The organism is Xanthomonas citri pv. mangiferaeindicae, from assembly GCA_002240395.1.
GTDB classification, from domain to species: domain Bacteria; phylum Pseudomonadota; class Gammaproteobacteria; order Xanthomonadales; family Xanthomonadaceae; genus Luteimonas; species Luteimonas citri_A.
Genome location: CP016836.1, coordinates 1,240,001 through 1,295,604, shown reverse-complemented (window position 1 = coordinate 1,295,604; position 55,604 = coordinate 1,240,001). Strand labels below are relative to the sequence as shown.

58 protein-coding genes and 3 pseudogenes (1 of these 61 cut by a window edge) are annotated in these 55,604 nt (G+C 69.2%); 35 read left to right on the top strand and 26 right to left on the bottom strand.

All coding sequences use genetic code 11. The features are described 5' to 3' along the window. The 3 genes from BEN78_05580 to BEN78_05570 all read right to left on the bottom strand — a co-directional run. Positions 1–316, bottom strand: the start of a protein-coding gene (locus tag BEN78_05580) for a hypothetical protein (protein ID ASR42931.1). It extends 590 nt beyond the left edge of the window; 316 of the gene's 906 nt are visible here — the first part of the coding sequence; the start codon lies at positions 314–316; the stop codon falls past the left edge of the window. Between the two features lie 83 nt (positions 317–399). Next, positions 400–1,077, bottom strand: coding sequence for a hypothetical protein (locus tag BEN78_05575; GenBank protein ID ASR42930.1), 678 nt, complete (start codon positions 1,075–1,077; stop codon positions 400–402). Between the two features lie 54 nt (positions 1,078–1,131). Further along, positions 1,132–1,449 carry a hypothetical protein gene (locus BEN78_05570; GenBank protein ASR42929.1) on the bottom strand — a complete coding sequence of 106 codons (318 nt, stop codon included), beginning with the start codon at positions 1,447–1,449 and terminating at the stop codon, positions 1,132–1,134. A 241-nt stretch (positions 1,450–1,690) separates the two neighbouring features. Between BEN78_05570 and BEN78_05565 the strand changes: the two genes are divergently transcribed. Beyond that, on the top strand, positions 1,691–2,896 hold the full coding sequence (locus BEN78_05565) for a hypothetical protein (GenBank protein ASR42928.1): 1,206 nt from the start codon (positions 1,691–1,693) through the stop codon (positions 2,894–2,896). An 824-nt stretch (positions 2,897–3,720) separates the two neighbouring features. Here the strand turns inward: BEN78_05565 and BEN78_05560 are convergent. From BEN78_05560 to BEN78_05530, 7 genes and pseudogenes are all read right to left on the bottom strand, one after another. Beyond that, a complete protein-coding gene (locus BEN78_05560) occupies positions 3,721–4,506 on the bottom strand; it encodes an EscT/YscT/HrcT family type III secretion system export apparatus protein (GenBank protein ASR42927.1) in 786 nt (261 codons plus the stop codon). Next, the gene (locus BEN78_05555) at positions 4,506–4,772 is read right to left on the bottom strand and encodes an EscS/YscS/HrcS family type III secretion system export apparatus protein (protein ID ASR42926.1); all 267 of its coding nucleotides are present in this window, start codon (positions 4,770–4,772) and stop codon (positions 4,506–4,508) included. The genes BEN78_05560 and BEN78_05555 overlap by 1 nt, the downstream gene beginning before the upstream one ends. Beyond that, positions 4,772–5,170 (bottom strand): annotated as a pseudogene (gene ssaR / locus BEN78_05550) (EscR/YscR/HrcR family type III secretion system export apparatus protein). The gene BEN78_05555 and the pseudogene ssaR (BEN78_05550) overlap by 1 nt, the downstream one beginning before the upstream one ends. Before the next feature lie 354 nt (positions 5,171–5,524). Beyond that, a pseudogene (gene ssaR, locus BEN78_05545) lies at positions 5,525–5,752 on the bottom strand (EscR/YscR/HrcR family type III secretion system export apparatus protein). A gap of 3 nt (positions 5,753–5,755) precedes the next feature. Then, positions 5,756–6,799, bottom strand: coding sequence for a hypothetical protein (locus tag BEN78_05540; GenBank protein ASR42925.1), 1,044 nt, complete (start codon positions 6,797–6,799; stop codon positions 5,756–5,758). Further along, positions 6,792–7,391 (bottom strand): hypothetical protein, encoded by a 600-nt coding sequence (locus BEN78_05535; protein ID ASR42924.1) that lies wholly within the window; start codon positions 7,389–7,391, stop codon positions 6,792–6,794. Before BEN78_05535 ends, BEN78_05540 begins: the two co-directional genes overlap by 8 nt. A 2-nt stretch (positions 7,392–7,393) precedes the next feature. Then, positions 7,394–8,404, bottom strand: a complete 1,011-nt coding sequence (locus tag BEN78_05530; GenBank protein ID ASR42923.1) for a hypothetical protein — start codon at positions 8,402–8,404, stop codon at positions 7,394–7,396. 306 nt (positions 8,405–8,710) lie between these two features. Between BEN78_05530 and BEN78_05525 the strand changes: the two genes are divergently transcribed. The 11 genes from BEN78_05525 to BEN78_05475 all read left to right on the top strand — a co-directional run bounded on the left by BEN78_05525 (position 8,711) and on the right by BEN78_05475 (position 18,206). Next, positions 8,711–9,013 (top strand): hypothetical protein, encoded by a 303-nt coding sequence (locus tag BEN78_05525; protein ASR42922.1) that lies wholly within the window; start codon positions 8,711–8,713, stop codon positions 9,011–9,013. Positions 9,014–9,291: 278 nt separating this feature from the next. Further along, positions 9,292–11,328 carry a hypothetical protein gene (locus tag BEN78_05520; GenBank protein ID ASR44936.1) on the top strand — a complete coding sequence of 679 codons (2,037 nt, stop codon included), beginning with the start codon at positions 9,292–9,294 and terminating at the stop codon, positions 11,326–11,328. A gap of 87 nt (positions 11,329–11,415) precedes the next feature. Next, positions 11,416–12,675 (top strand): hypothetical protein, encoded by a 1,260-nt coding sequence (locus BEN78_05515; GenBank protein ID ASR42921.1) that lies wholly within the window; start codon positions 11,416–11,418, stop codon positions 12,673–12,675. Positions 12,676–12,739: 64 nt separating this feature from the next. Further along, positions 12,740–13,075 carry a hypothetical protein gene (locus BEN78_05510; GenBank protein ID ASR42920.1) on the top strand — a complete coding sequence of 112 codons (336 nt, stop codon included), beginning with the start codon at positions 12,740–12,742 and terminating at the stop codon, positions 13,073–13,075. A gap of 33 nt (positions 13,076–13,108) precedes the next feature. Next, complete coding sequence (locus BEN78_05505; GenBank protein ASR42919.1) at positions 13,109–13,528, top strand: hypothetical protein; 420 nt, start codon at positions 13,109–13,111, stop codon at positions 13,526–13,528. A gap of 55 nt (positions 13,529–13,583) precedes the next feature. Continuing rightward, positions 13,584–14,321, top strand: coding sequence for a hypothetical protein (locus tag BEN78_05500; protein ASR42918.1), 738 nt, complete (start codon positions 13,584–13,586; stop codon positions 14,319–14,321). A gap of 2 nt (positions 14,322–14,323) precedes the next feature. Next, positions 14,324–14,944, top strand: a complete 621-nt coding sequence (locus tag BEN78_05495) for a hypothetical protein (GenBank protein ASR42917.1) — start codon at positions 14,324–14,326, stop codon at positions 14,942–14,944. Between the two features lie 31 nt (positions 14,945–14,975). After that, positions 14,976–15,641 (top strand): hypothetical protein, encoded by a 666-nt coding sequence (locus tag BEN78_05490; protein ASR42916.1) that lies wholly within the window; start codon positions 14,976–14,978, stop codon positions 15,639–15,641. A gap of 62 nt (positions 15,642–15,703) precedes the next feature. Beyond that, entirely contained in the window at positions 15,704–16,996 is a 1,293-nt protein-coding gene (fliI, locus tag BEN78_05485) for a flagellum-specific ATP synthase FliI (protein ASR44935.1), read from the top strand. Beyond that, a complete protein-coding gene (locus tag BEN78_05480; protein ID ASR42915.1) occupies positions 16,993–17,475 on the top strand; it encodes a hypothetical protein in 483 nt (160 codons plus the stop codon). The genes fliI and BEN78_05480 overlap by 4 nt, the downstream gene beginning before the upstream one ends. 20 nt (positions 17,476–17,495) lie before the next feature. Further along, on the top strand, positions 17,496–18,206 hold the full coding sequence (locus BEN78_05475) for a hypothetical protein (GenBank protein ID ASR42914.1): 711 nt from the start codon (positions 17,496–17,498) through the stop codon (positions 18,204–18,206). Positions 18,207–18,251: 45 nt separating this feature from the next. On the opposite strand, the gene BEN78_05470 is transcribed toward BEN78_05475, so the two are convergent. Further along, entirely contained in the window at positions 18,252–18,935 is a 684-nt protein-coding gene (locus tag BEN78_05470) for a hypothetical protein (GenBank protein ID ASR42913.1), read from the bottom strand. A 229-nt stretch (positions 18,936–19,164) separates the two neighbouring features. Here BEN78_05470 and BEN78_05465 point away from each other — a divergent pair, with 229 nt between their 5' ends. The 6 genes from BEN78_05465 to BEN78_05440 all read left to right on the top strand — a co-directional run bounded on the left by BEN78_05465 (position 19,165) and on the right by BEN78_05440 (position 23,444). Continuing rightward, positions 19,165–19,389, top strand: coding sequence for a hypothetical protein (locus BEN78_05465; protein ASR42912.1), 225 nt, complete (start codon positions 19,165–19,167; stop codon positions 19,387–19,389). Between the two features lie 3 nt (positions 19,390–19,392). Beyond that, the gene (locus BEN78_05460; protein ASR42911.1) at positions 19,393–19,695 is read left to right on the top strand and encodes a hypothetical protein; all 303 of its coding nucleotides are present in this window, start codon (positions 19,393–19,395) and stop codon (positions 19,693–19,695) included. Between the two features lie 409 nt (positions 19,696–20,104). Next, entirely contained in the window at positions 20,105–20,563 is a 459-nt protein-coding gene (locus BEN78_05455; protein ASR42910.1) for a hypothetical protein, read from the top strand. Between the two features lie 68 nt (positions 20,564–20,631). Continuing rightward, a complete protein-coding gene (locus BEN78_05450) occupies positions 20,632–20,970 on the top strand; it encodes a hypothetical protein (protein ID ASR42909.1) in 339 nt (112 codons plus the stop codon). A 978-nt stretch (positions 20,971–21,948) separates the two neighbouring features. After that, positions 21,949–22,608, top strand: a complete 660-nt coding sequence (locus BEN78_05445) for a hypothetical protein (GenBank protein ASR42908.1) — start codon at positions 21,949–21,951, stop codon at positions 22,606–22,608. 170 nt (positions 22,609–22,778) lie between these two features. Further along, complete coding sequence (locus tag BEN78_05440; GenBank protein ASR42907.1) at positions 22,779–23,444, top strand: hypothetical protein; 666 nt, start codon at positions 22,779–22,781, stop codon at positions 23,442–23,444. Between the two features lie 143 nt (positions 23,445–23,587). Here the strand turns inward: BEN78_05440 and BEN78_05435 are convergent, their stop codons facing one another. Next, entirely contained in the window at positions 23,588–25,186 is a 1,599-nt protein-coding gene (locus BEN78_05435; protein ASR42906.1) for a hypothetical protein, read from the bottom strand. Between the two features lie 334 nt (positions 25,187–25,520). Next, entirely contained in the window at positions 25,521–26,435 is a 915-nt protein-coding gene (locus BEN78_05430; protein ASR42905.1) for an acid phosphatase, read from the bottom strand. 112 nt (positions 26,436–26,547) lie between these two features. On the opposite strand from BEN78_05430, the gene BEN78_05425 reads away from it, so the two are divergent. Beyond that, a complete protein-coding gene (locus tag BEN78_05425) occupies positions 26,548–27,201 on the top strand; it encodes a hypothetical protein (GenBank protein ASR42904.1) in 654 nt (217 codons plus the stop codon). 36 nt (positions 27,202–27,237) lie between these two features. Here the strand turns inward: BEN78_05425 and BEN78_05420 are convergent, their stop codons facing one another. Further along, positions 27,238–29,214: an ATP-dependent DNA helicase Rep gene (locus BEN78_05420; GenBank protein ID ASR42903.1), complete on the bottom strand. Its 1,977-nt coding sequence runs from the start codon at positions 29,212–29,214 to the stop codon at positions 27,238–27,240. A 75-nt stretch (positions 29,215–29,289) separates the two neighbouring features. On the opposite strand from BEN78_05420, the gene BEN78_05415 reads away from it, so the two are divergent. Further along, entirely contained in the window at positions 29,290–29,916 is a 627-nt protein-coding gene (locus BEN78_05415) for a thymidine kinase (GenBank protein ASR42902.1), read from the top strand. Between the two features lie 4 nt (positions 29,917–29,920). Here the strand turns inward: BEN78_05415 and BEN78_05410 are convergent, their stop codons facing one another. The 3 genes from BEN78_05410 to BEN78_05400 form a co-directional block, all read right to left on the bottom strand. Continuing rightward, entirely contained in the window at positions 29,921–30,733 is an 813-nt protein-coding gene (locus BEN78_05410) for a DNA-formamidopyrimidine glycosylase (GenBank protein ASR42901.1), read from the bottom strand. A gap of 124 nt (positions 30,734–30,857) precedes the next feature. Further along, on the bottom strand, positions 30,858–32,168 hold the full coding sequence (locus BEN78_05405) for a hypothetical protein (protein ASR42900.1): 1,311 nt from the start codon (positions 32,166–32,168) through the stop codon (positions 30,858–30,860). A 91-nt stretch (positions 32,169–32,259) separates the two neighbouring features. Further along, the gene (locus BEN78_05400) at positions 32,260–33,516 is read right to left on the bottom strand and encodes a 6-phosphofructokinase (GenBank protein ASR42899.1); all 1,257 of its coding nucleotides are present in this window, start codon (positions 33,514–33,516) and stop codon (positions 32,260–32,262) included. A gap of 117 nt (positions 33,517–33,633) precedes the next feature. On the opposite strand from BEN78_05400, the gene BEN78_05395 reads away from it, so the two are divergent. Together BEN78_05395 and BEN78_05390 are read left to right on the top strand one after the other, a co-directional pair. Further along, positions 33,634–34,212 carry an adenylate kinase gene (locus BEN78_05395; protein ID ASR42898.1) on the top strand — a complete coding sequence of 193 codons (579 nt, stop codon included), beginning with the start codon at positions 33,634–33,636 and terminating at the stop codon, positions 34,210–34,212. Positions 34,213–34,382: 170 nt separating this feature from the next. Beyond that, complete coding sequence (locus BEN78_05390) at positions 34,383–35,768, top strand: UDP-N-acetylmuramate:L-alanyl-gamma-D-glutamyl-meso-diaminopimelate ligase (GenBank protein ID ASR44934.1); 1,386 nt, start codon at positions 34,383–34,385, stop codon at positions 35,766–35,768. Here the strand turns inward: BEN78_05390 and BEN78_05385 are convergent. Continuing rightward, positions 35,753–36,547 (bottom strand): hypothetical protein, encoded by a 795-nt coding sequence (locus BEN78_05385; protein ASR42897.1) that lies wholly within the window; start codon positions 36,545–36,547, stop codon positions 35,753–35,755. The two genes, BEN78_05390 and BEN78_05385, sit on opposite strands and share 16 nt — an antisense overlap. A 71-nt stretch (positions 36,548–36,618) precedes the next feature. Then, positions 36,619–37,290, bottom strand: coding sequence for a hypothetical protein (locus BEN78_05380; protein ID ASR42896.1), 672 nt, complete (start codon positions 37,288–37,290; stop codon positions 36,619–36,621). A 145-nt stretch (positions 37,291–37,435) separates the two neighbouring features. Here BEN78_05380 and BEN78_05375 point away from each other — a divergent pair, with 145 nt between their 5' ends. The 8 genes from BEN78_05375 (at position 37,436) to BEN78_05340 (ending at position 44,697) form a co-directional block, all read left to right on the top strand. Next, positions 37,436–38,695 carry an MFS transporter gene (locus tag BEN78_05375; GenBank protein ASR42895.1) on the top strand — a complete coding sequence of 420 codons (1,260 nt, stop codon included), beginning with the start codon at positions 37,436–37,438 and terminating at the stop codon, positions 38,693–38,695. A gap of 21 nt (positions 38,696–38,716) precedes the next feature. Next, positions 38,717–38,926, top strand: a complete 210-nt coding sequence (locus BEN78_05370; GenBank protein ASR42894.1) for a 4-oxalocrotonate tautomerase — start codon at positions 38,717–38,719, stop codon at positions 38,924–38,926. Then, complete coding sequence (locus tag BEN78_05365) at positions 38,923–39,702, top strand: 2-oxopent-4-enoate hydratase (GenBank protein ASR42893.1); 780 nt, start codon at positions 38,923–38,925, stop codon at positions 39,700–39,702. The genes BEN78_05370 and BEN78_05365 overlap by 4 nt, the downstream gene beginning before the upstream one ends. A gap of 58 nt (positions 39,703–39,760) precedes the next feature. Further along, positions 39,761–40,705 (top strand): acetaldehyde dehydrogenase (acetylating), encoded by a 945-nt coding sequence (locus tag BEN78_05360; protein ID ASR42892.1) that lies wholly within the window; start codon positions 39,761–39,763, stop codon positions 40,703–40,705. Continuing rightward, positions 40,702–41,748, top strand: coding sequence for a 4-hydroxy-2-oxovalerate aldolase (locus BEN78_05355; protein ASR42891.1), 1,047 nt, complete (start codon positions 40,702–40,704; stop codon positions 41,746–41,748). Before BEN78_05360 ends, BEN78_05355 begins: the two co-directional genes overlap by 4 nt. Further along, on the top strand, positions 41,745–42,533 hold the full coding sequence (locus tag BEN78_05350; protein ID ASR42890.1) for a 4-oxalocrotonate decarboxylase: 789 nt from the start codon (positions 41,745–41,747) through the stop codon (positions 42,531–42,533). The genes BEN78_05355 and BEN78_05350 overlap by 4 nt, the downstream gene beginning before the upstream one ends. Before the next feature lie 87 nt (positions 42,534–42,620). Next, the gene (locus BEN78_05345; GenBank protein ASR42889.1) at positions 42,621–44,000 is read left to right on the top strand and encodes a hypothetical protein; all 1,380 of its coding nucleotides are present in this window, start codon (positions 42,621–42,623) and stop codon (positions 43,998–44,000) included. Positions 44,001–44,106: 106 nt separating this feature from the next. After that, on the top strand, positions 44,107–44,697 hold the full coding sequence (locus BEN78_05340) for an ATP-dependent protease (protein ASR42888.1): 591 nt from the start codon (positions 44,107–44,109) through the stop codon (positions 44,695–44,697). Here the strand turns inward: BEN78_05340 and BEN78_05335 are convergent. Continuing rightward, positions 44,674–46,686: a hypothetical protein gene (locus BEN78_05335; protein ID ASR42887.1), complete on the bottom strand. Its 2,013-nt coding sequence runs from the start codon at positions 46,684–46,686 to the stop codon at positions 44,674–44,676. The two genes, BEN78_05340 and BEN78_05335, sit on opposite strands and share 24 nt — an antisense overlap. Positions 46,687–46,781: 95 nt before the next feature. Between BEN78_05335 and BEN78_05330 the strand changes: the two genes are divergently transcribed. Together BEN78_05330 and BEN78_05325 are read left to right on the top strand one after the other, a co-directional pair. Next, the gene (locus tag BEN78_05330) at positions 46,782–47,453 is read left to right on the top strand and encodes a serine/threonine protein kinase (GenBank protein ID ASR42886.1); all 672 of its coding nucleotides are present in this window, start codon (positions 46,782–46,784) and stop codon (positions 47,451–47,453) included. Then, a complete protein-coding gene (locus tag BEN78_05325) occupies positions 47,450–47,956 on the top strand; it encodes a hypothetical protein (protein ASR42885.1) in 507 nt (168 codons plus the stop codon). Before BEN78_05330 ends, BEN78_05325 begins: the two co-directional genes overlap by 4 nt. A 22-nt stretch (positions 47,957–47,978) precedes the next feature. Here the strand turns inward: BEN78_05325 and BEN78_05320 are convergent, their stop codons facing one another. Continuing rightward, on the bottom strand, positions 47,979–48,704 hold the full coding sequence (locus BEN78_05320) for a hypothetical protein (protein ASR42884.1): 726 nt from the start codon (positions 48,702–48,704) through the stop codon (positions 47,979–47,981). Positions 48,705–48,808: 104 nt separating this feature from the next. On the opposite strand from BEN78_05320, the gene BEN78_05315 reads away from it, so the two are divergent. Together BEN78_05315 and BEN78_05310 are read left to right on the top strand one after the other, a co-directional pair. Continuing rightward, a complete protein-coding gene (locus BEN78_05315) occupies positions 48,809–49,624 on the top strand; it encodes a short chain dehydrogenase (GenBank protein ID ASR42883.1) in 816 nt (271 codons plus the stop codon). Positions 49,625–49,730: 106 nt separating this feature from the next. Further along, a complete protein-coding gene (locus BEN78_05310; protein ASR42882.1) occupies positions 49,731–50,957 on the top strand; it encodes an acetylornithine aminotransferase in 1,227 nt (408 codons plus the stop codon). Positions 50,958–51,005: 48 nt separating this feature from the next. On the opposite strand, the gene BEN78_05305 is transcribed toward BEN78_05310, so the two are convergent. From BEN78_05305 to BEN78_05290, 4 genes are read right to left on the bottom strand one after another with little or no spacing between them, the layout of a single operon-like run. Beyond that, the gene (locus BEN78_05305; GenBank protein ASR42881.1) at positions 51,006–51,626 is read right to left on the bottom strand and encodes a hydrolase; all 621 of its coding nucleotides are present in this window, start codon (positions 51,624–51,626) and stop codon (positions 51,006–51,008) included. Next, on the bottom strand, positions 51,623–52,474 hold the full coding sequence (locus BEN78_05300; protein ID ASR44933.1) for an ion transporter: 852 nt from the start codon (positions 52,472–52,474) through the stop codon (positions 51,623–51,625). Before BEN78_05300 ends, BEN78_05305 begins: the two co-directional genes overlap by 4 nt. A 44-nt stretch (positions 52,475–52,518) precedes the next feature. After that, positions 52,519–53,814, bottom strand: a complete 1,296-nt coding sequence (locus tag BEN78_05295) for a glutamate-1-semialdehyde-2,1-aminomutase (GenBank protein ID ASR42880.1) — start codon at positions 53,812–53,814, stop codon at positions 52,519–52,521. Positions 53,815–53,840: 26 nt separating this feature from the next. Continuing rightward, on the bottom strand, positions 53,841–54,470 hold the full coding sequence (locus BEN78_05290) for a thiamine-phosphate diphosphorylase (protein ASR44932.1): 630 nt from the start codon (positions 54,468–54,470) through the stop codon (positions 53,841–53,843). A gap of 77 nt (positions 54,471–54,547) precedes the next feature. Between BEN78_05290 and BEN78_05285 the strand changes: the two genes are divergently transcribed. Then, on the top strand, positions 54,548–54,739 hold the full coding sequence (locus tag BEN78_05285; GenBank protein ID ASR42879.1) for a rubredoxin: 192 nt from the start codon (positions 54,548–54,550) through the stop codon (positions 54,737–54,739). Positions 54,740–54,779: 40 nt separating this feature from the next. Here the strand turns inward: BEN78_05285 and BEN78_05280 are convergent. Further along, positions 54,780–55,579: pseudogene (locus tag BEN78_05280) on the bottom strand (hypothetical protein). Between the last annotated feature and the right edge of the window lie 25 nt (positions 55,580–55,604).

The following is a 55,604-nucleotide window of genomic DNA, read 5'->3' as shown; positions in this document are numbered from 1 at the left end:
CCGCAGGAATCTGCCCCGACAGCGGCAGTTCCGACAGCGGCCATCGAGTGCGGTCCTCGCGCCAAGCGTGCTCGAGCGCCGGCGCCAGATCGGCCGGCAGCGCATCGCGCGCAAACGCGGCCAGATCCCCGCCGCGTAGGTGTGCGGTCAGGACCGTGACCGCCTCGACCGGGGTCGCGCCGCCGGTCGGCGTCGGTGCGGTCTCGGGCGCCGGCCGGTCGCAGCCGCCCAGCCATAGCAGCAGCGGCAACAACGCCGTGCAGGCACGATGCGGGCGCCGGCGGAGCCGGCGGCGGGTCGGCGCGTGCGCGTGCATCCGGCGATTCTCCTCGGCCCCCTCAGACCGACCATCCTGCAATGGCCGGGTCGCTCACGACAAGTGAGCCGCCCGGGCCGCGCTCACAGATCGTGCGTGACCCAGCCGCGCGGGGTGTCGGCGGCCGCGGCATCGAGCGCGGCCTGGGCGATCTCGTCGGGCGTGCGCCCGGCACGCCAGGCCGCGGCGATCGCGGCCAACCGCTCGCGCGTGGCGCGGGTGTAGGCGCCTTCCAGCTCGTTCTGGGCATCGGCGGCGAGTTTCTGCGGATACAGCGTGCGGGCATCCTCGCTGCGGTTGAGCAGCGCGATCATCCGCGCCAGGCTCTTGCGGAAGGTCTGCGCCGACAATGCGGTGCGCTGGGTCCGCTGCAGATGCCAGACCGTCAGGTACTCCACCGGCCCGAGCAGACGGCGCGGCGTGCCGCCGAAGAACTGGCCGGAGAACGCGCTGGCCGCGACCGGGCCGCTGGCGTCGGGCAGGCGGGTCGCACCCCACGAACTCAGCGCGCCGCCGGGCAGGTCCATGCGACGCAGCGCGGTGCCGAAGGTATCGGCGACCAGGCGCTGCGCGTAGGCGTCATCGCTCTCGGCGACCACCTGCAGCAGACGCAGGAATAACGGATAGCGGTCCTCGCCCAGGCGTCGCGCCAGTCGCTTGAGGACGGTCAATCGGTACTCGGGATCGGAATGCGCAGCCAGCGCCGACACCAGGCGGTCGGCGGCGGCACGCAGGGATTGCGCGGAGGGCACGGCGTTCATCGAAGGACAGCCAACAAGGACGACGGCACTCTAGCGCGTCGTGCGTGCGTCGCCCTAGGCGAGTGCGTCGAGGATCGCGTCGGTGCCGTGATCGGCGGCAGCGGCCAGGTCCAGGCCGGCGAGTCGGCCTTCGAACGCGCGGTCGCCGGCGAACAGCCGCGATCCGGCCGGGACATCGTCCCATGCGACCGCATTGAGCATGTCCTCGCCCGGATCGGCCTGCGGACCGCGGGCGGCCAGCGCACCGTCGGCCTCGCCCAGACCGACGAGCCCGCTGCCATCGGGCTGGCGCAGGTCGTCGAATGCGACCTGGCTGCCCAGCCGTTCTAGGCTGGCGGCGGTGAAGCCGGTGTTGGAGGAGATACCGCTCATGCTGTGTCCGCTGGGGTCCGTGGAGGCCGCTCGTGGCGACGATGGCGCGACTGTAACGCCGGTGCCACATGCGGGCTATCTCGGGCTGGCCCTAGGGGGGCGCGCCCTCGCCGGCGGCTGGCCCTCTCAACATGAATGCACGATGGCCGGCACCCGGCGTCCTTGTGCTCCACGCACTGCGCGATGCCTGCGCGCTGCGTGCTAGCCTCCAGATCCCCGTGATGCGCCGGTGCAGGCCCGCATGGCAGAGCAGAACGAAGGCGCCGACAAGACCGAACAGCCTACCAGCAAGAAGCTCAAGGACGCCCGCAAGGAAGGCAATGTCAGCAAAAGCCGGGAACTGACCAGCACCGTGCTGGTGATGGGCTGGCTAGTCGGCGGCTGGCTGTTGATGGGCTTCATGTTCCGTCGCGTGCGCGGGCTGTTCGAGCAAGCGCTCGAGGTCTTGAATCAGCCCTTCGACATCGCGCTGCGCACCGTCGTGCCGTTGGCTGCGCAGGTGTTCCTGTCGATGACCCTGCCGCTGCTGTTGATGGCCGTGCTGCTGGGGCTGCTGGTGGAGTTCCTGCAGGTCGGGCCGGTGGCCTCGATGAAGAAGGTCACGCCCGATCTGTCGAAGATGAACCCGGTCAGCGGCATCAAGAAGATGTTCTCGATGGACAATCTCATCGAGCTGATCAAGTCGATATTCAAGAGCGTGGCGCTGATCGCCATCGGCGGTTTCGTGCTCTGGGGCATGATCCCCAGCCTGCTGAACCTGCCGTTCGCTCAACCCGCCGCGATCGGCAGCGCGATCTGGCATGCGCTCAAGTGGATCGGCATCTGGACGATCTTCGTGTTCTTCTTCGTCTCCGCGGTCGATGCCTCGTACCAGAAGTTCTCCTACATCAAGAAGCTGCGCATGAGCCGGCGCGACATCAAGCAGGAGGTCAAGGAGAACGAGGGCGACCCTTACGTCAAGCAGCGGCGCAAGCAGTTGCACCAGGAGTGGTCGCAGCAGAACATGCTCAATGCCGTCCGCGGATCGAGCGTTGTCGTGACCAATCCCACCCACATCGCCGTCGCCCTGCAGTACGAGCAGGGCACCGACGACCTGCCGCTGGTCGTGGCCAAGGGCGAGGGGCACATGGCCGAGGAGATCCGGCGCGTGGCCGAGGAATCGGGTGTGCCGATCCTGCAGAACGTGCCCTTGGCACGTGGCCTCAATGCGCGCGTGGAGATCGACGACTACATCGGCAACGAATTCTTCGAGGCCGTCGCCCAGGTGCTGTACTGGGCCGAGGGCATGCGCGCGGGCGAATCGCGCCCTGAGCCACCCGAGTTCGTGCCGCCCGAGGACATGCGCGAGGAGATCGGCCTGGCGGCCGAGCCTGCGCCCGCGCCACCGCTGGCCGACGACCCGTCGATCCTTCAGCGGTTCGAGGATCCGCGCGATCCGATGCGCTGACGGGATCTGATTTCGAGCGTTGTGGCGTGCGCGCGGCGTGACTGCTGCAAAATTGCGGATCGGATAGGGATATCGTGTCTGGCGGGGTTCGGAGTGGCGCGAAAGGGCTACGCTCGTTGCCGTTGCCGTTGCCGTTGCCGTTGCTTTGCGCATTTGATGTTCGAGCCGTAAAGCGAGCCGAGCATCGCAGGGCGGCGGGGCCGAAGAGCAGCCCATGTCTGAGCGCAGCGAGTTTGGGCTGCGTGCCCCGTCGTCCGAGAAGCGCAGGGGCCTGCCGCGGCTTCATGCGGCAGATCGCGTCCGGCGACGGCGGTTTTGCTTACTTTTGACAAGACAAAAGTAAGCCGCGCGAACAGCGCGGAAGCTCTGTTCTTCGCATTCGATTCTGTTGCCGAGGGAAAGCGAACAACGCAAGTGCACGGCTTTCGCCCGCTACGCGTGCAAGTTCCTTTTTGAAGGACCAAAAAGGAACCAAAAAGTCCCTTCGCCGGACGCGATCCGATGCGATGAAGCCGCATCGGTCCCCTGCGCTCCTCGTCTGACGCGGCACGCAGCCCAAACTCGCTGCGCTCAGACATGGGCTGCTCTTCGGCCACGTCAGGCTCCGGTGCTCGGCTCGCTTTACGGCTCGAACGTCAAAGGCTGGAAGCCACAGCCACAGCTGAAGCCAATCGTCGCGGCCTCAGCCAATCCCAGAGCTCCCAAAAGACCCAACGAAAGAATCAACACACGCGCAAATCAATGCGGCTTCAAGCGCTCGCGCGGAACGGCGGCGGAGACACAGCCGACGCCTACGTGGCGCGATGCGCCATGAAGGCGAACGGCTAGCCGCCGAACGCGCTCTTCAAGGCGTTCACCAGTCCGCTGTTGTCGACCAGCCGGCGCATCACGATCTCGACGAACACGCCGAGCATCAGCAGGATGATCGCCGTCGCCAGCCACGCCTTGATCGGCATCGTCAGCGCGAACACGTTGAGCTGCGGCGCGTAGCGGTTGACCAGGCCGAACGACAGGTCGATGACCAGCAGGATCACCATCGCCGGGGCTGCGAGCAGCAGCATCGCTGTCATCAGATAACTGAACTGCCCGACGAACAAGGCCATGCCGCTGAGCCGGATGTCGGGGAAGAAACTCATGACCGGCCACACCGTGTAGCTGGTCATCAGCAGGTCGAGGAACACCAGGAATGCGCCGCTGGCCATGAACAGCCACGACGAGAGCTGCGACAGGAACTCGCCATGCAGCGAGGTCTGGTGGCCCTGGATCGGATCGAAGATCTGCGCCATCGACATGCCCACCTGGGTGTCGATGATCACGCCGGCCGAGCTGATCGCCCAGAACACGATGCCGTAGCAGAACCCGATCGAGATGCCGATGAAGGTTTCTTTGAGCACGATCGCCGACCAGTGCGCGGTGCCAGCGGCCTCGATCGGCGGCGTCCCAGCCAGCGCGATCGGGATCGCCACGATCGCCAGGCTGACCATGAAGCTGTTGCGCACCATCGCCGGCACCGTTTCGGTGGTCAGCAGCGGCAGCATCAAAAACGCCCCGGCCACGCGCGGCAGCGTCAGCGCGAGCGCCAGCAGCGGGTTCTGCGCGAAGTCGAACATCAGCGCCGGACGAGGCCGGGGAAGTCGAGGAAGATGCGGTCGGCGAACACATACAGCGTGCCGCCGATCAGCGATCCGGTCACAAACAGCATGATGACCACTGTCAGGAACTTCAGCGCGTAGGGAAACGTCTGCTCCTGCAACTGCGTGGCCGCCTGCAGGAATGCGACCACCAGGCCGATCAGCGCCGCAGCCGCGACCGGCGGCCCGGACAGCAGCAGCACCAGCCACAGCGCTTCCTTGGTGAACTCCAGGACGTCGCCCATCAGGTCGTTCCGTAAGTGAGCACGAGGCCGTGCACCAGCTTGGCCCAGCCATCGATCAGCACGAACAGCAGCAGCTTGAACGGCAGCGACACCGTCGTGGGCGAGAGCATCATCATGCCCAGGGCGAGCAGGATGTTGGCCACGACCAGGTCGATGATCAAGAACGGCAGGAAGATCAGAAAGCCGATCTGGAACGCAGCGGTGAGTTCGCTGACGGTGAAGGCGGGGACCACGACGATGAAGTCGTCGGGCGTCAGGTCGCCGCGACGCTCGGCCGGCAGCATGCGCTGCACGCTGCGCAGGAAGAACGCACGTTCGGCATCGCTGGAGTGCTGGATCAGGAACGTGCGCAGCGGCTCCTTGCCGGCGTCGATCATCGTCAGCAGCCGGTTGGTGTCGAATGCGCCGCTCGCCGCCGGGGCCGCGCTCGGCGCGGCCGGCTGGGTGATCTCTTCGGCCAGCGCCGGCAATGCCGGCTCGCGCGCTTCGGGCGGGTCGTTGCTCGAGCCGCCACGCACCGCGCTGAACATCGGATCGGGCGCCGGGCCGCGGGCCTGCGCTTCGGCGGCCAGGCCATCGGCCGCCGCCGGGCTGGTCGCAGTCGCTTCGGCCTGCGGCGCGGCGGTCGGGGCGGCGGGCCGGACTTCGATCGCGCGGCCCTCGCGCACGGCCTGCTGCTGGGCGCGCGCATCGATCTGCCGCTGCACCGACGCCGGCGGCGGACGCCCTTCGAGCCGTGCCTCGACGGCGGCGTTGACGTCGAGGATCACCGGGTACATCACGTAGATCGACAGCACGATCGCCAGGCCGTTGATGACCACGTTGGGCGGCACCTGCTGCAACCCGAGCGCGTTACGCAACAGGCTCAGCACCACCACGATCTTGGTGAAAGAGGTCACCATCACCGCCACGAACGGCGCCAGCGCCAGGCTGACCACCGTCACCAGGACGAGGGCAGGCGAGAACGTGCTGAAGTCCATGCCTCAGCTCCAGGACAGCAGGCGCACGCCGAGCGTGTCGCCGACCGCGACCAGTTCACCCTGGCCGGCGACACGGCCGTTGGCGCGGATCGTCACGTTCGCCCCTTCCAGATGTGCAGGTAGGGCGAACACATAGCCCGGCTGCAGGCCGGCGACATCGCCCAGCCGCAGCTCGACCTTGCCCAGCTCGAACGCCACCTCCACCGGCAGGCGGCTGGCCGGGTCCTCGACGGGCGCGGGCGCCTCGGCGGCGGGGGTGTCGGGGGCGTCGGTGTCGCTCATCGGGGCACTCTCCTGGAATCGGGGTTGGGGGCTCGGGGGGCCGTCGATCCGCCAGCCCTCGGCGCCGGGCCGGATCGGCCAGCGCAGGCCGACGGCCTCGGCGTGCAGCGTCGGCTGGCGGGTCGAACCGACGATCACCACATCACCGGGGCGCAGGTCGCGCAGATCGGCGGCGGTCAGCGGCGGGCCGGCCAACGCCAGCGACACGGCCGCCGGCAACTGGCGCCAGTGGCCGGTATCGGCGGCTGCGGCATCGGTCGCCGCGTCGCGGCCGAGCGCGGCGGTCAGCCAGTCGACGCTCGCGCGCAGGCTGCCGGTCAGCGACGCGCCATCGTCGGCACGCAGTTCGAAGTCGACCCAGACCACATCGAGCGCCGGTGCCGGCGGCGGGTCGGGCAGCGGCAGCAGCGAGGTGCCCAGCGCCTCGCTCAGCCGCACCAGCGCGGCCTCGTGCGCCAGGCTCCAGGCGAGCACGCGCGCCCGTCCCTGGTGGTCCTGCCAGCGCAGCGCATCCTCATCGGCCACCGCCGGTGCTGCGCTCAGGCGCAGGCCCACCCGGCTGCCATCGGCATCGAGCTCGAACACGCCCGCCGGATCGCCGGGGCGGCCTTCGCGCAGGACCAGCGTGCCGGCGGCCGACGGCCACTGCCGGCGCCGACGATGCAGCGCGCGCAGCGCCTGCGCCTGGGCGGCGGTCAGGTGGGGAATGCGCTCGCGCAGCGGAGTCGCAGTGCGAGGCGGCGTCGATACGCCCGAGTCAGCCATGTCCAAGCGCCACCTTCATCAGTTCGGGCAACGAGCGTACGCCCAGTTTGCTCATCATGTTCGCGCGATGCAGTTCGACGGTCTTGATGCTGATACCCAGAATGTCGGCGATGATCTTGTTGGGCTTGCTGGCCACGACCAGGTCGAGCACCTGGCGCTCGCGCGGGCTCAGTTTCGCCAGCGCCTCGCCCTGGGGCGCGCCCGCCTGTCGGCGCTCGCGGCGCAGTGCATGGCCGATCGCCTCGACCAGTGCCTCGTCGCTGAAGGGCTTTTCCAGGAAATTCGACGCGCCCTTGCGCATCGCCTCGACCGCCAGCGGCACGTCACCGTGCGCGGTCACGAAGATCAACGGCAGCGAGGAGCCGCGGCGCAGCAGTTCGTCCTGCAACTGCAGCCCGCTCATCTCGGGCATGCGGATGTCCGAGACCAGGCACTCGTCGCCGCCGTGGCGGGTGCTGTCGAATACGGTCAAGAACGCGGCGGCGGATGCGAACGCCCGCACCTCGAAGTTCGCCGTCTCCAGCAGCCAGGCCGTGGAGTCGCGGAAGCCATCGTTGTCGTCGACCAGATAGACGCAAGGCGTGCCGGGCATCGCTAGATCCTCCTGTCGGGCGTGGGCAGCGTGAAACCGAACACGCTGCCGCCGCCATCCCTGGCCTCGAAGAATAGCCGGCCTTCGTGGTACTCGATGATCGACCGACAGATCGCAAGGCCAATGCCCAAGCCATCGGATTTGGTGGTGTAGAACGGCGAGAACAGCTGCTCGCTCTGTGCCGGGCTCAGGCCCGGGCCGCGGTCGCAGACCCGGACCTCGATCTCGTCGTCCAGGTTGACCCGGGCCTCGATCCGCAGGCCGCGCTGCGCGGCGGGGACCTCGCGCATCGCCTCGATCGCGTTCTTGACCAGATTCAGCAGCACCTGCTCGATCATCACCCGGTCGGCATAGACCGGCGGCAGGGCGGCCGGCAGCGCCAGTTCCACGCGCAACTGCTGACGCTCGGCTTCCAGCCGCAGCAACTCGAGCACGGTGTCGACGATCAGCGGCAACTCCTGGGCGTCGCGACGCGGCTCCCGGGCGCGGACGAACTCGCGCACGCGTGCGATCACCGCGCTCGCATGCTCGGCCTGGGTGCGCGCGGCCTGCAGCGCGCGCTCGACCTGGACCGGGCCACCGGCCTGGCCGACCAGCCGCAGGCTGCCGTTGAGGTAGTTCACGATCGCCGCCAGCGGCTGGTTGAGCTCGTGCGCGAGGGTGGCGGCCATCTCGCCGACCGACATCATTCGCGAGGTGAACAGCAGCTTCTCCTGCTGTGACTTGTGCGAATCCAGGGTCTCGATGCGTTCACTGATGTCGACCGCGGTCAGCAGCGACAACGCCTGGCCGCCGCAGTCGAGGTCGCGCCAGTGCAGGGCATACCAGCGGCCGCTGTGCGGCGCGCGCACTTCCTCACCGCGCGCCTCGCCGGTCAGATCGCCATACAGGCTGGCCAGCAATGCATCACGCTGGCCGTGGCCGGGCAGCGCGCCCAGATCGGCAGAAAAGCGTGGATTGGCGGCCACCAGCGCGCCGCTGCGCCGATCGAAGGCGGCGCACGCGAACGGCACAGCCGCCAGGACGGCGGCCAGCGCTTCGGATTGCGCGCCGCGCCCCGCTGACCGCGAGCGGCTGGTGCGCGACGGGCCCGTTGCCCCTGTCATGCGGCAGCGGCGGCCCGCACGGCGCTGATAACGTAGGCCGGCACCGCTCCGGTGCGCACCCGCCAAGATGCCATGACCCGTGCCGCCTGCCCGTCCCGTTCTTCCGCACTGCGCCGGGCATCCGGCCTGCTGGCCATCGCTTGCTGGCCAGGATGGGCCAGCGCTGCGCCAGCCGCCCCGGCTGCGTCGGCCAGCGACTCCTTCGTCGGCGAAATGCTGGCCATCGTGCTGCCTTTGGTCTTCATCATCGCTGGCCTGCTGTTGCTGTTGCGGCTGCTGCGCCGTCGTTATGGGTTGTCGAGTGGGGACACGCCGCTGACGGTGGTGCAGATCCTGCCGGTCGGTCCCCGGGAACGGCTGGTGGTGGTGCGGTCGCGCGCGGGCCGATCGTTCGCCATCGGTGTTGGCGCCCAATCCGTGACGTTCGTCACCGATCTGGAGGCCGATGACCTGGCACCTGCCAACGAGACGGCAACGCGCACGGACGCGCGCTTCAATATCGCTGGAGATCGTTAAGTCTGCGTGACGTCCGGCGTCACCCCGGTCCAGCCCGACCCCGCGGCCTTCACATTGCTTGCGCCCGGCTTTGCGACACGCTTGCAACATCCGGTTGACCACTTCCTAACATCCATAGGGTATCGTACAAGGGCAAAAAGTGACGCACGAGGTCAGGGGCAGATGCGCCGAATGAAGTCCAGATTGCGCGGAGTGCGGAATTGCGCGGTGCCCGCGTCACGGCGCGTGCGTGCGCTCCAGTGCCAAGGGGCGGCCGCATGAAGGCCCTGCTCGCCACCCTGACCGGCGCGCCCGCCGGCGCCGCGCCCCGCGGCAAGTTCGGCTACAGCGACGTCATCCTGGCGTTCGCGGCGGTCACCATCATCAGCGTGATGATCCTGCCGCTGCCGCTGGTGATCATCGACACGCTGGTGGCGGTGAACATCTCGATCGGGTTCGGCCTGCTGCTGCTGGGCATCTATATCCCCACGCCGGTCGCGTTCTCCAGCTTCCCGAGCGTGCTGCTGCTGACCACACTGTTCCGGCTGGCGATCTCGATCGCGATCACCCGTTCGATCCTGCTGCACGCCGAAGGCGGTCACATCGTCGAGACCTTCGGCACGCTGGTCGCCGGCGGCAATCTGGTCGTCGGTCTGGTGGTCTTTTTGATCATCACCGTGGTGCAGTTCATCGTTATCGCCAAGGGCGCCGAGCGCGTGGCCGAGGTCGCCGCGCGCTTTACGCTCGATGCGATGCCCGGCAAGCAGTTGTCGATCGATTCCGACCTGCGCGCCGGCCTGATCGACAAGGACGAGGCCCGCCGCAAGCGTCGCCTGCTCGAGACCGAGAGCCAGCTGCATGGCTCGCTCGATGGTGCGATGAAGTTCGTCAAGGGCGACGCGATTGCCGGCATCGTCATCATCCTGATCAACCTGCTTGGCGGCCTGGCCATCGGCGTGCTGCAGAAGGGCATGCCGTTGGCCGAGGCGACGCACGTCTACAGCATTCTGACCATCGGCGATGGCCTGGTTTCGCAGATCCCGGCGATCCTGGCGACGATCGCCGCCGGCCTTGTCGTCACCCGCACCACCGGCGAGATCGACGACCGCCACCTGGGCGATGCGATCACCCGCCAGGTCGCGGGCCAACCGCGCGTGCTGCTGATCACCGGCATCCTGGCCTTGCTGATGACCCTGGTGCCCGGCTTCCCGTGGCTGGTCTTCCTGTTTCTGGGCGTCGGCCTGCTGACCCTGAGCGCCTGGCGTTACCGCCACCAGTTCGAACTGCTGCGCCGCGCGTTCCGGGTCAGCGAGGAAGAGGTCGTGGCCGAAGCGCAACAGGCGACCGAGCGCGACGATCTGGCGCCGCCGGCGCCGCTGCAGTTGCAGGTCTCACCAGCGCTCGCCCAGGCGCTGGGCGCGCACAACCTTGAGGTGCGCATTGCCGAGACCGCGCAGCGCCTGCGCGAGGAGTACGGCGTGCCGGTACCGGCGCCGTCGATGCGCATCGTGCCGACCCTGGCCGACGACGAGTACCGCCTGACCGCGTTCGGCGCGCGCATTGCGACCGGGCGTCTGCGCACTGACGCCTGGCTGCAGCCGCAGTCGGCCAGCGCGGCCGGTGCGGCCAAGCAGCCGGGTTTCTATCCTGCGGTGATCGCCGGCGAATGGACCCAGGCGCAGGCCGACGGCGCGCAGGCGCCCATCGACGTGCTCGCCCACCATGCCGATGCGGCTATCCGCCGGCGCATGGGCGGCTTCCTCGGCATCCAGGAAACCTCGAACCTGTTCGCGCGCATGCAGCGCGATTACCCCGACCTGGTCAAGGAAATGCTGCGCGTGGTCGCGCCGCAACGTGTGGCCGACGTGCTGCGCCGGTTGTCGGAGGAAGGCGTGCCGATCCGCAACCTGCGCGATGCCTTCGAGGCGATCACCGATGTCGGTGGCCGCGAAAAGGACGTGGTGCTGTTGACCGAATATGTGCGCGTCGCGCTCAAGCGCGAGATCGCCGATCGCTATTCAGACGACGAGCGCACGCTGCATGTACTGTTGATCCATCCCGAACTGGAAGACAAGCTGCGGCAATCGGTCCGCGTGGCGGGCGGTGCCAGCCAGCTTGCGATCTCTCCGGAACTGGCCGGACGGCTCGGCAACGAGGTGCGTGCGCACCTGGGCCGGCAAGCCCCCGGCGTGCGACCGGTGCTGTTGTGTTCGCTGGACGTGCGCAGGCATCTGCGCAAGCTCATGGAGGTCGATTTCTTCGACCTGCCGGTGCTCTCGTACCAGGAACTGGCACCGGATCTGCGCATCGTGCAGGCGGGGCAGATCAATGCGTGACCATGTCGTATCAAACCGGGGCGCATGCCGCCGGGCCGCACGGATGTTCGCGGTGCCGCGCGCAGCGTACGCCAAGCGAGGACACTCATGACGCAACGCAACGACAATCCGACGCGGCCCGTGCACCAAGTGCTGCGCATCGTCGACGGCCTGCACGCTGGCGCAAGCCGTGTGCTTGGCGACGAGGAAATGATCCTGGTGGGCAGCGGTGAGGACTGCGATATCGTCCTCGCCGACGACGGCGTGGCCAGCCACCATGCGCTGGTGACGCTGGTCGGTGGCCGGTTCCTGGTGCGCGCGCTCGATGCGCCGGTCCAGGTCGGCGCCACCCAGGTCGAGCCCGGCGATCCGGTCGAACTGGCCACTGTGCAGCCAGTGCGACTGGGCGAGGCCGCAATCGCGTTCGGCCGCGAGGACGATCCGGACTGGGACGGCTTTGTGACAGTCTTCGCGCCGCCCGATGAGGCGGCGCCGCGGCGCTCGGGTTTCGTGCGTCGGCTGCCCCTGATTGCCGGCATCGCCGCGCTGTCGCTCGCCTCGCTGGCGATCTTCGCTGCGGTGCTGCCGGGGTCGCAGACCACGGTCGATCCGCGCGATCGGCTCGATGCGTTGCTCCAGGAGCACCGGGTGATGAATCCGGGCATTTCCGATGGCGTCGATGGACGGCCGTCGGTGACCGGCGCGGTCGACAGCGCCGCGACGCTCGAACGGCTGCGCGCGCAGCTCCAGGCCGAAGGCATCGCCGCGTCGCTGCAACTGCGTACCGGCGAGAACATCGCCGCCGACGTGGCCGAGATGTTCCGCGGGCACGGCATTCCGGTGAAGGCCCGCTACACCGGCAACGGCGATGTCGAAGTGGTCGGCGAGTTCGAAGACGGCGCCGAGATCGAGCGCCTGGCCCGCTCGCGGGCGGTCAGCGAGATCTCCGGTGTCGCGCGCATCCTGCCGCGCACGCCCGACGGCCAGGTGCCGCGCACCGCGTCGCAAGGCCTGGCGCCCGAAGAGCCCCCGCCGCACATCGTCTCGATCGTGCGCGGCGAAGACCCGCATCTGATCGCCTCCGACGGCCGGCGCTTCGTGCCCGGCGACGAGCTGCCCGGCAAGGGGCGGCTGATCTCCATCGGCGCGTCCGCCCATGTGCTCAATGCGCGCGGCGACCTGGTCAAGATCACCCCCGGCCCGGTGGCCACGCTCGACGACACCGCGACCGCGTCGGCGCCGACCGGTGAGCAGGTCGATCCACGCTTCACACAGGTCGTCGCCGGCGTCACGGCCGGCAGCCGCGGCGTTGTCGCGACGGCCCGCAACAGTGCGGCCCACGGCGGTCCGGCCGCCACCACCCAGTAACCCCAAGGCGCATTGCGCCGCGTTCGTTGCCTAACACCCCTTTGCAGACGACAGGAGCCACGACATGACCACCATCTCCAACGACGCGATCGGCAACTTCATCGGTCGCGCATCGATGCACAACGATCAGAACACGCTCCGCGGCACGCGCACCGGCGGTGCGGGCGGCGGCAGCTCGAGCTGGTACGAGGCGATGTCGCGTGCCTGGGGCCAGACCCTCGACGCGCAGGCCACACGCATCACCAACCTCTCGGACGTCATCGGCCAGGGCGGCGATCAGCCGTCGAACGTGGTCGCACTCACCGCCGAGAGCCTGCGCATGCAGTTCCTCTCCAACAATGCCTCGACCTCGCAGAACAGCGTCGGCCAGGCCCTCGAGACGCTGGGTCGCAAGCAGTAAGCGGCACGCGCCAATCGTTCTAAGGAGATCATCATGGTGGACGCAATCCAGGCCGTCGGCATCGAGCCCGCGGCACAGGGGGCAGGGGCACCGGGCGGTGGACAACCCGTCGCCGATGCCTATGAAGTCAACCAATTCGCCGAGGCGATGAATCGTGCCGGTGGCAGTCCATCGGCCGCCAACGCGACGCCCGACGTCGCCAGCGTCGGCGCGTCCGAGCCCTCGGAGGGCATGCGGATGCTGATGTCGGCGGTCGACAACCTCAACGGTGGTGCCGAGAGCATCAACTCGCTGGCCAAGACCATGACCCAGAACACCGGGGAACTGACGCCTGGCCAGGTCATCGAGATGACGATGAAGTCGCACCACTTCCTGTTCCAGTGCGAAATGACATCGAACGTCGCCAACCGCACGTCCGACGGCATCCAGCAGCTGTTCCGCCAGCAGTCCTGACGAGGTGACGTGGATGCGTCTTTCCAACCGTAATCGATGGTCGGGCTGGCTGGTCGTGCTGCTGGCGTGCTTGGTGCTCGCCGGCTGCGGTGGCAGCCCGTTGTACAGCGCGCTCGAGGAGCGGCAGGCCAACGAGATGATGGGCGCGTTGATCGGCTCGGGCATCCAGGCCAAGAAGAAGCCCTCGGCGACCAAGGTCGGTTGGGACGTCGTCGTAGCCGAGAGTGATATCCCGCAGGCGATGGCGGTGCTGGAGGCCCGCGGCCTGCCGCGGCAGCACTATCAGAACCTCGGCGACATCTTCAAAAAGGAAGGCTTTGCGTCGTCGGCCACCGACGAACGCGGCCGCTACATCCACGGCCTGCAGCAGGAGATCTCGCACACGCTGAGCATGTTGCCGGGTGTGGCCAACGCCCGCGTGCACATCGCGCTGCCCGAGCGCGATCCGCTCGGTGGCTCGACCGGCAAGACGTCGGCGGCGGTGTGGATCTTCGAGCAGCCCGGTGCCAGCGTCCGCGACCGCGAGGCCGACATCAAGATCGTGGTCAAGGACGGCGTCGAAGGGCTGACCGACATCAATCAGGTCTCGGTCAAGTTCGTGGCGATGCCGGCGCCGCCGGAGGCCGGACAGAGCGGTGGCACTGCGATGGCGCTGTCGGCGGTGAGTCCGCTGGCGATCGGCATCGCGGCCGCGGTGGTCGTGATCATCGCACTGCTGCTCGCCTTCGGCAGCCGCCTGCGAGGGCGTCATGCCGCGCCTGCTGAGCCCGCACCGAAGCGCTGGCAGGGCTGACCGTGTCGCTGCGGGCGCTGCTGGCCGAGGTGCATCCGGCCTGGCACGGGGCCGGCGATGGCGGGCTCGATCCCGCCCTGCTGTGTCGCGCCTGTGACAGTGCATTGGGGCGTCGCCTGTTGGCCACCGCGCTCGCGGCCGGGCCGGCCTCGCATCTGCTGACGCCTTCGCCCGACGGCCCCGGCGCGCTGATCGCGCGCTGGAGCCGTGTTCGTCTGGACGCGCTGCATCGCGATCTGGGCGTACTCGCCTACGCACCCGCGATCCGTGCAGAGATCGGACGCGAGCCGGTGCGCCGGCTCAAGTCGACGCTTGGCAGCAGCTATCTGCTCGCGCTCGATCGCAGTGTCTGGGATGCGAAGGTCGAGCCGGATGTCCACACGCGACTTGCCGATGCCCTGCGCCACGCGCTGTCCGCGCACGATGGCACGACGACACTGCTGCGGACCTTCGCAATTCAGGGCCGGGCCGAACTCCAGGCCTGGGCCAGCCATCGCGATCCGGCGCTCGCACAGTGGGCGCGCTTGCTCGAAGCGCCCGAGGCGCTGCCGCCTGCACACTTGCCCGAGAAACCCGTGCTCGTGGTACAGACCCATCATCAGAACCGCGCCGTCGCCGCCTGAGCGGCGCGGATCACCGGAGTTTCGAACGCGTATGTCGACCGCCGCTTCTCCCCAACGCCACCGATCCGAAGGCAGCGCCGCTGTCTTCGAGCGCCGCCAGTTCCAGCGCGGCGTCGCGGGGCCGATCGTCCGCGCCGCGGAGTGGCGGTCGCTGGGTGAACTCGATGCGCTGCTCGAACGTGTCAACGCCCTCTACGACGAAGCGGGCGCGGAGGTCCAGAAGGCGCGTGAGCAGGGCTATGCAGAGGGGTTTGCCGAAGGGCTGGAACGGGCCAAGCAACAGATGACCGAGCAACTCGCCTCGCTCAACGAGCGTCGCGCGCGCGTGTTGGCCGAGGCTTCAGGCCGGATCGGCGATCTCGCGTGTGCGATCGTGCAGCGGCTGGCGCCCGGCTTCGATGCTGCTGCCGTCGTGCCCACCCTAGTGATGCAGGCGGTCGAGTCGGCGCAGGCCGAGCAGTTCCTGATGATCCGCGTCCACCCCTCCGCGCGCGAGCGTGTCGCCGAAGGTCTGGGCGCGGTGCGCCAGGCGCATCCGGGTGTCGGTCTGATCGAACTGGTCGACGACGAAAGTCTCGACCCCTTGAGCTGCATCGTGGTCTCGGAGGCCGGCGAAGTCCGCGCCGGCGTCAGCCAGCAGATCGAGGCGATCCGCGCCGCGTTGGCGCAGGCGAGCGCGCACGTGGCCGCGCCATGACCGCCGATCTCGCCCTGTCGGCACTCGATGCCGTCGGCGCACCGGCGCCCGCGCACGACCCGCTGCTGCACGCGCTGGGCAAGGTCCAGGCGATCGAGCGCGTGGGCCGGGTCAGCGAGGCCTATGGCACGCTGATCAAGGCGACGGGTCTGCGCGCGGCGATCGGCGAGCTGTGCCATCTGCGCAATCCGGGCGACAACCGCTTCGAGCTGGCAGCCGAGGTCGTCGGCGTGTCGCGCCAGCACACCGTGCTGACCCCGCTGGGTCCGCTCGACGGAATCGCGGCAACGACGGAGGTCTATGCCTCCGGCCGTCAGGCGTCGGTGCCGGTCGGCGACGGCTTGCTCGGGCGCATTCTCGATGCCCACGGCACGCCAATCGACGACCTGGGACCGATCGGTCCAACGGTCGATGCACCGATCTACGCTGCCTCGCCCAATCCGTTGCGCCGGGCGCTGATCGAGCGCCCGTTCTCGACCGGCGTGCGTGCCATCGATACCGTCATGACCGCCGGCGAAGGCCAGCGCATCGGCATCTTCGCCGTAGCCGGCGGCGGCAAGAGCACGCTGCTGGGCATGCTTGCCCGGGGCGGCGACGCCGACGTCAACGTGGTCGTGCTGGTCGGCGAGCGCGGCCGCGAGGTCAACGAGTTCATCAACGACAATCTCGGCGCGGCCGGCCTGGCCAAATCGGTCATCGTCGTCGCCACGTCCGATCGGCCTGCGCTGGAGCGCAGTCGCGCCGCGTGGGTCGGCACCGCGGTTGCTGAGTATTTCCGCGACCAAGGCAAGCGCGTGCTGTTGCTGGTCGATTCGGTCACCCGCTTTGCGCGCGCGCTGCGCGATGTCGGCCTGGCGGTTGGCGAACCGCCGGCCCGGCGCGGCTTTCCTCCCTCGGTGTTCAGCGAGCTGCCGAAGCTGTTCGAGCGTGCGGGCAACAACGACAAGGGCTCGATCACCGCGTTCTACACCGTGCTGGCCGAGGATGAGGATGGCGGCGACCCGATCGTCGAGGAAGTGCGCTCGATCCTCGACGGCCACATCGTGCTCTCGCGCAAGCTCGCCGCTGCCTACCATTATCCGGCGATCGACGTGCTCACCAGTCTCAGCCGCACGATGCCCAGGGTCGTCGAGCAGCCGCATCTGCGCGCGGCCGGGCAGTTGCGCAAACTGCTGGCCAAGCACCAGGACATCGAGCTGCTGGTGCAGCTGGGTGAGTACAAGCGCGGCACCGATCCCGACGCCGATCTGGCGATCGAGAAGATCGGTGCGATTCGCGCGCTGCTGCAACAGTCCGAACAAGAACTGGTGCCGTTCGACACTTCGTCGGCGGCCTTGCGGAAGTTGTTCGCATGAAACGTTATCCGCTGCAGACGCTGCTGCAATTGCGTGCGCATCGCACCGAGGCGGCGCGGCGTGTGGTGCTGGACCGCCAGCGCGCACTGCAGCAATGCCAGGACGTCTGCCAGCGGATCGAGGGCGAGATCGACGAACTGCGTGCCTCGCGCGCGCAGCATCGCGCGCGTCTGCTCGACCCGCCGCCAGCCGGCGTGCCATGGCCGGCGGCGCTGAGCCAGCGCGAGCTCTATATCGAACTGATCGGCGAGCAGATCGTCGGCGCCCAGGCGCGCCTGGCCAAGGCCCAGGACGCGGTGCGCGAGGCCGAGCAGGCCCTGCAGGCCGCGCGCGATGCGTTTTTCCGCGCCAAGGCCCGCGAGGATGCGCTGGAGAAGCGGCGCGATGTGTGGCGCGGAGAACAACGCGGGTTGCAGGCACGCCAGGAAGAGGCCACCGCCGAAGATCTGATGCAGGCGCGCCATCTGGCGCGCCGCTAGCCAAACCGTAGGAGACGACGATGACGATTCAACGCAACGATTCGACCCCCCGGCCCCCGGACCAGTCGGCGCGCAACCGTCAGGTCGATCGCCAGGCCAAGGCCGACCCGCGCGACGTCGCGCCGCGCGAGCAGGTCGACCAGTTCCGCTCGCTGATGCAGCAGGCCAAGGGCGGCAATGTGGGGCTCGAGCAGGTCCCGATGCAGACCGGCGAGGGCCAGTCCGACGAGATGCTGCTGGCCGAACAGGCCAGTCGCCAGGAAGCGGCAAAGACCGGCCAGTCGGTGGCCGAGGTGCTCGATGCGCGCACGCTCCGGCAACAGCACGAGTCCGGGCTGTCGTCGCAGCCCATGCCGGCCGAATCGGCGGCGATGCTGCAGGTGCACATGGCGCTGCGCGACGGCGCCGCGGCGCCGCAGCCTTCCGCGGCCCCAGTGCCCGCCGATCCGGGGCAACTGCTCGACATGATGGAACGGCACGTCCGCCAGCTCGCGGTCCACGATGCGCGCCAGTCCGGCGGCGACGGCCAGGTGCTGTTGCGCATGTCCGATGCCACGCTCCCGGGCACCGATCTGCTGCTCACGCGGGAGGGCGAGGGTTGGGTGCTGCGCGCCGACAGCCGCTCGCGTGAGAGCTTCGACGCCATCCGCGAAGCCGGGCCGCAGCTGGCCCGCCGCTTCGCCGAGCGCAATCTCGGCACGCTGACGATCGACCCGCACTTCCACGGCTGACCGCGCGCCATTGGCCTGCCCTCAGGCGGGCCGCTTCTGCGCCGATCACAGCGCCGGAGGCTGCGCCGACGTGTCGCGCTGCGCGTTTGGGGCCACGCCCTCCCGACGCGGACGCAGGCCGCGCCAGTCCTCGCGCCGCAAGCGAAACCGGCGCGCCGGCTTGCCGAAGTGCATGCCGGGATCGATTTCCTCGAAGCCCAGCCGCAGCAACAGCGGCGGCACCGACCGATTATCCGGTGCGCAGTGCGCCACCAGGTCCTCGAGCCCCAGTCCGTCGAACGCATGCGCACACAGAGCCGCGCCACCTTCGATCGCATAGCCGCGTCCCCACGCCGACGGCAACAGACGCACCCCGATCGAGACATCGCGCGTGGTGCCCAGCGGCACCAGCGAGAACATGCCGATGAACCGGTCGCAGCGATCGCCGGCGCGCCACAGGCCCAAGCCCGGACGCTCGCGATAGATGCGGTTGGCCCACACCACCAACCCCATCGCGTTGTCGAGGGAGTCGAGGCGATTGTCGAGCAGCAGGCGCGTCACTCGCTCCTCGCGGCCGAGCTGCAGCAGTTCGAGCACGTGCCGGAACGCGAAGCCGCGCAGCTGCATGCGGCGGCTGCGCAGCTGCACCTCAGCGGGATAGTCGCGGCCATTGGCCGGCAGATCCGCCTTGGAGAACTGCGGCAGCGCCTCTTCGGGCGGGGGCGCGGCGTGTGGGTCGTGAGCGGACATCGTGGTCGCCGTTATAGCGCGAATGCGCCGGACTTAAATGGGGCAACTGTCACGCCTGGGGCGTGAACTAGGGCGGACCCTAGATGGGGTACGTCCCAGATGCGCGGTGTTTGATGCCGGCGCAGACTTGCCCTGCAGCCGCGATCGGCCCACCGCTCCACCAGCCCCGACGCGCACGATTTTCGTTGTACCTCTCAGTCATCATCATCAATCGATAAGGAGACACATCATGTCAGGTGCCATTTCCGACGCCATCGGTTCCGTCATCGGTACTGCGCTGGGCGGCCCGCTGGGCGGCATTCTCGGCAACATGCTGGGCGATCTGATCGGCCAGGTGTTCAGCAGCGCATTCGACAGCCTGTTCTCGTCGATGGGTCTGCCGCAGTCGGCGCAGGACGCCGTCAGCGACGGCTTCAAGGGCGGCTTCAGCTTCAACTTCGGCGTGGGCAACTGACCCATGCAGTACGACCAGCAGGCCCAGCGCCAGGCATGGATCGACGGCCTCGCGCAATTGCGTGAACAAGGCGCGATCTCTGCCGACGACGAGACCGTGCTGATCCGGCATATGGACGAGCGTCTCGACGTCGTCCAGCAGGAGCTCAAGGCGCTCGTGCCCGAGTACGAGCGGCGCGCTGAGAGCGAAGGCCGGGAGGCCGCTGATGCCTGGCTGGGGGCACAGGCTCGCGAAATGGGCGAGCGGGAAGGCGCCGATGCCAGGCGCATGGTCAACTCGCTGAGTACCATCGAAGTCGGGCCTTGATGCCTTCCGATGTGCGATCCATACCGGGGCCAACAGGCCCCGGTATGGTATTTGCCGTCGGCGTGGCTGGTCGGCCATCGTGACGACAGCGTCATGCGCCCTTTCGTTTAATCAGTTCGCTCCACCCGCTCACCAGCACCGATCCAACTGCAGGCACGTTCGTCCACGCCAGCCCAATGGCACGCAACGCGGCGATTGATGCGATGCCGGTAACCGCGCAGAGCGTTGACACGGATTTACGACGCATGCGGTAGGAAGACCTAGCCGGCGAGGCGTCGAGGCTGAACGCTTCCAATGCGCCGGACAGGCGTCCTAGGGTTCGACCTAGCTTTCCTCCTTCGCGGCGACGGTTAGGATCCAATCCATGGGCAATCGGCCGAAAGGCTGCAATTGCAATCGAGGATCTAACGTGCAGAACAACCCCACACAGGACGATCTGGACAACGCGCAACTTGCGCTGCGCGACCGCAGCGTCGCGGTCCCGCGGGTTGCCAGTGCGCCTACCGCCGACCGTCAGGCACTAGTCGAATCGCTGATGGCATCGTTCGATGCGCAAGAAGCGAGCGCAGGCGAGGACTTGGCGGGTCTGCGCAGTGAATTGAAGGCGGCACTCGACCATGCCGCCGAGCATGTGGATGGCGATCCGGTGGTGCCGCCGCGTGGCGAATGGGTTCAGGCCGTCGAAGCGTTGCACAAGGTCGGCGCCGTATCCGAGGACGAGACCAACGACCTCATCCGGCGTCTTGACGAAGCCATGCGCCCTCTGCAGCAGGACAACGTACAGCGCGCTCTGGAGTTCGGGCGTCGCTGCCGACACGATGGCGAGGAAAGCGCACTTGCTTGGCTTCGGAATCAGCCCTCGCTGTGAATTTTTCTTTTCAATAGTGAAACTGGAGAACGATGATGAGCGGAATCGAATTTTCCTACGCGTTGACGATGAACCACTTCAACTCTCAGGTGAAAGACACTGAGGCGGTGAACAAGGGTTCGTCGGCGGCTACTGGCAGCTGGTTGGTGGCGTTGGCCACGATGCTGGGCAAGATGGCTGATCGTCTGGGTGACGGTATCGTGGATCAGGCCAAGCGCATCGATCAGCAGATGAACAAGGAAGCCAAGGCCCGCAATGACGGCGAAGCTGTGGAAGACAGCAATCTGACGCAGCTCAACTCTGAGATGCAGGCGATGGGCCAGCAGATGAAGATGCTGATGGACGCGATCTCGACCATCATCAAGAGCATCGGTGAGGGCAATTCCTCGATCGCTCGTAAGCAGTAAGCGACACGAGGTCAGCGAAGGCTGGGGGGATTATCCTCCCAGCCTTCGTCATTTCAGAAACCTCATGCCGATCCCGGACGCGGCTTGTCCTCGGGCCGGCATACGACTTTGAATCGAGGTCGTCATGGCACTAATGCAGCGCTTATCTGGTTTGGCACTGGTGGTGTTGTGCGTTCCCGCCTGCGGGGCAGCGGAACCTGCGTTTCTCGCAACCGACGATCCCTATGTGGGCACGCTCGAGGTGCGCGCGACGCCGGCCAACGGAGGTTCTGCAATGCGGGCCTCGGGTCAGGGCAGCGTTGCGTTCAAAAGGGTCGGGGGTGATCGTGTCCAACTGATCGTGCACGGTGAAGTCACGGGGGTGCCTGGACAGGCCTCCGGTGCTGGCAACGCGGGTTTCATTGCCGAGGGACGTGTACGGCCGGACGGATGGCATGCTGAGGCTGGCGGCATCCGCATCGATATCGATGCGCAGGGACGGATCACCGGGGGTGGCACGGTGCAACACGATCGCTATGTGTTGTCCGGTCGCTTGATGGGATCGCAGGGCACGCTTGTGGTCGCGATTGAGCCGGGCGCCGCGCGAGCAGCTAGACCAGACGCAGAGATCTCCAGTTTTCGTTTCACCTACGAGCTCGAACGACGGCAGATGCGCGGTGACAGGACACCTATGACGGCGCGGCGCGGGCGAGGCAATTGTCCTCATGTCGTCTATCAGCCGCGCATGATCGCCAACATCGGTGGTGGCGCGATGAGCACGGTGCAGGTCCCGGTGTGTACGCCTTGAGCGGCCTCATGCAGACGTGGCACAGCCCGCACGCTCGCCGCACCGCGCCGCAATGGGTCTAGCGGGAGAGCCGTTGAGCGGCTGCCGGCGGGGCGGTGACTGAGACCCCATCACTGCGGCGCATCAGGTGCCGTCCTCACGAAGGAGATTTACAAATGATTGAAGAGTCGAGATTACGCGTTGCGCGAGGTATGGCGCTGTTGGCGAGCCTTGCTCTGCTGCTGGCGACCGCGGTTGTGAACGCTGCCGATGGCGATGCCGCCGTGCAACGTGCATTGCAGCAGGCGGTCTCTCGGCCGGCACCTGCGCAGGTCGATGCACAGGCCGTCCAGACCCTGTCGTTCCGGCGTGACCCAGCCATTAGCGCACGGGTGCAGCAGGAGACGATCCAGGCGTTTGGCCGCAACACGCAGCAGGTCGCCGATCTTGAAAAAGTGATCGGCTCAGGCGAGTTGCTGCGCCAGTTCGATGGCATTCTGCGGCGCTACGGGTACGACCCGACCAATCTCGGCGATGTGCTGGCCGCGCATCTGCTGATCTCGTGGGAGGTGGCCAACGACCGTGACTCGGCACGCGTGCCCGAGGGGCAACGCGCGGTGCGTCGTCAGTTGATCGGTCCCCTGGCCGCCGTGCCGCAGATCGCCGGCATGAGTGATGCGGCCAAGCAGGCACAGGCCGAGCGCACGGCATATCTCACGATGGTGTCGGCGCTGTCGTACCAAACGATGAAGCGCCAGGGCAATCGCGAAGCGCTGGCGACTCTGGCTTCGGGCGTGCGCAGGGGCCTGCAGGGGAATGGCATTGATCTGCAGCGCATCGAACTGACCGACGGCGGCCTCGTCGCGCGCTGAGCGCGGTAATCGTGAAGCGCAATTCCTCGAGCGCTCGTAGGCAGTAGGTGACACGTGGCCGGTGAAGGCTGGGGGGATTTATCCTTCCAGCCTTCGTCATTTCAGCAACCCATGCCGGTCTTGGAGGCGGCTCGTCCTGGGATGGCATACGACGTTGAATCGGGGTCGTCATGACACTGATGTGGCGCTTGTCCGGTGTAGCACTCGTGATGCTGTCCGTTCCCGCTTGCGGGGAAGCGGAGCCTGCGTTTCTCGCGACCGATGATCCGTATGTCGGCACGCTCGATGTGCGCGCAACGCCGTCCAACGGAAGGCCCGCGATGCGCGCCTCGGGCGAGGGCAGCATTGCCTTCAAAAGGATGGGGGGCGATCGGGTCCAGTTGATCGTGCATGGCGAAGTTGCGGGTGTGCCTGGGCAGGATGCAGGCGCCGGCAATGCGGGCTTCATTGCCGAAGGGCGTGTAGGGCCGGAGGGATGGCATGCCGAGGCCGGCGGCATCCGGATCGACATTGACGCGCAGGGACAGATCACGGGGGGCGGCACGGTGCAACAGAATCGCTATGGGTTGTCCGGTCGCTTGATGGGGTCCCAAGGCACGCTTGTGGTCGCGATTGAACCGGGGGCCACGCGAGCAGCGGGGCCAGGCGCAGAGATGTCGCGTTTTCGATTCACCTACGAGCTCGAGCGACGCCAGGTGCGCGGCGATGGGACGCGCATGACGGTGGTGCAGCGTGGGCAGGGCAACTGTCCACACGTTGTCTATCAGCCCCGCATGATCGCCAACATTGGGAGCGGCGCGATGAGCACGGTGCAGGTCCCGGTGTATACGCCTTGAGTGATGCCATGCCGATGGTGTGACGAGGACATATGCGTAGCGGCATCGATAAGCAGCGTATCGAGCTGACCGACGACGGCCTGGTCGCACGCGGAGCGGCTGAGATCCGGGTAACAGGCCCGCCGGGCTTGCGACGGGCAAATCTATCGGCGGACGGGGCCGGCCGCGCCGCGTGCCGGGGCATTGAGCCGGCGGGCCAGCCACCATGCGCCGCAGGCGGCCGCCAGACCCGCGAACGCGAGTTCGCTGCTCCAGCGCCGCATCGCGGGGGCGGCGGGCATCTCGCCCATGCTCAGCAGCACGCTGACCAGCACCAGGCCCAGGCAGCCGTAGGCGACCAGAGCCAGCGTCCAGAACAGCCACTGCATCGCGCGCGCGATCTCGGCCGGCAGGTCGTCGTGGGGCCGCATCAGCAATCGCCGGCCCTGTGCCAGGGCGACCATCCACTGGCCGATGTCGGCGGGTCCGACCTTGAACCGGTTGCGACGGCGCAGGCCAGGGCCGTCGGCGGTGTAGACGCCGGTGGCCACCAAGTCGACGCGCGACGGTCCGCCACGCTCGCCGGCCGCCGGTGCCGTGGCTTGGGGATTGCCTGCGATCTGGGTGTTGCCGGCGACTTGCTGTGTCGCCGGCGCCTGGGTCGCCATGACCGCGGCCGGCACTGCGGCCAGGGTCGTACCGGCGGGAGCGTTGGCGATCGCGGGCTGCGTCGGGGGCGCGGCCTGCTGTGGCACGGCGCTGCGGTCCATGGCCGGATTGCCCGGGGGCGCGGGTGCGGTCCCCGCCTGTTGCGGCTGCGCGGGCGGCGCCTGCGGCGGCACAGGCAGCGGCGTGGATGTGGCTTGCGCCTGCGCGGGTGCGGCCGGGACAGTGGGCGGCGGCGATGCCGTCTGCGGCATCGTCGCTTGCTGGGCGAGTGTCTGTGGGGTCGCGGACGGCTGTTGCGCCACCCCTGCCGGCGTGGCGGCCGTCTGTCCGGGCGCTGCGGCCGGCAGCGCCACAGTGTTCGTCGCGGTGCCGGGGGGCGCGGTGGCAGGAGTCTGCGGCACGGCGTTGGTGAGTGCGCGAACGACCTGGTTGGCGGTCGAGGCGAGCTGCGTCGGCAACGTCTGCGGTGTTGCGACCGGACCGCCGCCCGGCGGTCCCGACTGGAAGGCAGGCGGCAGCGCTGTGCCCGGGGACAGGAGTTGGCGGACTGCATTCGCGGCGTTGCCCAGCAGGTTGCCCAGCGCCGGTAGCAGTCCGGTCTGGCCCGGCGTGGATGTCGGGCCACCAGGGGACGGCAGGTGTGGGGCATGACCGCCATCGGGCCGCGCCGGGCCCGGTAGACCGCCACCGAGTCCGGGGCCGGCAGGGATGCCGCCGGGGGTTGGAATGTTGGGGCCGGCCGGATGGCCGCCATGCGAGTGAGCCCCGTTCCCGCCGTGGGCGGGCTGGCTGCCGGGCAGTGCAGGCAGCTGCGGGGCGGGCAGTGTCGGGCCACCTGGTGGCGTGGGCAGGGTCGGGCGTGCATCCGCCGCCGGCGCGCCGCCCTGCGTGGGCCGCGGGCCGTTTCCGAAGTTCACACCGGGAAACTGCTGATGGAAGAGGTTGGACGTCAGCCCCTTCATCGTGTTCGAGAACGCGTTGCCGAGCTGCGGGCCGATGCCGTGCCCGTTGCCGCCCGGGCCATTGCCGAGCAGCCCGGACAGCCTGCCCAGATCGGCGGAGGCGTGCTTGTGGATTTCACTGATCAGCGACACGACGAGGCCTCGGGGGCGGCATGACCGGGTCGGTGGTGCGGAGCCGGACCCCCCGAAGGTAGTCGAACGCTTTTCCACTCACACCCTGGGGCCGACCCCAGGGTGTGAGTGCCTGTCGGACGATGTGCGCTGCGCCTCGGCCGCCTTGCGGGGCGCGATGCCGGCCACTGCGCGCACCAGACAAAAAAAGGGAGACCCTCGGGGTCTCCCTGAACCGGACGATGCCGGAGGACTCGGTGTTGACCCGTTCAGCTTAACGGGTTCAGAAAGCTGACGCAATGCTTCAGGTTTGCCATCTAAGTGGTTGAGGACCAGGCCGCATGCCTGCCTCGGATCACTGCGCCCGATCGAGGGCCGCGCGCTTGGCGGCGCGCCGGGCCGACGCGGGCTGGTCCCATGCGTTGTTGAACTGGGCCGGCTCCCAGCCGCCGTAGGTCGGATTGGCCAGCATCCACCAGCGTTCGCCGAACCAGTCGCCATACTCGTCGAGCAACTGCGTGCGGGCCTCGCCCGTGTTGGCAAGCACTTCGACGAAGTCGCCGAGCTGGTCGCCAAACTGCATCAGCACCCGATATTGGCGGCCGGCCAGGCGACGACGACAGGTCTTCTCGCTGCCGTGCTGCTCGCAGCCTTCCGCGTGCGTGCCCAATCCCAGGAACACGCTGTCGTCCTTGACGGGCAGACCTTCGGCGCGCAGGTTGGCGAGCGTCGCCTCCTGCAGATGCTGGGCGCGGTTGGACAGGTAGAGGATGGTCACGCCCTTGGCCTCGGCGGCCTTGGCGAACTCGAGCACGCCGGGAACCGGGCGGGCCTTCTTCTCGGCAACCCACTGCGCCCAGGTGACCTCGTCGTACTCCAGCCCGTTGTGCACCAGACGTGCCTGGTAGGGCGAGTTGTCGAGTACGGTCTCGTCGATGTCCATGATCACTGCAGGCGGCAGCGCGCGCGCGTCGCCCGCCAGTTCGCGCTCGGCCGGCACCAGTGCATCCCAGTTCGGTTCGGCCAGGGCCGCATCGAGGTGGTCGGCAGCCGCGCGGAACAGCGACAGGCTGTTGGCGCGGTACTCCTCCGAACGCTGCACCCACAGCACCGCGTTGAGGTTGTCGGCGGGCGCGCTGACATCGGTGACGGGCGCAGCGGCGGGCTGCGGGGCGGCGACTGGGGCGTCGGCGGGCGCCGCCACGGGCTTGCAGGCCGCGATCAGCAGCGCGCTGGCGAGCAGGGTCAGGGCGGGGAGCGTTGTGCGCATCGCAGAAAGCCTGGGATCGATCGGCCAGGGAGTGTAACCGCAGCTCTTCACGCCAGCATGACATCCAGGCGCACTCGGGCCATCATGCCGGCCCCGTCCGACAGGAGCCGATATGCACCAGACCGCCCGCTGGCCGGAACTGAGCCCCGCCGAAGCCCGCGTGCTCGGCTGCCTGATCGAGAAACAGGCGACCACGCCCGACGTCTATCCGCTCACCGTCAACGCCGCGCAGTCGGCAGCCAATCAGAAGACCGCGCGCGAGCCGGTGATGGCGCTGAGCTTCGGCGACACGCATCACGCGCTGCGCCAGCTCGAGCAGCATCGGCTGGCGCGGCAGTCGTTCTCGTCGCGTGCCGAGCGCTACGAGCACAGCGTCGGCAGCCTGCTGGACCTGCCGCCGCCCCAGATCGCGCTGCTCGCCGTGCTGCTGCTGCGCGGCGTGCAGACCGCGCACGAACTGCAGGCGCGCAGCGAGCGACTGCACGCCTTCGGCGACATCGAGGACGTGCGCCATCATCTGGAGCGGATGGCGGCCAAGGCGCTGCTGGTGCGCATCCCGCCGGGCGCGGGGCGCCGCGAGGAGCGGTTCGCGCATCTGTTGTGTGGGCCGGTCGATGTCGAGAGCCTGCCGATGCCCGAGCCACGGGGCGAGGCCGTGCGCAGCGACGAGGCGCTGGTGGCGCGCGTAGAGGCGCTCGAGGCCGAGGTCGCGGCGCTGCGCGAGGCCCTGGCCACGCTCGCACCGGGTGGGCACACCTCGCCCTGACGCCGGCGCGGCGGTGGCCGCAGCGGCCGCCGTCGCTCAACTGTCGAGCAGCGCCTTGATCGAGGCGAAGCCGTGGTTGGCGCGCTCGCGCTTGCGCTGCGCGTCGGCGACCGGGTCGGCGCCATCGCGCTGGATCTCGGCGGCCGGCAGTTCCTCGAAGAACCGGCTGGGGGTCAGCCGCAGCTTCTGGCCCCAGCGTTGGGTCTCGCGCGGATACGACAGCCACAGCTGTTCCTTGGCGCGGGTGATGCCCACGTACAGCAGCCGGCGCTCTTCGTCGATGCGGCCCTCGTCGATGCTCGATTCGTGCGGCAGGGTGTTGTCGTCCATGCCGATGATGAACACGTAGCGGAACTCCAGGCCCTTGGCGGCGTGCATGCTCATAAGCCGCACCTGGTTGCCGGCATCGCCCTTGTCGGCGTGCGTGAGCAGCGCCAGCTGCGAGGCCAGTTCGCCTGGCCCCGCGCCGCGCGCGCCTTCGAACCAGTCGGCGAGTTCGTCGAGGTTGCCGCGGCGGATCCGGAACAGCTCTTCGCTCTTGCACTGCGCCTGCAGCATCGCGATCAGGCCGGAGCGCTCGTTGAGCTTGCGTACCAGATCGCCCGGCGGCATGTGGCGCGCGTCGGCGCGCAGTTCGCGCAGGATGTCGGCGAACTCGCTCAGCGCATTGGCCGCGCGCGGGGTCAGCTGCTTGAGCAGCCCCATCGATTCGATCGCCCGCGACATCGGCATCTGGGCGCTGCGCGCAAGCTCGGCCAGCTTGGCCAGCGTCGTCTGACCGACACCGCGGCTGGGGGACTGCACCGCGCGCAGGAATGCCGAGTCGTCGTCGGGGTTGGCCAGCACGCGCAGCCACGACATCGCGTCCTTGACCTCGCCGCGGTCCAGGAACGCGGTGCCGCCGCTCAGGTGGTAGGGCACACGCAGCAGCTGCAGCGCCTTTTCCAGTGGCCGCGAGAGGTGATTGCTGCGAAACAGGATGCAGAACTCGCTCCACTCGGCCTTGCGCGCGGACTGCAGGAAGTGGATCTCGCCGGCGACCTTCTCGGCCTCGTGCGCACTGTCGCGGCACTCCCACACGCGGATGCGCTCGCCGTCGGGCTGCGCGCTCCACAGCGTCTTGGGATGTTCGTGCGGGTTGTTGGCGATCAGCGCGTTGGCCGCGCGCAACACGCGATTGCTGCAGCGATAGTTCTGCTCGAGCTTGACGATGCGCAGCGTCGGGTAATCGTGCGCCAGCGCGGCCAGGTTCTCGGGATTGGCGCCGCGCCAGGCATAGATGCTCTGGTCGTCGTCGCCCACGCAGGTGAAATTGCCCTTGGGCCCGGCGATCGCCTTGAGCAGCCGGTACTGCGCGTCATTGGTGTCCTGGCACTCGTCGACCAGCAGGTAGCCGATGCGCTCGCGCCAGCCCAGCACCGCGTCCTCGTCGGATTCGAGCAGTTGTACCGGCAAGCGGATCAGGTCGTCGAAGTCGACGGCGTTGAACGCGGCCAGGCGCTCCTGGTAGCGGGCGTAAAGCGCGGCGGCCTCGAACTCGCGCGCGCTGGTCGCCGCCGCGTGCGCCTGCTCGGGCGACAGCCCGGCATTCTTGGCGCGCGAGACCAGGCCCTGCATCGCCTGCACCACATCGGGCTTTGCGCCAGGCAGCAGGTCCTTGATCTGCGCGGCGGCATCGTCGGCATCGAAGATCGAAAACCCGCGGCGCAGCCCCAGCTTGGCGTGCTCGATCTGCAGCATCTTCAGACCCAGCGCGTGGAAGGTGCAGATCGTCAGCCCGTCGGCGGCGTCGCCGCGCAGGCGCTTGGCGATGCGCTCGCGCATCTCCTTGGCCGACTTGTTGGTGAACGTGATTGCGGCGATGCGCTTGGCCGGGTAGCGCCCGGACTGGATCAGGTGGGCGATCTTCTCCACGATCACGCGTGTCTTGCCGCTGCCCGCGCCGGCCAGCACGAGCAGCGGGCCCTCGACGTGGCCGAGGGCCTGGGCTTGTTGGGGATTCAGACCGTGCATCGGATGGGGCATCTGTCTAGCGACGCATAGTGTACCGGCCGGCGGCGCTGGCCCCTTGGCCGGTAGAATCCGCCGATGGCCAAGCTCTACTTCTACTACTCGGCGATGAACGCCGGGAAGACCACCACGCTGCTGCAGAGCGCCCACAACTACCGCGAGCGCGGCATGCGCGTGGCGATCCTGACCCCACGGCTCGACGACCGCGCCGGGGTCGGGCGGGTGGCCTCACGGATCGGGCTGTCGGCCGAGGCGATCGCGTTCGACCGCGACGACGACCTGCTCGCATGCGTGCGCGCGCTGGGCGTCGGCGAGGACGTGCCCAGGATCGACTGTGTGCTGGTCGACGAGGCCCAGTTCCTGACCCGCGCCCAGGTCTGGCAGCTGTCGGAGGTCGTCGATGCGTTGCGCATCCCGGTGCTGTGCTACGGCCTGCGCACCGATTTCCGCGGCGAGCTGTTCGAAGGCAGCCAGGCGCTGCTGGCCTGGGCCGACGAACTGAGCGAGATCAAGACCATCTGCCACACGGGCAAGAAGGCGACGATGACCGTGCGCGTGGACGAGCGCGGCTACGCGGTGCACGACGGCCCGCAGGTCGAGATCGGCGGCAACGAGCGCTACGTGTCGGTGAGCCGCGCCGAGTTCAAGCGGATCGCGCGCGGCGAAGGCCGGATCGAACCGGCCCAGCCCGAATTGCCTTTGTAGCGGCTCAGCGCTGGCAGCGGGGGCACCAGACGGTCGTACGCTGGGCGATCAATGCCTGGCGCATCGCGGCACCGCAGCGCGGACAGGGCTCGCCGCCTCGGCCATACGCCAACAGCTCCTGTTCGAAGTACCCCGGTGCGCCGCCCGGCGTGACGAAATCGCGCAGTGTGGTGCCGCCGCGCTGGATCGCGTAAGCGAGGATGCGGCGGATCTCGTCGGCCAGGCGTACATAGCGGGCGCGCGAGATCTTGCCGGCCTCGCGCAGCGGCGAAATGCCGGCCGCGAACAGCGCCTCGGCGGCGTAGATGTTGCCGACCCCCACGACGATGCGCTGGTCCATCAGCATCGCCTTGACCGGCGCGCGCCGGCCGCGGCTGGCATGGAACAGATGGTCGCCGTCGAAGGCCTCGCCGAGTGGTTCGGGGCCCAGGCCCTGCAGTAACGCGTGGGTCTGGCCCGGCGGCTGCCACAGCAGGCAGCCGAAGCGACGAGGATCGTGCAAACGCAGCACGCGCCCGGAATCCAGCGCGATGTCGACATGGTCGTGCGCAAGCAACGGTACATCGGGGGTCAGCACGCGCAGGCTGCCTGACATGCCCAGGTGCAGCAATGCACTGCCGGCCGCGGTGTCGAGCAGCAGGTACTTGGCGCGGCGGCGGATGCCGTCGATGCGCTGGCCCGGCAACTGCGCGGCGACCTCGGACGGGATCGGCCAGCGCAGGTCCGGCCGGCGCATCTGGACCGCCACGATGCGACGGCCCTCGACATGCGGCGCCAGGCCGGCGCGGGTGGTTTCGACTTCGGGCAGTTCGGGCATCGAGCGTGGGCCGGGCGGTGCCGATCAGGGCTGAGCCGAACAAGATCGGGGGTCGACCGCGCGATTCAATGGCGGCGGCATGAATGTGAGCGGTGATTCTGCCGCGACGGGGACGCCGCGCCGCTCAGACCGGCAATGTGGACGGCAGCGGTTCGGTGGCCACCCGATTGCGGCCGGCATGCTTGGCGGCATACAGCGCATGGTCGGCCAGGCGCAGCAGTCCGGCGACTGCAGGGGCGGCGTCGGTGGCGACCGGGTCGCGCTGCGGTCGGCAGGTGACCACGCCGACGCTGACTGTCACCCGGCCGAGCGGGCTGGTGGGATGCGCCAGATCCAGCGCTTCCACGTGCGCGCGCAACCGTTCGGCCACATGCGCCGCGCCGGCCTCGTCGGTGCCGGCCAGCACCACGACGAACTCTTCGCCGCCGTAGCGGCTCACCGCATCCCCTGGCCGCGACACCGCCCGGCGCAGTGCGCCGGCGATCGTGCGCAGACAGTCGTCCCCGGCCAGGTGACCCAGACAATCGTTGTAGCCCTTGAAGTAGTCCACGTCGGCCATGCACAGTGACAGTGCGCTGCCGTCGCGCCGCGCCCGACCGATCTCCAGCGCCAGCCGTTCGTCGAGGTCGCGACGGTTGTACAGGCCGGTGACGTAGTCCTGGCGCGCGTAGCCTTCGAGCCGGCGATTGGCCTCGGTGAGCAGTTGCTCGGCCTGGCGGCGGGCGGTGATGTCGATCCAGGCGATCGACAGCCCGGCCACGCGGCCGAGCGCGTCGTGCAGCGCGTGCGGCGCGGCGTACAGCCAGCGCGCGCGCCAGGCGAATTCGTGGGTCGGCAGCGGTTGGCCATCGCGCGCCAGCGCCAGATCGGCCTCGAGCCAGTGCGCCGCGTCGGGCAGCAGATCGGCCAAGCGCAGGCCGGCGAGCGGGCCGTCGTGCTCGCACAGTGCGGCCATCGCCCGGTTACCCATCACGACGGTGCCGGTGGTGTCGACCGTGCTCATCGGCACGGCGGCGTGGTCGTAGACCGCCTCGAGCCGCAGCACCCGCTCGCCGAGCTCGGAGATGTCGCGGTCGATGCCACGGTAGCCGCGGAGTTCTCCTGCGCTGTCGAACAACGGCACGCCGCTGGTTTCCAGCACCACGACGCGGCCGTCGGCATGCAGGTTGCGATTGACCAGGCCCGAGAACGCACGACGCTCGGCGATGATGGCCGCGAACGCTTCGCCCACGCGGGCGGCCTCGGCTGGCGGCATGAACTCGAACGGGGTGCGCCCGAGCATCGCCTCGGGCGGATGGCCGAGCAGGGCGGTGACCATGCGCGAGCAGTAGGTGTAGCGGCCCTGCGCGTCGACCTCCCAGGCCCAGTCGGAATTATGGTCGAGCAGTTCGCGCAGATGCTGGAGATCGCGTCGGACACCGGCATCGGACGTCATCGAAGGGCCTGCACGATCGATCGGGCGGGGTTCAATATAGCGCCGCCCCGGGCGGCCGCACGATGAACGGGCGATGCGTCGATCGTGCCGCTCAGCCGTCCCAGTCGGCCAGCGTGCGCGGCACCGGGGTCAACGCCGGGGTCACGTATTTCGGCAGGCCGTCGCGTCCGTAGGGCGGCGGCGCCTCGCCGCGCACCAGGGGTTCGAGATAACGGCGCGCGGCCGCGGTGATGCCGTAGCCGTCGCGGCGGATGAAGCCGGCGGGCATGGTCTTCTCGTGGTTGGCGACCTTCTCCAACGGCGCGGCCTCGATCTTCCAGCGATACGGCGCGTCGGAGGTGCGCCGGATCACCGGCATGGTCGCGTTGCGACCGGCGAGTGCGAAGCGCACCGCTTCGCGACCGACCGCCATCGCGTGCTCGACATCGGTCTTGGAGGCCAGATGCCGGGCCGAGCGCTGCAGGTAGTCGGGCAGCGCCCAGTGCACCTTCAGGCCCAGGGCGTCCTTGACCCGGCCGGCCAGGTGCGCGGCGACGCCGCCGAGCTGGGCATGGCCGAAGGCGTCGCGGCCGCCGCCGGCGTCGCTGACGAAGCGGCCGTCGGCGGTGCGGATGCCTTCGCTGGCGACCACGACGCACCAGCCCACGCGCTCGACCACGCGGCGCACGTTGGCCAGGAAGTCGGCTTCGTCGAATGCGCGTTCGGGGAACAGGATCAGCTGCGGGGCCTCGTCCGGGCCTTGGCCGGCCAGACCCGCGGCCGCGGCGAGCCAGCCGGCATGGCGGCCCATGGCCTCGTAGACGAAGACCTTGGTGGAGGTGTCGGCCATCGCGGCGACGTCGAGCGCCGCCTCGCGCACCGACACCGCGGTGTACTTGGCCGCCGAGCCGAAGCCCGGGCAGCAGTCGGTGACCGCCAGGTCGTTGTCGACGGTCTTGGGCACGCCGATGCAGGTCAGCGGGTAGTCGAAGGCCCGCGCCAGCTTGGAGACCTTGAGCGCGGTGTCGGCCGAGTCGTTGCCGCCGTTGTAGAGGAACCAGCGCACATCGTGTGCACGCAGCACGTCGAGCAGGCGCTCGTAGCGCGCCCGGTCAGCCTCGAGCGTGCCGAGCTTGTGGCGGCACGAGCCGAACGCGCCGCCGGGCGTGTGCGCCAGTGCGCGGACCGCGGCGATCGGCAACCGCGAGGCGTCGACCAGATCCTCGCGCAGCGCGCCGAGGATGCCGTTGCGCGCCGCCAGCACGCGCACGCCTTGCGCACGGGCCTCTTGCAGGACCGCCGAGGCGGTGGCGTTGATGACGGCGGTCACGCCGCCCGACTGGGCGTAGAGCAGGGTTCCGGAGGGCATCGCAGGCCTCGTCGATTCGGGTCGTGGCGGGATACGTTAAGCTGGTGCGGCCGTTCGCCGCCCTGCCCGAGTGTAGCCGCAGGACCGGAGGGCTCCCCACACTTGCAGGAGCGTTCGATGCGTTTGGTTCTTCTCGGAGCGCCCGGTTCGGGCAAAGGCACGCAGGCCGCACGACTGAAGGAACACCTGCAGGTGCCGCACATCTCCACCGGCGATCTGCTGCGCGCCGAAGTCGCCGCCGGCACGCCGCTGGGGCTTCAGGCCAAGGCGGTGATGGACCGCGGCGACCTGGTCTCCGACGAGATCCTGCTGGGCATGCTCGAGGATCGCCTGTCGCGCGAGGACACCCGCGCCGGTTTCATCCTCGATGGCTACCCGCGCAACCTCGCCCAGGCCGCCGCGCTCGATGCGCTGCTGGCCAAACTGGGCCAGACCTTCGATGCCGCCGTGCAGCTGGAGGTCGACAACGAGCAGATCGTCGAGCGGCTCGCCGGTCGGGCGAAGGCGGAAGGCCGTGCCGACGACAGTCCCGAATCGGTGCGCCACCGCCTCAATGTCTACGACCAGCAGACCGCGCCGGTGATCGGCTTCTACCGCGACCACGGCCAGCTGACGGTGGTCGACGGCGTCGGTCCGCTCGATGAGGTGTTCGCGCGCATCGTCGCGGCGATCGGCAAGGCCGACGCCGCCGCCTGAGCCGCGCCCAGCGCGCCGCCGGGTCCAGCGGCGGCGCGACTGCGGTGCCTGTCTTTCTCCCGGCGCGGCCGTCGGTCGTCCGCGCGCGCCGCAGCCGCCCGGCGCCGTGCGGCCCCGTCCAGGACTTCCCACCCGTGAAACTCCATATCCTCGGCATCGCCGGCACCTTCATGGGCGGCGTCGCGGCGCTCGCACGCGAACTCGGTCATGCGGTCGAGGGCAGCGATCAGGCGGTCTATCCGCCGATGTCGACCCAGCTCGAGCAACTGGGCATCGCGTTGCGCCAGGGCTACGACCCGGCGTACATCGGCGCCGACGTCGACCAGGTGGTGATCGGCAACGCGCTCTCGCGCGGCAACCCTGCGGTCGAGGCGGTGCTCGACGCCGGCCGCGCCTACACCTCGGGCGCGCAGTGGCTCAGCGAGCAGGTGCTGCCCGGACGCGAGGTGCTGGCGGTCGCCGGCACCCACGGCAAGACCACGACGACGACGATCCTGGCCTTCCTGCTTGAGGCCGCCGGCCGCGCGCCGGGCTTTCTGATCGGCGGCGTGGCCGAGGACTTCGGCGTCTCGGCGCGGTTGGGTGGACCGGCCGATCCGGCGTCGTCGAAGGCAGAAGGCGCGGCCGCGCCGAGGCGACCGGTGTTTGTGGTCGAGGCCGACGAGTACGACACCGCGTTCTTCGACAAGCGCAGCAAGTTCGTGCACTACCGTCCGACGGTGGCGATCCTCAACAACCTCGAATTCGATCATGCCGACATCTTCCCCGATGTCGCCGCGATCCAGCGCCAGTTCCATCACCTGGTGCGCACCGTACCCGGCCGCGGACGGCTGATCGTCAATGGCCATGACGCGCGCCTGGGCGAGGTGCTGGCGATGGGCTGCTGGACGCCGGTCGAGCGTTTCGGCTTCGATCCCGCGTTCGATTGGAGCGCCGAACGCATCGCCGCCGACGGCAGCGCGTTCCGGGTCCGCCGCCGTGGCGTGGACGTGGGCACGGTCGAGTGGCCGTTGCTCGGCGACCACAACGTGCTCAATGCGCTGGCCGCGCTGGCTGCGTGCGCGGCGGTCGGCGTCGATCCGGCGGACGTGTTGCCGGCGCTCGCGCGCTTTCGCAGCGTGAAGCGCCGGCTCGAGCTGCTCGGCCGCGCCCGCGGGGTCACCGTCTACGACGACTTCGCGCACCATCCCACCGCGATCTCGACCACGCTGGCCGGGCTGCGGGCGAAGGTCGGGGAGGCGCGGATCGTCGTGGCGATGGAGCCGCGCAGCAATTCGATGCGGCTGGGCGCGCATGCCCAGGCCCTGGCGCCGTCACTCGAGGCCGCCGATGCGGTGGTGTTCCTGCACCGGCCGGAACTGGCCTGGGACGCGGGGCGCGTGGTCGAGGCGGTGCGCGGCCAGGCGCGCACGGTGCCCGATGCCGACGCGCTTCTGGACGCCCTCACCGAGCTGGCGAGCGACGGCGACCACGTGGTGTTCATGTCCAACGGCGGCTTCGACGGTGCGCCGCGGCGATTTCTCGCCGGACTGCAGGCCGGTCAGGCGCCGGCGTAACCCAGCATCGTCGACAGCTCGGCGGCGGTCCGACGCAACGCATCCACGTGCGCCGGATCGGGCGTGGCCGGCAGGTAATGGATCGAGCCGACGATGGCCAAGGTGCCAAACAGCGCACCGCCGGCCTGTAGCAGCGGCGCGGCCAGCGCGTTGATGCCGGTGAACAGTTCTTCGGGCGCGTCCGCCCAGCCGCAGTCGCGGACCCGGTCGAGTTCGCTGCGCAGGCGCGCATGCGTGGTGATCGTGCGCGGCGTCTCGGGTTCGAGCGGCTGCGCCAGGTACTGCTCGCGCAGCGCGGCCGGCCCGTAGGCCAGCACCAGCTTGCCCTGGGCGCTGGCATGGTGGGGGAAGCGGCTGCCCGGCCGCAGGCTGATCTCCAGCGGCGAGGTGCCGCGCAGCACGTCGATGACCGCCACCTCCTGCTCGGCATAGGAGGCGATGACGATCGTCTGGCCGACAGCGTCGCGCAGGCGCTCGAGCACCGGCCTCGCCAGCGTGGTCAGGTCGAAACGCCCGACGCAGGCCTTGCCCAGCAGATAGAGCTTCCAGCCGACCCGGTACTGGTTGGTGACCGGGTCCTGGAGCAGATAGCCATGATCGCGCAGCGCACGCAGGTGCCGGTGCGCACGCGCCTTGGGCATGCCCAACTGTTGCGACAGCTGGGTCACCCCCAGCCCCTGGGGCGCGTTGGACAGTGCGTCGATGACCTGCAACGACACGATCGCGGTGGGAAGCGACGCGTCCGCGGCGTCGTCGGAGGCGGGGCCGGCCTGGGCCATGGGGATCGTCCTGTGCGGTGAAGCCGATGAATGCGGCGAGGCCGCACGCATCAGGGTACCCCGAGGCGATGTCACTGAGGTAGACGGATGTATCGCTCCGCGAAAACCCGATAGGTCTGCACCTTGGGCGCGTCCGCGTCTTCCTGGCGCACGTAGCGGATCGAACTGCGGCCCTTGAGCTGGCGCGGCAGCAGGAAGCAGCGCACGAAGCGCGTGGGTTCGCGCTCGGTGGTCGGCGCCAGCACCGGGGCGGGGCCCAGCTCGAACCACGCCTGGCCAGGCCCGTGACGCTGTGCCCGGCCCTGGGTCTCGATCCCGATCTCGCCTTCGGCGCAGATCCGGATGCCCGGGCCCTGATGCACGTGGGTCAGGGCGACGCCGCCGGGTGGGAAGCCCACCTCGTCGCAGCGCATCAACCAGTCGAATCCGGGGTCGAGTTCGACGGGCGCTTCGAGCTTGAGCACCGTGCGCGTGGCCGGCGCCGAGGGCAGGTTCGGTGCGGCCGAGGCGGCGGTCGACAGCTCCCAGCGCCAGATGCGGACCGGCGCGGCACCGCAATTGAGCGTCAGCGCGTCTTCGCCGACCCACGCCGCGCCCTGCAACAGCAGGGTCCCCGACACGGCGTCCTCCACGGTGGCCTCGCCCTGCGCCAAGTACAGCGCGCGCGGGGCTGCCGGCAGATAAACCGGCGGGCAGTGGGCAGGCAGTTCGTCTTCGAACAGGCGCAGCATCAGGCTGGACATGGCGGTTCCTTGTTTCGGTGATCGATACAAAATTACGGTCTTGACTCTTCAGTCGAGACTTATCGTATAGTGATACCTAGGTATCGAGCAACGATACAAACGGCCGGGGCACACCCCCTCAAGAATCGCCTCGGGAGGGCGTGCAATGGCGCAGAACACGACAGGTGCGGGGCAGGGGATCGGCGAGCGCTGGTGGAAGGGCGCAAGCAAGCAGCAATGGCGCGCGTTCAACTCGGCCTATCTGGGTTGGATGCTCGACATCATGGATCTCATGCTGTTCGCGATGGTCATCAAGTACGTGATCGTCGACCTGGGCATGGACAAGTCGTCGGCCGGCCTGGTGATGTCGGCGACGTTGATGGCCACCGCCGCCGGCGGCCTGGTCTTCGGCTTCCTCGCCGACCGGCTGGGCCGGGCGCGCTCGATGATGCTCAGCATCATCTGCTACTCGATCGGCACCGCCTTGTGCGGATTGGCCGACACCCTCGGGCAGCTGATGCTGTTTAGGATCATCGTCGGCCTGGGCGTCGGCGGCGAATGGTCGGCCGGCTCGGCGCTGGTCAGCGAGACCTGGCCTGCGAAGCACCGCGGCAAGGTCATGGCCTGGGTGCAGAGCGCGTTCGCGGCCGGCTACGCCGCTGCTGCGGTGGTTGCCGCGCTGGTGATTCCGGTCGGTGGCTGGCGCTGGGTGTTCGCGGTCGGCCTGCTGCCGGCGCTGCTGGCGTTCTATGTGCGCCGCCACGTCGAGGAGCCGGAGATCTGGCGCAACCAGACCCGGCGGCTGGGTTTCGGCGAGACCGTGCGCGAACTGTTCGGCGGGCCGTTCGCCCGCAATACCTGGATCGGCCTGGCATTCACCACCGCGGCGATGTGCGGTTACTGGGGCCTGTTCACCTGGATCCCGACTTACCTCGCGACGCCGGTGGCCGACGGCGGCCCGGGGCTGGATCTGGTGAAGTCGACGATCTGGATCGTGATCATGCAGGTCGGCGCGGCCGCCGGCTTCATCACCTTCGGCTACTTCGCCGACCGCATCGGTCGCAAGAAAGCCTTCCTGCTGTTCTTCCTGGCCTCGGCGGTCGTGGTGCCGGTGTTCGCGACGATCCGCTCGCCCGACATGCTGATGGTGTTCGGCATCGTGGTCGCGTACTTCGGCACCGGCTTCTACAGCGGCTTTGCGCCGACGTTCGCCGAACTGTTCCCGACCTCGATCCGCGCCACCGCGCAGGGCTTCGTCTACAACGGCGGCCGCGCGATCGCGGCGATCGCGCCGTTCCTGATCGGCTTCATCTCCACCCGTTACGGCGTCGGCAGCGGCCTGGTGACGACCGCGGCGTTCTTCGCGCTGGCCGGTCTGATCGTCTGGCTGTTCCTGCCCGAGACCAAGGGTCGCGAGCTCGCCTGACACTCCCTTAAAGGACACGCCATGCCCATCATCCAGATCACCCTGGTCGAAGGCCGGGACACCGACCGCGTGGAGCGCTGTATTCGCGAGGTGGCGCGCGTGGCCAGCGAGACGCTGGACGCGCCGCTGGCCTCGATCCGCGTGATGGTCACTGAAGTGCCGGCCAACCGTTTCGCCGTCGGCACCACGCTCAAGAGCGATCCGCCGACGCCCGCCGGGGGCGCGGCATGAGCGCCGATTCGACCTTGCACGCCGATGCCCTGCACACCGCGTTGCGCGATGCCGCGCCGATCGCGCCGCTGACCGGACGCGTCGACGGCCTGGACCTGGCCGGCGCCTACGCGATCGCGCAAGCCGGCATCGCCCGCCGCGTGGCCGAGGGCGAACGCGTGGTCGGTCGCAAGATCGGCCTGACCAGTGTCGCCGTGCAGCGCATGCTCGGTGTCGATCAGCCCGATTTCGGCGTGCTGACCGATCGCATGGATCATTCCGACCGTGGTGCGGTCGCGGTGGCCGGGATGATCGCGCCGCGTGCCGAGGGTGAGATCGCGTTCCATCTCAAGCGCGACCTGGCCGGCCCCGGTATCGGCCTGCACGACGTGCTGCTGGCGACCGAGTCGGTGTCGGCATGCTTCGAGATCGTCGACTCGCGCATCTGCGACTGGAAGATCGGCATCCTCGACACGGTCGCCGACAACGCGTCCGCGGCTGCGTTCGTCACCTCGCGCACGCGGGTCTCGCCGCAGGCCCTGGACCTGGGCACCTGCGGCATGGTGCTCGAGAAGAACGGCGCGCTGCTGTCCACGGGCGCCGGCGCCGCAGCGCTGGGCTCACCGCTCAACTGCGTGGTCTGGCTGGCCAACCAGCTTGGGCGCCTGGGCGATGGCCTGCGTGCCGGCGACATCGTGCTCTCCGGCGCCCTGGTTCCGCTGACCCCGGTCGTGCGCGGCGATCACCTGCGCCTGCGGGTCGGCGGCCTCGGCGCCCTCGACCTGCATTTCGACTGATCGACGCACGCCGCGTCCGCACTTCCCCACGTCCGCTTCAACGTTTCGAGGAGTTCCCATGCCCGTCAAGGCAGCCGTGATCGGTCCCGGCAACATCGGCACCGATCTGATGATCAAGATCCTGCGCCACGGCCAGCACTTGGCCATGGGCCCGCTGGTCGGCATCGATCCGGCCTCCGACGGCCTGGCGCGCGCGCGTGCGATGGGCGTGCAGACCTGCGACTCGGGCGTCGAGGGGCTGGTCGCCTCGCCGTTGTTCGACGACGTGCAGGTGGTGTTCGACGCCACCTCCGCCGGCGCGCACGTGCGCAACGACGCAGCGCTGCGCCAGGCGCGCCCGGACATCCGCGTGGTCGACCTCACGCCCGCCGCGATCGGTCCCTACTGCGTGCCGACGGTCAACCTCGAGGCGCACATCGACACGCCGAACGTCAACATGGTCACCTGCGGCGGACAGGCGACGATTCCGATCGTCGCGGCCGTCGCCAGCATCGCACCGGTGCATTACGCCGAGATCGTCGCATCGATCTCCAGCCGCTCCGCAGGGCCGGGCACGCGTGCCAACATCGACGAATTCACCGAGACCACCTCGCGTGCGATCGAAGCGGTGGGCGGGGCGCGCAAGGGCAAGGCGATCATCGTGCTCAATCCGGCCGAGCCGCCGCTGCTGATGCGCGACACCGTCTATGTGCTGTCCGACGAGGCCGACACCGCGCGCATCGCCGCGGCGATCAAGGCGATGGTCGCCGACGTGGCGCGCCAAGTGCCCGGCTACCGGCTCAAGCAGGCCGTGCAGTTCGAACGTATCGAGCAGCCCTGCAATGTGCCGGGGATCGGCCCGAAGACGGGTCTGAAGACCTCGGTGTTCCTCGAGGTCGAGGGCGCCGCGCATTACCTGCCGGCCTACGCCGGCAATCTCGACATCATGACCTCCGCGGCCCTGGCCACCGGCGAGCGCATCGCCGCGCGCCTGGCGGCCGCGCAGCCGGAGCCGACCCGATGAACGACCGCAAGCTCACCATTTCCGACGTCACTCTGCGCGACGGCTCGCACGCGGTGCGCCACCAGTACACGCTGGACCAGGTGCGCCGGATCGCCGGCGCACTCGACGCTGCGGGCGTGGATTCGATCGAAGTCGCGCACGGCGACGGCTTGCAGGGATCGTCGTTCAACTACGGCTTCGGCGCGCACAGCGATGTCGAATGGATCGCGGCGGTTGCCGAGACCGTGCAACACGCGAAGGTCGCGACCCTGCTGCTGCCGGGCATCGGCACGGTCCATGACCTGAAGAACGCCCACGCCGCCGGCGCCCGCGTGGTCCGCGTGGCCACCCATTGCACCGAGGCCGACGTCTCGCGCCAGCACATCGAGGCGGCCAATGCGCTGGGCATGGATGCGGTGGGCTTTTTGATGATGAGTCACATGGCCGAACCGGCCGCGCTCGCCGGCGAGGCGAAGAAGATGGAAAGCTACGGTGCCTCGTGCGTGTACGTCGTCGATTCGGGCGGCGCACTGGGCATGCAGGACGTGCGCGCACGCTTCCGCGCGTTCAAGGACGTGCTCGATGCGCGCACCCAGACCGGCATCCACGCCCATCACAACCTGTCGCTCGGCGTCGCCAACTCGATCGTCGCGGTCGAGGAAGGCTGCGACCGCATCGACGCCAGCTTGGCGGGCATGGGCGCAGGCGCCGGCAATGCCCCGCTCGAGGTGTTCATCGCCGCCGCCTCGCGGCTGGGCTGGCAGCACGGTTGCGACCTGCGCATGCTGATGGACGCCGCCGACGACATCGTGCGCCCGCTGCAGGAGCGTCCGGTGCGCGTCGACCGCGAAACCCTGGCGCTGGGCTATGCCGGCGTGTATTCGAGCTTCCTGCGCCACGCGGAAGCCGCGGCCGAGCGCTTCGGCATCAGCGCGGTCGACATCCTGGTCGAACTGGGCAAGCGGCGCATGGTCGGCGGCCAGGAAGACATGATCGTCGACGTCGCGCTCGACATGGTGCGCGCGCGCGAACGTGCCGACGCCCGCCAGGAGGCTACGGCATGAGCCTGGCACCGGAGACGGTCGCCCAACTGGCGACCCTGCTGCACGACGCCGAGCGAGACGTGCGCGACACGGTCAAGATCACCGATGCGCATCCCGAGCTGTCGATCGAGGACGCCTACCGCATCCAGGATGCGCTGCGCGCCCACAAGCAGGCACGCGGTGTGCGCTGCGTCGGCATGAAGATGGGACTGACCTCGTACGCCAAGATGCAGCAGATGGGCGTCGAGACGCCGATCTACGGCTTTCTGGGCAGCGACAACGCGGTCGACGACGGCGCCGAGATCGAGGCCGCAAAGCTGATCCATCCCAAGGTCGAGGCCGAGATCGCCTTCGTGATGCGCGACGCGCTCCAGGGGCCGGGCTGCACGCCCGAACAGGTCATGGCGGCGACGCTGTGCCTGCTGCCGGCGATCGAGGTCATCGACTCGCGCTACGAGAACTTCCGCTTCGATCTGCCCAGCGTGATCGCCGACAACACCTCGGCTGCGCGCTACGTGATCGGCTCGCGCCCGACCGCGCCGCAGGGCATCGACCTGGAGACCACGGGCGTGGTGCTGGAGAAGAACGGCCAGGTCGTCGAGGTTGGCGCAGGCGCCGCGGTGCTGGGCAATCCCGCGCTCGCGGTCGCGATGCTGGTCGACATGCTGCACGCCCGCGGCCAGTCGCTGCCGGCCGGCAGCGTCGTGCTCTCGGGCGCGATCACCGCCGCCGTCGCCGTCGAGGCGGGCGACAACGTCCAGGTCCGCGTAGACGGACTCGGCTCGACGGGCCTGCGCTTCGTCTGAGCCGCCGGGCCGGCCACCGCGCCGGCGCCGCTGCTTTCGGTCGCCGCTCCAGCCCGGGGCGGGCCGCTGCTTGGGAGAGGGAGTCACATGTCCAGATCCAACGCGAAGCGATGGCTGTCGCCGATCGCCCTGGCCGTCGCGGCCGCCTGCATTGCGCCGGTGTCGGCGCAGGACGTCGACGTCGCCGCGATCGAGGCGCGACTGGGCCAGATGGAGCGCGAGATGCGCGAATTGCGCGCGCTGCTCGACAGTCATCGCGGGACCGCGACACCGGCGGCGACGACGGCGCCCTCGACCGCAGTCGCGACCACAGCCCCGGCGCCCGCGCCGGCGGGCAGCGCGGCGCCCGCCCGCAACCCGATGATGCCCGGCGCGGCGCCCGGCACCACATTCTCGTTCGGCGGCTTCATCAAGTTCGATGCGATGACCACACGCACCAGCGACGGGCAGATCGCCGACGGCTCGCCCGGCCGGCTGTTCTACTTCCCCGGCGCGACCCCGGTCGCGGCCGACGGCCAGGGCCAGAGCAGTACCTACAGCGATGTGCACGCGCAGTTCTCGCGCTTCTGGCTGGGCGCCGACACCGTCACCGACAGCGGAAAGACGATCAAGGCCTACATCGAGGCCGACATGTACGGCGGCGGCAGCAACGCGCTGGCCGGCAACGAAGTGATCACCAACACCTATGCGCTGACTCTGCGTCAGGCCTACGTCAGCTACAACGGCTGGCTTGCCGGCCAGACCTGGTCGAACTTCCAGGATGTCGCGGCGCTACCCGATGCGGTCGACTTCACCGGGCCGTCTGAAGGCACCGTCTTCAACCGCCAGGCGCAGCTGCGCTACACGCGCGGCCCGTGGTCGGTCTCGGTGGAGAATCCGCAGACCACGGTGACCCCCTACCTGTCGCGTGCCGCGCGCTTCAACAGCGGCGACGACCGGCTGCCCGATGTCACCGCGCGCTGGATCACCCGCGGCGACTGGGGCCACTTCACCGTCGCCGGCCTGGCGCGTCGCTTCCGCAGCGGCGATGCCAGCACCTCGGGCGCGGCGCTCAGCGTCTCGGGCCGATTCAACCTCGGCGCCAACGACGACATCCGCTACATGGTCAGCGGCGGCGATGGCATCGGCCGGTATCTGGGCTTCGCACTCGGCAGCGACACTGTGCTCGATGCCGATGGCCGCCTGCACAGCCAGCGCGGCTACGGCGGCTTTGCCGCATGGCGGCACGCGTTCTCGCCCAAGCTGCGCGGCAATGTCATCTACTCGCTGGCCTCGCTCGACAACGACCCGTTGTTGACCGGCGGCAGCGTCACCGAGCGTGCGCAGTCGTTCCGCGTCAACATGATCTATTCGCCGGCGCGCAATCTCGATGTCGGCGGCGAACTGAGTTGGGCCGATCGTCGCTTGGAGAATGGCCTGGAAGGCGACCTGCAACGCGTGCACACGCACATCAAGTACAGCTTCTGATCGCGACGACGGCATCTGCGCGCCGGCACGGCAACGCGCCGGCGCGTGGGCGCCTCGCACGCCGGCACGCCGCGCAGGATGACGATTTCATCGTGCAGCCACTAGGATGGCCGGCATGACGACATCCGCTTCGCTGCCGTTGTTTCCGCTCGATGCCGTGTTGCTGCCCGGCGCGTCGCTGGCGCTGCGTGTGTTCGAGTCGCGCTATCTCGACATGCTCCGCGAATGTGGTCGTCGCGGCACGAGTTTCGGCATCTGCCTGATTCTCGAGGGCGGCGAGGTCGGCACGCCGGCAACGCCGGCCAGCGTCGGTACTGAGGCGTCGGTCGAGGACTTCGACACCGGTGCCGATGGCCTGCTGCGGCTGCGTGTGCGCGGCGCGCGGCGCTTCCGCGTCGAGCGCACCCGCGTGCGCGACAACGGGCTGGTGGTCGCCGATGTCGACTGGTGCGCCCCCGACCCGGCGATCGAGCTGCAGCCCGAGCATGCTCTACTGGGCGTTGTGCTGCGCAAGATTCTCGAGCGCATCGACGGCGCCGACCGCGCGTTCCCCGAGCCACGGTTCGACGATGCGGCGTGGGTCGGCTGGCGCTTGGCCGAGCTGCTGCCGCTGGCCGCCGCGCAGCGCCAGCAGCTGTTGCAGCAGGACGATCCGGACGTTCGCCTGGAGACGCTACTGCGGCTGGTCGACGACTGAGCCGTCGCCAGCGATGCGCAGCCGCAAGGTCGGCACGCCCGACTGCGGATGCACGTCTTCGCGCCATTCGAAGCCCGTCAGCACGTCGCGCAAGCCACGATGCACGCCGTGCGCATCGGGCTGCGGCTGCCACAGGCTGAACAGGCCCAATGGCCGGGTCAGCAGCATCGACTGGCTGGTGCCCAGCCACAACGGCTGCGCGTCGTCGAGCTGCGCCGGCGCGCGCCACAGCCGCAGGACCTCGATCCGGGATTCGTCGGTCACCCGACGCATCAACAGCGATTCGGCATTGGCGTCGAGCGTGGCCGGCAGCACTGGCTTGTCGGCGGAGGGCACATCGTCGTCGAGCAGGTTGAGCACCTGCATCCAGTCGGCCTGCGGCTGCACCTGCCAGCCTTGCGCCTGGAGCCGGGCCTGCAGCGGTGCCAGCGGGCCGGCGACCTGCAGGTCCAGCGGCCAGCGATGGGCCGGGTCGCGCTCGCGCAACTGGCCGGGCAACTGCGCCCAGTCGCGCCCCCACCACTCGCCAACCGCCATGGTCCGCGCCGGCGGGGCAGCGACGAAACGTGTCAGCAGCGGATCGACCGCGCGCGGCGCGTGCCACAGCGCGGCCAGCGCGAAGGTGACATAGAAGATCGTCGCCACCGGACGCATCCAGAACGAGCGGTCCACGTGGCGGCGATAGGCGATGCCCAGCACCAGCAGCCAGACGATGCCCAGCAACATGCCGCCGACGATGTCGCTGAGCCAATGCGCGCCCAGGTACAGCCGGGCGAAGCCCAGCACCGCGACCACCGCGCCCGACACCAGGTACGGCCAGACCCGCGAGCGCCCGGGCAGTTCGCGCGCGATCAGCACCGCGAAGAAGCCGAAGACGATCGTCGCCATCGTGATCTCGACCGCCGGGAAACCGAAGCCGCCGTGCGCGGTCGGCGGCCTGGGCATGTCGATCACCGCGCCCAGCAGCGCGGTCAGCGCCATGCCGAAGGCCAGGGCCGCCAGCCAATGCGCCGCGCCCAGCCAGCGGCGCCGCCAGATCAGCCAGCCGAGCGTCAATGCGACCGCCGGACCGAGCACATGCACATCGCCGATCGAGGCCAGACCGGCCATCAGCCGGTCGGCCAGCGGATTGCGCAGTTCGTACATGAACTGGAACACGGTCTGGTCGATCAGCAGCGGCTCGCCGCGCATGATCACCGTCGCGAGCAAGGCGAACCAGGCCCAGCCGATCGCCAGCAGACAGACCGCCAGGATCGCCAGCGAGGCCGATTCCGGGCGCCGCGGATCGACCAGCGCCACCGCGTAACGACCCAGCCGCGGATGGTGGCGCGTCCAACCGAGCAGGCGCGCGAGCAGGCTGTTGGCGTGCGCGTCGAACCAGCGATAGGTGTAGAGCACGATGGCCCAGGCCAGCGCCAGCACCGCGACCAGCGCACCGAGCACGATCGCCAACCGGTCGGCGACCGCGGCGACCGCATCGTAGGACGCGCCGAACAGCCAGCCCGGCGCCAGGAACAGCGCGCCCCACGACAGGCAGGCCACGCCGCTGACCGGCAGATAGCGCCGCAACGGCATCTTCGCGATGCCGGCGATCGCAGGCACGAACGGCCGGATGGCGCCGACGTAGCGGGCGATCAGGATGCTCTTGACGGCATTGCGGCGGAACAGATTCTCACCGCGGTCGAGCAACTGCGGAAACTTGTGGAACGGCCACACCGTCCGCAGCCCGTGACCCCAGCGGTGGCCGACCCAGTAGCTGAGCCCATCGCCGGCCATCGCGCCCAGCGTGGCGCAGGCGATCGCGTATGGGCCGGAGATCTCGCCCAGGCCGATCAGCACGCCGATCGCGAACAGCAGCGGCAGCGCCGGCACGATGGCGCCGAGCACGATGACCGAGTCGCAGAAGGCGATCAGGAAGATCACGATGCCGGCCGCGACCGGGTGGTCGCCGACCCACCCGATGAGGCTGTTGAAGAAGTCGCTGAGCATCGCGCCATTATGGCAGGGCATCGCGTTTGGCCCGCCTTGTGCCCACCCCCGCGTCGGCCGACGTTAACCCCCGGCCCGATCCGTACAATGCGGCCATGTCATCGCCCGCCGACACCGCCACCGAGCTGCGTGCACTCAAGTCCGACAGCTTCGGCCGCATCGCGCTGATGCGCGGTGCCGACGGCGGCCTGTTCGTGCGCCGGGATCTGCGCCACGTGCCGCTGTGGCTGCGGCTACCGGCCTGGTGGCTGGCGCGCCGCGAAGCGCGCGGGCTGGCCTGCGTGCGCGGCATGGCCGATGTGCCGCAATTGCTGCGCTGGGATGGCCGGCGGCTCGACCGCAGCTACATGGCGGGCGCTGCGATGTACCAGCGCCCGCCGCACGGCGATCTGGCCTACTTCCGTCACGCGCGGCGGCAACTCCAGGCGCTGCACCGGCGCGGCCTGGCGCACAACGACCTGGCCAAGGAGGCGAACTGGCTGGTGCTCGACGATGGCCGGCCGGCGATCATCGACTTCCAGCTCGCCGTCGTCGGCGATCCGCGTTCGCGCTGGATGCGGCTGCTCGCGCGCGAGGACCTGCGTCACCTGCTCAAGCACAAGCGCACCTATTGCCGCGCCGCGCTCACGCCGGTCGAGCAGCGCCTGCTGCGGCGGCGCTCCTGGGTGCGCGATCTGTGGTTCCGCACCGGCAAGCCGGTCTATCGCGTGGTCACCCGCAAATTGCTGAAGTGGGAAGATAACGAGGGCCAGGGGCCCAAGCCTTGACGCCGCGCGTGGTGTCCGGCGTGCCCGATGCGCGCAGTGCGCTGTACGCGCAGCTGCCCGGCGCCGATTTCCGCCATGCCAGTCGCGTCCAGACCATGCGTGGCGGCCGTACGGCCTTGCAGGCCTATCGCGACCTCGCCGCCGCCGTGCCTGGCTGGTTCGATGGCCTGATGACGCTGCGCAATCGCAGCCTGCGGCTGCTGGGCATGAAGGATCTGGGTGCACTGCGTGCGGTGCAGACGACCGGCACGCCGCGGCCGGGCGAGCGCCTCGGCATCTTCACGCTCCAGGCGCTGGGCGACGCGGCGATCGTGCTCGAAGACGACGACCGCCACCTGCGGGTGCAACTGGCGGTGCAATGGCATGGCGACAGCGTGCTCGAAGTGGCCACGGTCGTGCACGTCCACAACGCGTTCGGGCATCTGTACATGCAGCCCGTCGCACCGATCCATCGGCTGATCGTGCCGCATCTGCTCCAGCGGCAGGTGCGCGCCTACACCTGAGCGCCATCGGCTGGACGCACCGTCAGTCGGCCGCACGCACCGCCACGACGTTGCGACCGATGTATCGACGGTCGGCGTCGAAGTCGTAGCCCAGCACCAGCGTGCCGAGATCCTCGCAGGCGTGACAGCTGCGCATCGGCACCTGAAACCGCAGTCGGATGCCGCCGTCGGCCAGGGGCTCGCTGCCTGCGGCGTTCGCCGGTGCGAACGGCATTGCATCGGGGTGCGCATCGAGGAACGGCTTGAGTGCATCGCGCATTCGGCCTTCGCCTGCCGGCAGCACGGCTTCGTCCACGTCCACCGCGTGGCCGTCGGCGTCGACCAGCCACAAGCCCTCGTTGGTGTTGGCGCGGAAGGGATAGGTGATCTGCGCATGGCCCACACCGTCGATCGAGCGCCAGCCGCTGACATGGCCAGGGTCGCCGAGTGCGATCAGGCGGGTGGTCGCGGCCAGTGCCTCGGGCGAGGCACCACCGGCCTGCATGGTCGACAGCAGGCAGGCGTCGACCGCCGTCGCACCGGTGCGGCAGGGCGACAGATCGCCCTGCCAGACCGAAGCCGGGCCCACCGCCAGGTCGTCGCCGTCGGCGATCGCTTCGGGCGCCATCGGTGCCGGCATCGCCCCGGCGTTCGACGCCGGCTGCGCAGCAGGCTGGGCGACCGGGACGTCCCCGTCGGCGGCATCGGGCGCCGCATCGCCGCAGGCGGCCAGCGACAGTGCGAGCAATGCGAGGGCGATGGGGCGCATCGACGGGACCTGTGGCGGAAGGGCCGGTCAGTATCGCGCCGTGGCCTGAATGCGGCCAGCGCCATGCGCATAATGCCTGCGATCTCATCGACGGAACCCGGGGCATGTCCACACTGGCCGGCAAGACACTTTTCATTACCGGGGCCTCGCGCGGCATCGGTCTGGCGATCGCGCTGCGCGCTGCGCGCGATGGCGCCAACGTCGCGATCGCCGCGAAGTCGTCGGTACCCAACCCCAGGTTGCCGGGCACCATCCACAGCGCGGCCGAGGCCGTGAACGCCGCAGGCGGCCAAGGCTTGGCGCTCAAGTGCGACATCCGCGACGAGGACCAGGTGCGAGCCGCCGTTGCCGCCACTGTCGACGCCTTCGGCGGCATCGACATCCTGGTCAACAACGCCAGCGCGATCTGGCTGCGCGGCACTCTCGACACGCCGATGAAGCGCTTCGACCTGATGCAGCAGGTCAACGCCCGCGGCAGCTTCCTGTGCGCGCAGGCCTGCCTGCCGCATCTGCTCACAGCCCCCAATCCGCACATCCTGACCCTGTGCCCGCCGCCGTCGCTCGATCCCAAGTGGTGGGCGCCGCACACCGGCTACACGCTGGCCAAGATGGGCATGAGCTTTGTCACGCTGGGCCTTGCGGCCGAGTTCGGCCCGCAGGGGGTCGCGGTCAATGCGCTGTGGCCGCGGACGCTGATCGGCACCGATGCCCTGAACATGATTCCCGGGGTCGAACGCGGCAACGGCCGCAGCCCGGCGATCATGGGCGACGCGGCGCACGCGGTCCTGGTGCGGCGTGCTGCCGGCTTCCACGGCCAATTCCTGATCGACGACGAGGTGTTGCGCGAGGCGGGGGTCGAGGATTTCTCGCACTACGCACTCGATCCCAGCCAGCCCTTGCTGCCCGACCTGTTCCTGTAAGCGCGTCCACGCGCCTTCGGCCCGTGGATTCCGCGAATCGGCGGTCCGGTCGGCGCCCGAATGCGCGAGAATGCGCGATTCCACTTCCCCGAGCGATTCCCCCGGCATGAGCACTGCGACCGACGCCCCGCTGTCCCTGGCCCGTTATGTCCTGCCGGTGTACCGGCCGCGCGCGCTCGTGCTCGAGCGCGGCCAGGGCGCGCGTCTGTGGGATGACGCCGGCCGCGAGTACGTGGACCTGGCTGCGGGCATCGCCGTGTGCGGCCTGGGCCACAACGATCCCGACCTCGTCGCTGCCCTGGTCGAGCAGGCGGGCAAGCTGTGGCACACCAGCAATGTGTTCTACAGCGCACCGCCGCTGCAGCTGGCGGCCGAACTGGTCGAGGCCAGCGGCTTCGCCACGCGTACGTTCCTGTGCAACTCCGGCGCCGAGGCCAACGAGGCGGCGATCAAGCTGGTGCGCAAGTGGGCCGCGGCGCAGGGCCGCAGTCCCGACCGCCGGGTGATCGTCACCTGCCGCGGCAGCTTCCACGGCCGCACCCTGGCCACGGTCACCGCGACCGCGCAGCCCAAGTACCAGGCCGGCTACGAGCCATTGCCCGGCGGCTTCCGCTATGTGGACTTCAACGACATCGCGCAGCTCGAGGCCGCGATGGCCGGTGGCGACGTCGCCGCGGTGATGCTCGAGCCGGTGCAGGGCGAGGGCGGGGTGATGCCCGCTGCCGATGGTTACCTGGCGGCCGTGCGCGCGCTGTGCGATCGTCACGACGCGCTGCTGGTGCTCGACGAGATCCAGTGCGGCATGGGGCGCACCGGCACCTTGTTCGCCTTCCAGCAGGATGGGGCGACGCCCGATATCGTGACCCTGGCCAAGGCGCTCGGCGGTGGCTTTCCGATCGGCGCGCTGCTGGCCGGCCCCAAGGTCAGCGATGCGATGCAGTTCGGTGACCACGGCACCACGTTCGGCGGCAACCCGCTGGCCGCCGCGGTCGCACGCGTCGCGTTGCGCAAGATTGCATCCAAGCAGATCGCCGAGAACGTCGTGCGCCAGTCGCGCGCGCTGCGCGACGGTCTGGCCGCGCTCGATGCCGAGCTCGGTGTGTTCTCCGAAGTCCGTGGCCGCGGGCTGATGCTCGGCGCCGTGCTGCGCCCCAAGCACGCCGGACAGGCCACCGCCATTCTCGACCGCGCTGCCCAACACGGCCTGCTGCTGCTGCAGGCCGGGCCCGACGTGCTGCGCTTCGTGCCGGCGCTCAACATCACCGACGCCGACATCACCGAAGGCCTGGCGCGCCTGCGCGCCGCGCTGGTCGAGCACCTCGCGGCGGGGTGAGATGACGGGCGGCCGCGCACGCTGCGCCGTCCGCATCGTATCGGCGGGTTAGCCCAGCCCGTGCCGCCGTAGCACCCGCCGCAGCGAGCGTGCGTCGTGCACGGTGTCGGCCTGCAGTCCGGCGGCGCGCGCGCCGCGCACGTTGACGAACAGATCGTCGAGGAACAGCACGTGCCGCGCCTCGACGCCGAAGTGCGCGAGTGCACGCTCGAAGATCGCGCGCTCGGGCTTGCGCGCTTGCAACGCGCCGCTGCACAGCACGCGTCCGTCGAGCGCTGGGAACAGCGGCGTCACGATGCGGCGCATCGCCTCGGCCATCAGTGCGCCGTTGTTACTGAGCACGCCGATCGGCACGCGCTGCGCGAGCGAGCTCACCAGCGCCAGCACCGCGGGATCGACGCGACAGGCGGTCACGCGCGAGGCGATCCACGCGTCCTCGTCGATCGTGCAGCCAAGCGCTTCGCCGAGTTGCTGCAGGTAGGCTGCGGTGTCGATCGCGCCGCTGTCGTAGGCGCGCTCCAGGCCCGACGCGAACAGCGCGGTGGCGACCCGGGCCGGCGCGCACCCCGCAACGCGCGCCAAGTCGCGCAGGCGCGCATCGTGCGCGTAATGCGCGAGCACGCCGTCGAAGTCGAACAGCACCAGCGACGGTTGGGGCCGTGCGCTCAATGCTGCGCGTCGTCGGCTGGCAGGCTGTGGCCGCAATGCCGGCAGTGCAGCGCGCCCTGCTCGTGGTCGGTCAACGCACATCCGGCGCAGCGGACGTGGCGCCGCTTCGGCCGCAGGGTGCTGGCCAGTTCGGCGGTATAGATGCCGGTCGGCACGGCGATGATGCTGTAGCCGATCAGGATCAGGATCGAGGTGATGAAGCGGCCGAGCGGCGTGCCCGGCGAGATGTCTCCGAAGCCGACCGTGCCCATCGTCACCACCGCCCAATACATGCCGGTCGGGATCGAGGTGAAGCCGTGCTCGGGCCCTTCGATGACGTACATCAGCGCGCCGAAGATGACCACGATCGTCACCACGGCACACACGAAGACCGCGATCTTGCGCCGGCTGCGCACCAGGGCGCCGATCAGCACCCCGGCCTCGGATGAGTACTGCACCAGCTTGAGCACGCGGAAGATGCGCAACAACCGCAGGACCCGGATCACCAGCAGGTACTGGCTGCCGGCGACCAGCAGCGATAGATAGCTGGGCAGGATCGCCAGCAGGTCGATGACGCCGAAAAAGCTCGTGGCGTAGCGCAATGGATGCCGGACGGCCCAAAGGCGAAGGCCGTATTCGATCGTGAACAGGATCGTGAACACCCATTCGGCGACGAGCAGCGCGTGATGCCAACGCGCCTTGACCGATGGTTCGCTGTCGAGCAGGACCACGATGACGCTGGTTACGATCGTCGCGATCAGGGCGAGATCGAAATTGCGTTCGGCGGGCGTGTCGTGGTGGAACAGCAACCGGTACCAGAGGTTGCGGGCCCCCGTCGGACTGCCGGGCAGAAAGTCGCGCTCGAACATGCTGGCCTGCGGATCGGACTCCTGCGCCGAGCCGTCCGCCGGCCTCATGACGCCCGAACGATCGCGAATGCGCTGCGTGCGGCCTCGAGGGTCGCTTCGATCACCTCGGCATCGTGCGCCGACGACAAGAACCCCGCCTCGAACGCCGAAGGCGCGAGGAATACGCCGCGTTCGAGCATGCCGTGGAAGAACCGGTTGAAGGCCGCGGGGTCGCAGGCGACGGCCTGCGCATACGTATCGACACCGGGCTGGTCGGTGAAGAACAGGCCGAACATCGCACCGACGCGGGTGGTCGTGAACGGCACGCCGGCCTCGCGCGCAGCCGCCTCCAGGCCGTCGCACAGGGTGTGCGTCGCGGCCTCGAGCTTATCGTGGAAGCCCGGCTCGGAGATCAGGTCGAGCATGGCCAGCCCGGCCGCCATCGCCACTGGATTGCCGCTCAGCGTGCCGGCCTGATAGATCGGGCCGGCCGGCGCGATTTGTTCCATCAATGCGCGCCGGCCGCCATAGGCGCCCACCGGCATGCCGCCGCCGATGATCTTGCCGAACGTGCTCAGGTCCGGCGTCACCCCGTAGCGCGCTTGCGCGCCGCCGAGCGCGACGCGGAAGCCGGTCATTACCTCGTCGAAGATCAGCAGCGCACCGTGCTGCGTGCACAACGCGCGCAGATGCTGCAGGTAGCCCTCGCGCGGCGGCAGGCAGTTGGCGTTGCCGACCACCGGTTCGATGATCAGCCCGGCGATCTGGTCGCCGGCGCGTGCGAACAGTTCGGTGGCGGCCTCGAAGTCGTTGTAGGGCAGGGTCAGCGTGAGATCGGCCAGCGCCTTGGGCACGCCTGGCGAGGTCGGCACGCCGAAGGTCAGCGCGCCACTGCCGGCCTTGACCAGGAACGAATCGCCGTGGCCGTGGTAGCAGCCTTCGAACTTCACGATGCAGCTGCGACCGGTCGCGCCGCGCGCCAGGCGGATCGCCGACAGCGTGGCCTCGGTGCCCGAATTGACCATGCGCACCATCTCGCACGAGGGCACCAGCGCGGTGATGCGCTCGGCCATCGTCACCTCGGCGGGGCACGGCGCGCCGAACGACAGTCCATCGCCGATCGCGCGCTTGACCGCCTGCCGCACCTCGGGATGGTTGTGGCCGACGATCATCGGGCCCCAGGAGCCGACGTAGTCGATGTAGCGATTGTCGTCGACGTCGAACAGGTACGGGCCGTCGGCGCGCTGCACGAAGAACGGCTCGCCGCCGACCGACTTGAACGCGCGCACCGGCGAATTGACGCCGCCGGGCAACAGCGTGCGGGCGCGGGCGAACAGAGCTTGCGAACGGGCGGTATCCATGACGACTCCAGAAAAGAGGGGCGGGCTCAGAGCCCGAAGCAGGCGCGGTAGGCGCGCGCGGCGCCGGCGGGGTGCGGCGCATCGAACACGCCGCTGACGACGGCGACCAGATCCGCGCCGGCCGCGACGAGCGTGCGTGCATTGTCCGGGGTGATGCCGCCGATCGCCACCCGTGGCACGCCCAGCGTGGCGGCCTCGCGCAGCAGCGCTGGACGTGCGCGGCGCGCCGCCGGCTTGGTGGGCGAGGGGTAGAAGCTGCCGAAGGCGACGTAGCTGGCGCCGGCCTCGACCGCGCGCACCGCCAGTGCGCCGTCGTCGTAACAGGACGCACCCAGGATCGCCTGTGCCCCCAGCGCCGCGCGCGCCTCGACCAGCGCGCCATCGTCCTCGCCCAGATGTGCGCCGTCGGCGCCGAGTTCGGCCGCCAGCCGCCAGTCGTCGTTCACCAGCAACGGCACGCCGGTGGCCCGGCACAGCGCCAGCAATGCGCTGGCCTGTTCCCGGCGCAGCGCCGCGTCGGCGCGTTTGTTGCGGTACTGCAGCCAGGTCGCATGCGGCAGCACGCTGGCCACCCGCGCCAGCAGCCGCGCGGTGTCGATCTCGTCGGGTGTGAGCAGGTACAGCCCGCGCGGCGGCTCGATCGGGGAAGCGTTCATCGGCATGGGTTCCGGTCCACGGGACGCGATGGGACAATGCGGCTCCGGACCGACACCGCTGCAGCCGCCATTATCCGATGAACGACACTCCGACGCAGACCGCCTACCGCACGTGGATGTGTGTGGTCTGCGGCTTTCTCTATGACGAGGCAGCAGGCCTGCCCGACGAAGGCATCGCGCCGGGGACGCGCTGGGAGGATGTGCCCGAGACCTGGACCTGTCCCGACTGCGGCGTCACCAAGGACGACTTCGAGATGATGGTGCTTTAAGCCGCACCACGCCCAGCCGGCTGTGCGTGGGTGCGGCCGCTCAGTGCGCGCGATGGCGATGCAGGCCGGCCTCGACCAGCCGCTCGCGGATCGCATCGGCGTCTTCGGCCTCGGGGCCGCCTGCAGGTAGCGCACCAGGTCGTTGCGCGCGCCCGTCACATATCCCAGTGCCAGATAGGCGAGCCCGCGATCGCGCAGCGCATCGCATGCGCCCGGATGCAGGGTCAGTAGCCGGTCAGCGCAACGCGCCGCGCGTGCCCAGTCGCCCGTCTCGCGATAGCCCGCATGCAGATTGCGCAGGATCCGCATCACGGTCGCGCGCGCCGTGGCAGGGCGCAGCAGCGCGGCCAGTGCATCGTCGTCGGGTGGCGTTCCGCCCAGGTGCGCCGCGGCCCGCATGCGCAATTCGTCGATATCGAGCGGGCGCCCACCGTTGAACGGGTCCATGACCAGCATGCCGTCGCCGACCGGCAGCCGGACCAGGAAGTGGCCGGGAAACGAGATGCCTGCCAGGGGAACGCCGAGCCGGCGCGCGACCTCGCACTGCACGATCGCCAGCGAGATCGGATTGCCGAGCCGGCGCTCGATCACGTCGCTCAGATAACTGTTGCGCGGATCGTAGTAGTTCGCCTGGTCGCCGGTGTAGCCGGCTTCTTCGAACAGGTGCCGGTTGATCGCCTGCATCTTCAACGGGCCGGCATCGATCGCATCGACCTCGATGCGCAGATGCGCCGCGTGCGCCTGCATCCGTGCGGCGAACGCGCGCACGTCGAGATCGGGGTACTCGTCGCGCGCGACCAGCAGCGCGGCATCGAACAGCGGCAGCGCTGCGGGCGCCATCCCACCGACCTGCGCCCAGGTCAGC

Coding starts and splice junctions, on each gene's coding strand:
- BEN78_05575 (ASR42930.1), bottom strand. CDS start 1,077: ATGAACGCCGTGCCCTCCGCGCAATCCCTGCGTGCCGCCGCCGACCGC.
- BEN78_05570 (ASR42929.1), bottom strand. CDS start 1,449: ATGAGCGGTATCTCCTCCAACACCGGCTTCACCGCCGCCAGCCTAGAA.
- BEN78_05565 (ASR42928.1), top strand. CDS start 1,691: ATGGCAGAGCAGAACGAAGGCGCCGACAAGACCGAACAGCCTACCAGC.
- BEN78_05560 (ASR42927.1), bottom strand. CDS start 4,506: ATGTTCGACTTCGCGCAGAACCCGCTGCTGGCGCTCGCGCTGACGCTG.
- BEN78_05555 (ASR42926.1), bottom strand. CDS start 4,772: ATGGGCGACGTCCTGGAGTTCACCAAGGAAGCGCTGTGGCTGGTGCTG.
- BEN78_05540 (ASR42925.1), bottom strand. CDS start 6,799: ATGGCTGACTCGGGCGTATCGACGCCGCCTCGCACTGCGACTCCGCTG.
- BEN78_05535 (ASR42924.1), bottom strand. CDS start 7,391: ATGCCCGGCACGCCTTGCGTCTATCTGGTCGACGACAACGATGGCTTC.
- BEN78_05525 (ASR42922.1), top strand. CDS start 8,711: ATGCTGGCCATCGTGCTGCCTTTGGTCTTCATCATCGCTGGCCTGCTG.
- BEN78_05515 (ASR42921.1), top strand. CDS start 11,416: ATGACGCAACGCAACGACAATCCGACGCGGCCCGTGCACCAAGTGCTG.
- BEN78_05510 (ASR42920.1), top strand. CDS start 12,740: ATGACCACCATCTCCAACGACGCGATCGGCAACTTCATCGGTCGCGCA.
- BEN78_05505 (ASR42919.1), top strand. CDS start 13,109: ATGGTGGACGCAATCCAGGCCGTCGGCATCGAGCCCGCGGCACAGGGG.
- BEN78_05490 (ASR42916.1), top strand. CDS start 14,976: ATGTCGACCGCCGCTTCTCCCCAACGCCACCGATCCGAAGGCAGCGCC.
- BEN78_05480 (ASR42915.1), top strand. CDS start 16,993: ATGAAACGTTATCCGCTGCAGACGCTGCTGCAATTGCGTGCGCATCGC.
- BEN78_05475 (ASR42914.1), top strand. CDS start 17,496: ATGACGATTCAACGCAACGATTCGACCCCCCGGCCCCCGGACCAGTCG.
- BEN78_05470 (ASR42913.1), bottom strand. CDS start 18,935: ATGTCCGCTCACGACCCACACGCCGCGCCCCCGCCCGAAGAGGCGCTG.
- BEN78_05465 (ASR42912.1), top strand. CDS start 19,165: ATGTCAGGTGCCATTTCCGACGCCATCGGTTCCGTCATCGGTACTGCG.
- BEN78_05460 (ASR42911.1), top strand. CDS start 19,393: ATGCAGTACGACCAGCAGGCCCAGCGCCAGGCATGGATCGACGGCCTC.
- BEN78_05450 (ASR42909.1), top strand. CDS start 20,632: ATGAACCACTTCAACTCTCAGGTGAAAGACACTGAGGCGGTGAACAAG.
- BEN78_05445 (ASR42908.1), top strand. CDS start 21,949: ATGGCGCTGTTGGCGAGCCTTGCTCTGCTGCTGGCGACCGCGGTTGTG.
- BEN78_05440 (ASR42907.1), top strand. CDS start 22,779: ATGACACTGATGTGGCGCTTGTCCGGTGTAGCACTCGTGATGCTGTCC.
- BEN78_05430 (ASR42905.1), bottom strand. CDS start 26,435: ATGCGCACAACGCTCCCCGCCCTGACCCTGCTCGCCAGCGCGCTGCTG.
- BEN78_05425 (ASR42904.1), top strand. CDS start 26,548: ATGCACCAGACCGCCCGCTGGCCGGAACTGAGCCCCGCCGAAGCCCGC.
- BEN78_05420 (ASR42903.1), bottom strand. CDS start 29,214: ATGCACGGTCTGAATCCCCAACAAGCCCAGGCCCTCGGCCACGTCGAG.
- BEN78_05415 (ASR42902.1), top strand. CDS start 29,290: ATGGCCAAGCTCTACTTCTACTACTCGGCGATGAACGCCGGGAAGACC.
- BEN78_05410 (ASR42901.1), bottom strand. CDS start 30,733: ATGCCCGAACTGCCCGAAGTCGAAACCACCCGCGCCGGCCTGGCGCCG.
- BEN78_05405 (ASR42900.1), bottom strand. CDS start 32,168: ATGACGTCCGATGCCGGTGTCCGACGCGATCTCCAGCATCTGCGCGAA.
- BEN78_05400 (ASR42899.1), bottom strand. CDS start 33,516: ATGCCCTCCGGAACCCTGCTCTACGCCCAGTCGGGCGGCGTGACCGCC.
- BEN78_05395 (ASR42898.1), top strand. CDS start 33,634: ATGCGTTTGGTTCTTCTCGGAGCGCCCGGTTCGGGCAAAGGCACGCAG.
- BEN78_05390 (ASR44934.1), top strand. CDS start 34,383: ATGGGCGGCGTCGCGGCGCTCGCACGCGAACTCGGTCATGCGGTCGAG.
- BEN78_05385 (ASR42897.1), bottom strand. CDS start 36,547: ATGGCCCAGGCCGGCCCCGCCTCCGACGACGCCGCGGACGCGTCGCTT.
- BEN78_05380 (ASR42896.1), bottom strand. CDS start 37,290: ATGTCCAGCCTGATGCTGCGCCTGTTCGAAGACGAACTGCCTGCCCAC.
- BEN78_05375 (ASR42895.1), top strand. CDS start 37,436: ATGGCGCAGAACACGACAGGTGCGGGGCAGGGGATCGGCGAGCGCTGG.
- BEN78_05370 (ASR42894.1), top strand. CDS start 38,717: ATGCCCATCATCCAGATCACCCTGGTCGAAGGCCGGGACACCGACCGC.
- BEN78_05365 (ASR42893.1), top strand. CDS start 38,923: ATGAGCGCCGATTCGACCTTGCACGCCGATGCCCTGCACACCGCGTTG.
- BEN78_05360 (ASR42892.1), top strand. CDS start 39,761: ATGCCCGTCAAGGCAGCCGTGATCGGTCCCGGCAACATCGGCACCGAT.
- BEN78_05355 (ASR42891.1), top strand. CDS start 40,702: ATGAACGACCGCAAGCTCACCATTTCCGACGTCACTCTGCGCGACGGC.
- BEN78_05350 (ASR42890.1), top strand. CDS start 41,745: ATGAGCCTGGCACCGGAGACGGTCGCCCAACTGGCGACCCTGCTGCAC.
- BEN78_05345 (ASR42889.1), top strand. CDS start 42,621: ATGTCCAGATCCAACGCGAAGCGATGGCTGTCGCCGATCGCCCTGGCC.
- BEN78_05340 (ASR42888.1), top strand. CDS start 44,107: ATGGCCGGCATGACGACATCCGCTTCGCTGCCGTTGTTTCCGCTCGAT.
- BEN78_05335 (ASR42887.1), bottom strand. CDS start 46,686: ATGCTCAGCGACTTCTTCAACAGCCTCATCGGGTGGGTCGGCGACCAC.
- BEN78_05330 (ASR42886.1), top strand. CDS start 46,782: ATGTCATCGCCCGCCGACACCGCCACCGAGCTGCGTGCACTCAAGTCC.
- BEN78_05320 (ASR42884.1), bottom strand. CDS start 48,704: ATGCGCCCCATCGCCCTCGCATTGCTCGCACTGTCGCTGGCCGCCTGC.
- BEN78_05315 (ASR42883.1), top strand. CDS start 48,809: ATGTCCACACTGGCCGGCAAGACACTTTTCATTACCGGGGCCTCGCGC.
- BEN78_05310 (ASR42882.1), top strand. CDS start 49,731: ATGAGCACTGCGACCGACGCCCCGCTGTCCCTGGCCCGTTATGTCCTG.
- BEN78_05300 (ASR44933.1), bottom strand. CDS start 52,474: ATGTTCGAGCGCGACTTTCTGCCCGGCAGTCCGACGGGGGCCCGCAAC.
- BEN78_05295 (ASR42880.1), bottom strand. CDS start 53,814: ATGGATACCGCCCGTTCGCAAGCTCTGTTCGCCCGCGCCCGCACGCTG.
- BEN78_05290 (ASR44932.1), bottom strand. CDS start 54,470: ATGAACGCTTCCCCGATCGAGCCGCCGCGCGGGCTGTACCTGCTCACA.
- BEN78_05285 (ASR42879.1), top strand. CDS start 54,548: ATGAACGACACTCCGACGCAGACCGCCTACCGCACGTGGATGTGTGTG.